The organism is Kitasatospora sp. NPDC001540 (genome assembly GCF_042894345.1).
In the GTDB taxonomy this organism is placed as follows: Bacteria; Actinomycetota; Actinomycetes; order Streptomycetales; family Streptomycetaceae; genus Kitasatospora; species Kitasatospora phosalacinea_C.
Window position 1 is genome coordinate 115,343 of sequence record NZ_JBIAVO010000010.1, and the last position, 57,450, is coordinate 172,792.

Genomic DNA, 57,450 nt, shown 5'->3' on the forward strand with positions numbered 1-57,450 from the left:
CGCGGCACGGGGCCTGCCAGCACGGGCACTTGGCAGGCGGCCAGATGGGCCAGGACCTGTTCCTGCGGGACGTCGGTGATCAGGCACAGGTCCGCGCTGCCGGGGACGGGGTGCGTGGCGTGCGGGAGCACCTCGCTGCCGGCCCGGTGGAGGTTGATCTTGCTGGTGCCGAAGGCCAGTGCGCGGCGTCCCTCCCCGAAGGTGACCGGACGCATGCCCAGCACGCGTTCGTAGAAGTCGACGGCCCGTTCGACGTCGGCGACGGTCAGCACCAGGTGGTCCAGGCCGGTGATCCGGATCCTCGGCCCCGGTTGGGGGGAGTACCGACCCAGCTGCCGTTCGCAGGCCTCCCGCGCCGGGGCGGAGAGCAGGTCCCGCGCACGGGTGAACAGCTCGTGCAGGGCGGGGCCGTGGCGCTCGGCGAGGTCGGGGTCGTGCGCGAGCACGTCGAGTTCGTTGGCCGCGGTGATCTCGACGAAGGCGCGCACGTCCGGCGGTGGCGGGATGTGCTCCTGCCCGGTGAAGCGGTCGCGGAAGACCGTCGGCCGCCCGCTCGCCAACCGGGGGTACACGGCTGCGCGGTCACAGCCGGCGTAGAGGTGGACCAGTGCCTCGGCCCGTTCGCCGATCAGCTCGGCGAGGAGCGCGCGTTCGTCGGTGCCCATCAGGGCGTGGTCGTACCCGTCGGTTCCGTACATCGCGTGGCACAGTCCGGCGACCTGCAGGTCCGGATCGGCGCCCCACTCCGCCAGCAGGAGCGCGACGCGGTCCAGGTGGTCCAGGAGCGTACCGCCGGGATGCTCCGCCTCGTCGGCGCCCCGGGCGCGCAGGAAGGCCCGTACGGCGGGCCAGGACGCCGCGGGGTCACGGTCGCTTCGCGGTGAGCCGCCGTCGGACGGGGTGGATCGTCGCATCGGGTTCACGCCTCCGGGGCCGTCAGGCGTGCGACCTCTGCCACCAGCCGGGCCGTGACCGGGGTCTCGACGCGGTGGGCGGCACCGGCCCGGAGGACCGCTCCGCCGATGGCGTCGACCTCGAGGGGGCGTCCGGCCTCGGCGTCACGCTGCATGGAGGACTTCATGGTCTCCGGGACGCGGTCGAAGGAGGAGAGCACGGTCTCGGCCGTCACCGGTGCGCCGGCCGCCCGGGCCACGGCGGTGATCTCGTCGAGCACGGTGAGCAGTTCCGGTCGCCGGTCGCTGCGGACGGTGCCGGCGTCCGCGCGGTGCCGGGTGGTCAGCAGGGCGAGCGGGGCGAGGAAGGCGAGCTTGTCCCAGAGCATCGCCGTCTCGTCGCTCCGCAGGGTCACGCCGAGACCGGCGTGCCGCAGTCGCTCCGCGAACCCGTCGAGCGGCGCGGCCAGTTCGAGGTCGGCGAAGGGACTGGTGTGCTCGATGCGCCCTGGTGCGGTGCGCGTGGCCTCGACCCTGATCGTGCCGGCGACGACCTCGGCCGAGGGGTAGCGCTCGCGCAGCAGGCGGAGGTGGTCGAGGCCGTTGAGCAACGGAACCAGGACCGCGTTGCCGAGGACCGGGGGCGGGACGCGGTCGAGCGCCTCCTCCAGGGAGGTCTGCTTGACCGTCACGAAGACGGCGTCCACCGCCTCCCGCAGTCGCGTGTCCGCCTCGACCGCTGCGGTGAAGTCCCCGAACTGGGCGCTTTCGACCCGCAGGCCGCCCCGGCTCAGTGCGGCCGCGGTCGCCTCACCGGCCAGGCAGATGACGCGGTGCCCGTCACGGGCGAGGAGCGCGCCGATCAGACCTCCGACACCTCCCGGTCCGAGGACGGCCACCGTCAGCGGGGTGGTGTTCATCCGAGCTCCTGTCGTCCTTGGGAGGGCCGTTCAGCCGGGCGGGGGCCGACGGAGGCCGACGGGGGAACGGCGCGTGGGCCACGGCGCCTCCCTTCGGCGAGAACCGGGTCGACACCCGCCTGCCGCTCACCGCGCCGTGTCCGGAGCGGGTGGGTGACGGGCGGGTTGCCGCCCTGGGCAGCAATGCTCGAGCGTCCCGGGATCCAAGTCAATCGACGGATTTACTGGCATCACCCCAAGCGATACCTTGGGTCGCCGTGACCCTTGACGATCTCCGCGTCTTCGCCGCGGTCTGCCGGGCCGGCTCGCTGAGCGCGGTGGCCCGCGACTTCTCCTGCACGCAGTCGGCGGTCAGCCAGCACGTGAAGCGGCTGGAACGGGAACTGGGCCTGAGCCTGCTGGAACGGCACACCCGGGGCGTGGTGCCCACGCCGGCCGGGCACACGCTGAGCGCGGCGGTCACCGAGGGCCTGGGCGGCATCGACCACGTCCTGCGCCGACTCAAGGAAGCCGCGCGCGCGGAAGGCGGATCGGTGCGGATCACGACGGGGGCCACGACCGTCCGCCACTTCATGGCCGCGGCCGTCGTCGACTTCCGGCGGCGCTTTCCCCGGGCCAGCCTGGAGTTCCAGACCGAGACCTCCAGCCGCGGCTGCTTCGACGCGCTCGTGGCCGGCCGCGCCGACCTCGCCTGGATCACCCTGGGGCTCCCGGTCCGCGCCATCGAGCAGCGCCCCGTCGTCAAGATTCCCTGGGCGCTCGCCGTCTCGGCGTCCGATCCGCTGGCGGCCAAGGCCCACGTCGAACCGGCCGACCTGCAGGACGCCCGGCTCATCGGGCTCCCGCAGAACTCCACCTCCCGCCTGCAACTGGGCGCCTGGCTCGCCGAAGCCGGGATCCGGCCGGTGTTCGACACCAGCGTCACCGACTGGGACACCGCGATCCTGCTGGCCGAACTGGGCCTGGGCCTCGCCGTCGTCCCGACCCTGCCCGCCTGGAGCGGCCCCGCGCACCCGGACCTGCGCCTGGTCCCCGTCCCCGCGCTCCCCGCCCTCACCGCGGGCTGGGCGGTGCGCCGTTGGGACGCCCTCTCCCCACTGGCCCGCGCCTTCGCAGAGACCGTCGCGCACCACTGCGGCGAGCAGACCGTCCGGGAGTAGCCGCGCGCCGCGACCCGCCGTCCGTTCCGTTCGCCCGGGCTGCGGGCGGCCCCTGTCGGCCAGGCGCCCGGGTCGGCACCGGACGTGGATCCCGGACTGCGGAGATCACGGTTCACAGGTCGGGCAGGTGGTGGCGGCGGAGGCGGGTGAAGGCGGTGGGGGTGGGGCGGTGCGGGAGGAAGTCCTTGATCCGCTGGGCGCACTCACGGGGAGTCGCCGTGCCGGTGTCGCACTCGAGGTCGTAGTCGCCGTGCCGGTGGACCAGGTCGTACTGGTGCGCCGCGAGGCCCGGCGGGCGGTCGCCGCGGGCCAGTTCGCGGCGGGTCAGTTCGTCCACCGGGCAGTGGACGCCGACGAACAGCACGTCCTCGGGGCGCAGCACCGCCAGGCAGTCGAGCAGCCGCCACGGTTCGCTCAGCACGTGGTCGACCACGAGGTCGTTGCCCGCGGCGGCCATGGCCGCGATCGAGCGGTGGAAGCCCGCCCTGGTCCGCCGCAGGGCGGCGTCGAGTTCCGCGGCCCCGAGTTCGCGCTTGGTGCGCATCGCGTTGAAGCCGTCGACCGCCAGGTGGAAGAAGACGCCGTCGTCCAGGATCTCCAGGAGTTCCCGGGCGATGCTCGACTTTCCCGAACTCGAGGTGCCGTTGAGGAAGATGATCCGACCGGATGTCATGCCGACATGATCACACGCCGTCCGCGCCGCCCCGGCGGCGGCGGCCCCCTGGCCGGTCACCCCTCGAGCGCCGCCCGCCGCGTCCAGGAGGTGCGGCGCGGGCGGCCGGGGAGCGCGGCCGGTGGTGATGTCGTGGGTGTGCAGCAGCGTCTCGGCGACGCCCGTCGCGGCGAAGCCGGTCGGGTCGGTCGGGCCCCGGTGCCAGGCCCGCGCGCCGGGTTCGGCGGCGGCCGGCGCGAGGGCCGGCGGTTCGCCGCAGGCGAGCGCGGTGGTCAGCACCTCGCCCGGCCCGGCGTCCCGACGCACCGTCAGGTCGAAGGGCGGGTAGCCGCCTTCGGGGAGGGCCGCGACCTGCCCGGCGTAGGCGAGCAGGTCGTGGCCGACGTGGGCCGGAGCGTCCCGGCAGCTCCACTCCGGTGGGCCTCCGGGACGCTCCGGTCCGCGTCGAGGTGCGGGGCGAGGGCCCGCCGCGCCTGCGCCAGGGCGGCACGCAGGTGCTGGTGGTCCGGGTGATCCACCGCCCCGTCCTCCTCCCCCGTCCTGCGCCCCTACAGGTAGGGGCGGGTGATCAGTTCCAGGCCGTGCCCGGACGGGTCGAGCAGGTAGACCCCGCGACCGCCGTGCTCGGTGTTGGTCTCGCCGGGGCGCTGCATCTGCGGGTCGGCCCAGTGGTCGATGCCGCGCTCGCGCAGCAGGGCGTGGGCGCGGTCGAACAGCTCGTCGTCGACCAGGAAGGCGTAGTGCTGCATCTGGATCTCCACCGGCGGTTCGGCGAACTGCAGCAGCACGCCGTCGGCGAGCTTCAGGTTGGTGAACGGGCCCCAGGAGGGCGCCTGTTCGGCCTCCAGCAGCTCGCGGTAGAAGCGGGCGGACGCGGTGCGGTCCTCGGAGGCGATGATGGTGTGGTTGAAAGCGGCTGGCACGGTGGGGTGAACCTCGTTCGGGTCGGTCGGTCCGGGGGCTGGTTCGCGTGTCTGCTCCCAGGCCTGGGCGGCCCTCTGGCGCGCGGGCACCCCTGCGCCGCCCGGGGCGGGGTCAGCCGCCCACCGGGTCGCCGATCCGTGCGTGGCCCGTGGCCGTTCCGGTGTTCACCCGCCCCACCGTACGGACCTCCGTGCCCCCCGGCAAACCCTTTTCCGTCCCGGCCCGCCCCGTACTACCTTCTCCCGGATGGCCGACGAATGCTTCACGCTGCCCGCCCTGGCGACGCTCTACGACGCGCTCGACCCGGACCGCTCGGACCTGCTCCCCTACCTGGACCTGGTGGACGAGTTCGGCGCGGGCGAGGTGCTCGACCTGGGCTGCGGCACCGGGGTGTTCGCCCTGCTGCTGGCCGGGCGCGGGGTGCGCGTGCTCGGCGTCGACCCGGCCGCCGCGTCGGTGGAGGTGGCCCGCGGCAAGCCGGGCGCCGACCGGGTCCGCTGGCTGGTGGGGGACGCGACGGAGCTGCCCCCGCTCCGGGTCGACCTGGTCACCATGACGGCCAACGCCGCCCAGGAGATCACCGACCCGGCGCGGTGGCGGGCCACCCTGCGGGGCGTGCGCGACGCGCTGCGCCCGGGCGGGCACCTGGTGTTCGAGAGCAGGGTCCCGGCCCGCCGCGCCTGGGAGTCCTGGACGCGTGAGGCGTCCCACCGGGTGGGCGAGCTCCCGGGCGTCGGCGCGGTCGAGACCTGGGTCGAACTGCTCTCCGTCGCCGGTCCGTTGGTGTCGTTCCGCTGGCACTACGTGTTCGCCGCGGGCGGGCGGCACCTCACCTCGGACTCCACCCTGCGCTTCCGCGAACGCCCCGAGGTCGAGGCCGACCTGCGCGCCGCAGGCCTCGAGCCCCTGGAGGTCCGGGACGCCCCGGACCGGCCCGGCATGGAGTACGTCTTCCTGGCCCGCAGGCCCCACCGTCCCCGCAGGCCCTGAGGGCCCCGAAAGCCCCGGGGTCCTCCCGGCCGCGGGTCAGGCGGGGTCGGGGCGCTCCTCCTCCCGGTCGCCCGGGTGGGGCGTGCCGTCCGCGTCGTGCCAGCCGGATTCGGCGGGACCGTCCGGCGCCTCGCCGTCGGGCCCGCCGGTGGGCGGGTTGTCGTGCAGGTGCGGTGTCGAGGCGGTCTGTTCCGGCCCCTGCTCGGCCGGGGTGTCCTGGGTGCTCATCGGGTTCCTCCGCAGCGTCGGCCGTGCCCGGTCCCCGTCCCGCTGCTGCCCGCACCGCCGGACCCGAAACGGCCCGCACCGCCCACGGTCACGGCCGGGCGGCCAGTACCCCGGCGGCCGACCGGCGGAGCCCGTCCAGGAGTTCGGCCTGCCGGTCGGCCCGGTCGGCGAGTTCGTCGAGCCGGGGCCGGTCGAGGCGGGGGTCGGCAGCGGCGCGGTCGGCCAGGGCGGCCCACAGCTGGCGCTTGCCCAGGACGCCGAGCCGGAGGGCCTCCAACTCGACCAGGTCGGTCAGCGGGGAGCGGCGCAGCAGGGTGCCGTTCGGTTTGAGCAGGCCCGCCAGTTCGCCGAGCCGCCCCAGCCAGGCGTACGGGCGCCGTTCGGGGACGCCGAGCTCCCGCATCACCCGGAGCAGGGAGGCCTTGTCGCAGGCGATGTCCGCGGCCAGTTGTCGCAGCAGGCGGGCCCCGTCCGGATCGGAGAGGGACCGGGCGGTCCGGTGGGCCCGCCTGGTACCGGCTTCGGCACCCGCGAGGTGGTTGTTCAGGTAGACGGTGAGCAGTTGGTGGTCGGTGGGTGGTGCGGTCACGGGCACCTCCGCCTCTCGTTCTCGTGTGTGGGTGGGCTCGTGCGCGGGCGGGCCGGGGCGGGTGGGCCCTCACGGGTCCGGTGGGCCCTCACGGGTCCCCGGTGCGGCGCATGGGGCCCCAGCGGCCCGGCTGGTGGGCGATCTCGCGGTTCGCCTCGGCGATGACGTCCTCGCTGATCCGGGCCAGGGGGCGGGCCCCGGTGAGGAGGGGTTCGTCGTCCGGTCCGCGGGCGGTCTCGGTGCCGGTGAGGATCCAGGGGTGGACGCCGGGCGGCTTGTCGCGCCGCAGGTGCGAGTAGTCGTACAGGCGGCGGGCGGCCCACAGGCGCAGCGGGCGGTCCCGCCACCATTCCTCGACGGACAGCGGGGTGGCGGACAGGCCGGGCAGCGCGTCGCGGGTCAGGTCGTCCTGGCTGCCGTTCCCGTCCGCGAGGTCGGCCCGGGGGTCGCGGGACCAGCGCACGTACAGCGGCTCGTCCCCGTGCTCGCGCAGGAAGTCGGCGAGGGCGTCCAGGCTGGTGATGTCGGGGTGGGGGAAGGACGTCATGGGGTGCGGGTGCCTCCGTGCGGGTGCCTCCGTGCGGGCGGTGGCCCGGCGGGTCCGGCCCCGGGCGGGCGGTGGTGCCCGCCCGCCCGGAGCCGGGTGCCGGGCGGGCGGTCAGGCGGCGGAGATGGCCTCCAGCACGTCGCCGACCTTGGCGTCGGGCAGCGCGCGGGCGACGTCGGCCAGCGCGACGATGCCGACCAGCCGGTGGCCGTCGATGACGGGCAGGCGGCGGACCTGGTGGGAGCCCATGGTGCGCAGGATCTCGTTCGCCTCGTCGTCGGCGCCGATGGTGACGGCCTCGCCCTGGGCGAGTTCACCGGCCTTGACCTGCTGGGGGTCCTTGCCCGCGCCGAGCACCTTCACCACGATGTCGCGGTCGGTCAGGACGCCCTTGAGCCGGTCGTCGGTGCCGCAGATGGGCAGCGCGCCCACGCCCAGCCGGGTCATCTTCTCCGCGGCCTCCAGGACGGACTCCTGCTCGCCGACGCACTCGGCGCCCTCGGTCATGATCTCGCGTGCGGTCGTCATCGCGTTCCTCCTGTTCGTTCCGGTGTCCCCCGTAGGGGCGGCTGCCCAGGTGGCCGACGGCCATGCGTCACCGCCCGCCCCCTTTCGGGAGCGGGCGGCTGCGGTGGGCTACCGGGTTCAGCCGGTCTGGACGGCGGTGTCGTCGATCACGAAGGAGGTCTGCAGCGAGGAGTCCTCGACCGCGTTGAACTTCACCGTGACGCTCTGGCCCGCGTAGGCCGACAGGTCGATGCTCTTCTGGGTGTAGCCGGTGGCCGCGTTGACGTTCGAGTGGGTCGCGACCGTGGTGCCGTTGACGGTCACGGTCAGCTTGTCGTACGCGGTGCTGCCGGTCTCGGCGGTGTCGATGTGCAGCCAGTAGCTGAAGGTGGCCTTGCACCCGGCCGGGACGGTGACGGTCTGCGAGAGGCTGTCGGTGTGGGCGGAGCCGTAGCCGTCCATCCAGGCCTTCCAGGAGCCGCTGTGGGCCGCCTCGGAGGAGGAGTTGTCCACCACGCCGGAGGAGGCCGTCCAGGGGCTGGCGGTGCCGGTCTCGAAGCCCGGGTTGCCGAGCAGCTGGGCCGGGGTGCAGCTGCCCTGGGTGGTGGTGACCGCCCAGGAGAACGTGGTGGAGGCGGTCCGGTTGGCGGCGTCCTTGACGGTCACGGTCACCGTGGAGCTGCCCGCGGCGGTGGCGGTGCCGCTGATCAGGCCGGTGGAGGCGTTGATCGACAGGCCGGTGGGCAGCCCGGTGGCCGAGTAACTGAGCGGCGCGGTGCCGCCGGAGGCCTGGATCTGCAGGCTGACGGCGCCGTTGACCGCGGTCGACTGGTTGCCCGGGTTGGCCACCGAGGGGGCCGCGCCGGCCGGCTTGGTCAGCAGGCAGCCGCTGACGTTCAGGTCGATGACCCGGCCGGTGCCCAGGCAGGTGGTGAACCAGTAGGTCTCCTCGCCGTAGCTCTGGCCCTTGGTGGCGGTGGTGGTGCCGTCCGCGGCGACCTCGCACGGGTTGTTCAGGGTGCACATCGCGCCGTCGTCGTTGCCGGTGTTGTTGATGCCGACGACCTTCCGGCTGGCCGCGTCGACGATCGGCGAACCGGAGGTGCCGTGCGTGGTGTTGCAGCCCGCGCTGTAGCGCAGCGAGTCGTGCCAGGTCCACTGGTCCTCGCGCAGGGTCGGGACGAACCCGTTGACCGAGCAGTTCCAGACCTGCTTCCAGTACGAGGACGGTATGTACATCGCGGAGCCGTCGACCGGGTGGGTGTCGCTGATGGTCAGCGCCGTCGCCCCGTACTTGGAGCTGATGGCGGAGAAGGTGTCGGTGAGCTGGTACAGCGCGACGTCGGTGCCGGTCATCGTCGCGTACAGCACCTTGTCCGCCTGGACGGTGCCGAGCGAGGCGCCGGAGGAGTTCAGCAGGGTGCCGCTGCGGCTGGCGCTCGCGTTCTGGATGACCTGGCCGGCCGTCGGCATGGTGGGCAGGCAGTGGCCGTTGGTCAGCATCATCGCCCGGTCGGTGTCCACCGAGGTCGGGTAACGGACCAGCGAGGCCGAGCAGTTGCTCAGCGCGATGGTGGAGGTCAGGTCGCCGGCCTGGACGGCCTGCGCGGGGGCGGCACCGAGGGTGAGGGTGCCTGCGACGACCGCGCCCGCGCCGAACGCGGCGGCGAGTTTCTTGAACATGGCTCTCCTTGTGGGGGATTGCGGGCGTGCGACCGGTTGGCGCACGCCCGCGCCGGACGAAAGTGCCATGGCCACTTCAATGCGGTCAACCGTGCCGACGGAACTCGCGACCGGAATTCCCCCTGGGGAGGCGGACCGCACCCGGCGCCGGGCGCCGGGTGCGGCCGGGGGTCAGGACAGGGGCTGGGCGGTCAGCCAGGAGGTGTCCTCGGCCCAGTAGTTGGCGTTGTCCCAGGTGTTGCCGCCGACGCCGTCACCGGCGAGGTAGCCGGTGTACTCGTAGTGGCGCAGGAAGCGGTTGGGGAAGTTGACGGACTGGAAGGAGTAGCCCTGTCCGCTGTGCCCGGCCTGGAGGCAGAAGGTGGCGTCCTGCTTGAAGACGGTGCTGCCGTCGGAGGCCGCGGTGTGGAGCTGGTAGTTGAAGTGCCGCAGGTACTGGCCGGGGGCGGAGGCGGACTCGAAGGACAGGCAGGAGCCGTTGGCCAGTCCGGCCCGGACGATCCAGGTGGCGTCGTTCCGGTCGGCGGCCGAACTGCCGGACGTGATCGGGGAGATGGCCACCGTGGCGTCGGCGCTGCGGCGCAGGTAGTCGGCGGTGCAGCAGGCGGTGGTCGCCTTCAGCGAGACCCGGGCGCCGGGCGTGAGGGCGCTCGAAGTGACGGGCGCCTCCTGGTAGTTGGCCGCGGCGATGTTGGCCTGGACGGCGTTCTCGGTGGTGTCCGAGGGGTAGCCGGAGGTCATCACGCCCTCGTAGAAGGTGCCGCTGGAGGACTTGCTGTTGTCACCGCCGATGCCCAGGATGATCGCGCCCTCCTTGTGCATCGGGTTGTAGCCCGCGACGTTGGGCCGGACCCCGTTGTAGTACGTCGACAGGCCGCCGGACTGCGCGTTGCCCGCCTTGATCGCCCACAGGTTGGGGGCGCCCTTGACGATCGCGGTCAGGAAGCGGTGGCTGACGCTCGGGTCGTTCGCGTTGTAGCCCGCGTTGACGCCGGAGAACAGGCCGTTCTCCAGGTCGGCCATCACCCAGGGGCCCTTGCCGGTGCCGGAGCCCCAGATGGTGCTGTCGCCGAAGTAGATGGCCTCCATGTGGCCGTTGCCGGTGTCGAGGTTGTTGGTCTCGGCGTTGCCGTAGTCGAAGCAGCAGCCGCCGCCGAAGTGGGTGCCGTCCAGGACGGCGTACATGCCCTCGGACTGGTCGCCGGTGGCGATGCCGTTGGTCTTGTTGTTGCGGTAGCCGGTGCCCGCGGCCACGTACACGCCGTACGCCTTGTGACCGGCGACGGTGACCGGGGCGGCGGTGGCGGGGGCGAGGTTGTCCGGGCCGGGCGCGGCGCCGCCGGCCGGGGCCTGGGTGAGGTGGTTGCCCCTGCCCGACTGGTCGTAGATCACGGTGATGACGCAGGTGGTGGCGGCGCAGAAGGCGTCCTGGGCGGCGGCGTTGGCGTAGCCGCCGGTGGCGAGGACGCCGATGTCCTTGGTCGCGCCGTCGGAGGCGCGGCGGACCTGGTAGAGCGCGCCGCCGTACCCGCCGTACAGGGCCCGGGTGGTGGAGTGGGCCGCCACGCAGGGCGTCCCGCCGGAGGCGTAGAGGTCGCACGGCCCCTGGGTGGCGGCCTGCGAGGCCGTCTCGGTGCCGGCGATCAGGGCGACGGTCAGGACCGCGGTGGTGCCGGTCGCGAGGAGGGCGCGCCGGGCGCGGCGCAGCCAGGTCTGGACAGCCAAGGGTGGACTCCTTGCTGAGGGGTGGGGGGTCGGGAGGTCCCGAGGAGACGGCCGCCCCGGGGCCCCGACGGCGGAGCCGTCCGCGGCGGGCGAGGGGGGGCGCTGCGCTTTGTTAGCGCTAACAATTCACCCTGACGGAGGCTCAGAGCCGTGGGGACGAACGGGATTTCGGCTCAGGAGGCGGCCGTGCATCACTATGGAGAAGCGCCGTGACCCCGTCAAGGCTTCCGTCCGGATTGCCCCTCGACTCCGGCAGCACTCCCCGAACATCGGCGCGACCCCTTGCCCCGCCGCTTGTTAGCGCTCACAATGCCTGTCGGAGCCGCATTCCCGCCGCGCTCCCCAGGTGCGCGGCGACCCCGTGCGGTAGGTGGACGTCCGGGCACCCGCCGGTTCGACGGGTGCCCGGACGCGGGGTCGGCGTCCGGCCCCCGGCGGGCGCTCAGCCCTGGTGGCCTGGCCGTTCAGCCCCCGGCCGCCGTTCAGCCCTCGGCGGCCGCCTGCCGTCGCACCGTCTCGCGCAGCCTGCGGCGACGCTCGGCCGCGCGGCGGCGCTCGTCCTCGTCGGCCGCGGTGATGTCCAGGAAGATCTGGTCGAACTCGGGGCACTCCGCCCGGATCCGCTGCTTCAACCCGACGCAGAGTTCCTCGACCCCGCTGCTGTCCAGGCCGTCGACCAGGTCGATCCGGGCGGCCAACAGGGCCGAGCGGGGGCCGAGTTGCATGGTCAGCAGCCGGGTCACGGTGTCGACCTCGGGCCGCTCGGTGAGCACGTCCAGCGCCTGCTGCTGGACGGCCGGGTCGACGGCCTGCCCGACCAGCCGGTCCTTGGCGTCGCGGCCCAGCCGGTAGGCGACGTACATCAGCAGCACCCCGATGGCCAGGGCCGCGGCCGCCTCCCACCCGGGCCGCCCGGTCCACTGGTGGAGCCCGGCGCCCGCCAGGGCCAGCAGGACGCCGAGCACCGCCGCCGCGTCCTCGGCGAACACCGTCCGCACCGTCGGGTCGTCGCCGCGGCGCAACTGCGCCAGCAGGCCGCGCCCGGCCCGCCGGGCCTGCCCGCGCACCTGCAGGGCGGCCCTGGCCAGCGAGGCGCCCTCCGCGAGCAGCGACACCAGCAGCACCAGGTAGACGACCAGGTAGCCCTCGGTGGCCTCGGCCTCCGGGTTCAGCAGGGTGTGCAGGCCCTGGTAGAACGAGAAGCAGCCGCCGGTGACGAAGATGCCGACGGCGGCCAGCATCGACCAGAAGAACCGCTCCTTGCCGTAGCCGAAGGGGTGGCGGGCGTCCGGACGTCGGCGGCTGCGGCTCAACGAGGCCAGCAGGAACACCTCGTTGAGGCTGTCGGCGACCGAGTGCGCCGCCTCGGACAGCAGCGCGGGCGAGCCCGCGAGCAGACCGCCCACGGTCTTCGCCAGGGCGATCACCAGGTTGGCCACCAGCGCGATCAGCACCGTCCCCCTGGTCTCGCCGTCCCCCTCCGGACCGTGCCCCTCCGGGCCGTCCGCCCCCGCGCCCTTCGGGCCGTCCGTCTCCGCGCCGTGCGCGCCGTCCGTCGTCATGCCCCGCCGTGTGCCCCGGGGAGCGCGACACAACCGCCCCGTCGGGCCCGCCGCGTCCCCGCCCCCGGCGCCTCCCCTTCCCGGCAGGGGAGTCGGATCCGCTCGGCGGGGCACCCGGCGGACATGACGCACACGGACGCACGACGAGCGGGCAGGCCATGGTGGACGCAGCCGCAGGTGTGGGTGGCGACGGTGGCGTCGGGAGCGGCGTGGAGCATGGTCACGCACTTCATGAACGGGGCGTCGTGGCCGCTCACGGCCGTCGCGGGCGGATGCTACGCGCTGGCGACCCTGGCGCTCCTGCGCTGGGGGCACCGCCGCCGGGCCAGGAGGCTGGGCCTGCCGGACGAGTCCGCCCTCGTCGATCTGGACCGCGCCGTCAAGGAGGAGCGGATCCCCGCGGACCCGGTGCTGGTGGAGGCGCTGCGCCGGGTGGTCCGCGCCGACCGGGCGCAGCGGCGCCGCGCGTGGTGGGTGTGGCCGGTGCTGGGGGCGTCCGTGCTGTGGTCGGCGGCCTCGCTCTGGCAGCGCCACGGGCCGGTGGTGGGTGTGGTGGCCCTGGTGTTCCTGCTGTGCTGGTTCCCGCTGCTGTTCGTCCTCGACCGTCGGCAGCGGGCCAGGCTCCGGCGTCTGGAGTCCCGGCTGGGCCGGTGAGCCGCCCGGACGGGGCCGGGGGCATGGCGCGGCCGATTCCGGTTACCCGTCGGTAGTGATGGTGTGCGGAGAGGCCGTGACGGCCCGGGGAATCAGTGTGCACGGCCCGCGCGGGCCGGTGTTCGAGAACGTGGACGCGGACGTGCCGCCCGGCGGCCTGCTGGTGGTGCACGGGCCCGCCGGGTCGGGCCGCACCAGCGCGCTGCTGGCGCTGTCCGGCCGGATGCGGCTGCGCACGGGCGTGCTGCGGGTGGGCCGCCACCGGGCCCCCGGGGCCGGGTCCGGCAGGGTGCGCCGGTCGGTGGCGGTGGCCCGGGCGGACGGGGCGGTCGCCGCCGAGGGACGGCTGCGGGTGCGCGAACTGGTCGCCGAACGCTGCTGGTTGGACCGGGACGTCACCCGGCGCGGCGTGGTCGAGGCCGCCCGGCTGCTCGGCCTGCACCTGCGCGGCGCGGCCCTCGCCGAGGACCTGCCGCCGCTGGAGGCGCTGCTGCTGGACGTGGCGCTCGCCCTCGCAGCCCGCCCGCCCGTCCTGGCCGTGGACGCGGTGGACCGCGACTGCCCCGACGCCGACCGGGCCCGCGCCTGGCGGGCGCTGGCGGCGGTGACGGCCACCGGCTGCACCGTCCTGGCCACCGCCGCCCAGCCACCCTCGCCACCGCCCCCGGGCACCGTCCTGCTGGCCCTGCCGCACCGCGCCGACCCGGACGCCCCCGCGTCCGCGCCCGCCGACGGGGGGACGGCATGACCGCCCTCCGCCTCGCCCTGCTCGAACTGCGCCGCTTCCGCGGCCCGTTGCGCCGGTGGGTGCCGCTGCTGCTCTGCCTGATCCCGCTGCTGTACGGGGCGATGTACCTGTGGGCGAACTGGGACCCGTACGGGAAGACCGGCCGGATCCCGGTCGCGGTGGTGAACCTGGACCGTCCCGCCGTCGCCGAGGGGGGACGGCCGGTGGACGCCGGGGCGCAGCTGGTGGAGCAGTTGAAGGCGTCCGGCACCTTCGGCTGGCGGTTCGTCGACGCCGGGGCGGCCGACGCGGGGCTGCGCGAGGGGCGGTACGCGTTCACGGTCGAGATCCCGGCGGACTTCAGCAGCCGGCTGGCGACCGCCGCCGACGCGCAGCCGCAGCAGGGCGGCGTCCTGCTGCGGCTGAACGACGCGAACAACTACATCGCGGGCGTGATGACCGAGGTGGTGCAGTCGAAGCTGCAGGCCCAGGTCGACTCGGCGGTGCACGAGGCGTACGTCCGCGCGCTGTACGGCGAACTCTCGGACTTCCGGCAGGAGTTGGCGGTGGCCTCGGAGGGCGCCCGGCAACTGGTCGGGGCGACCACGACCGCTCAGCAGGGCAGCGCCGCCCTGGCGACCGCCGCGGACGGCCTGCACGCGGGCACCGAGCGGATCGGCGCCGGGGCGCAGCAGATCAGCCGGGCCGTCGGGCAGGTCGACCGGGCCGCCGAGGCGCTGGACGGGGCGGTGGCGGACCGGCTGCCGCAGGCCGCCGCCCAGCTGGTGACGGCCGCCTCGGTGGCCGCCGAGGGGCTGCACGCCCTGCACACCGGCACCTCGCAGGTCCACCAGGGCGCCGACACCGCCCTCGCCGATCTGCGCCAACTCGCCTCGGCGCACCCGGATCTGGCCCAGGACGCGGTGTTCGCCCGGGCCCTGCGCGACGCCGAGCAGGCGGACGCCACCGCCGCCGGGATCGACGACCGGGCCGCCGCGGCCGACACCGGCGCCCAGCACCAGCTGGCCGCCGCCCGCGACCTGCAGCGCACCGCCGCCGAGGTGCAGCAGGGCGCCGCGGCCCTGAACGCCCCGCTGCGGCTGCTGGACGGCGGCGCCGCCGACGTCGCCGCGGGAACGGCGACGGTCGCCGACGGCCTGCGGTCGCTGCGCGCGGGCGCGGACGCCGCGAGGTCCGCCGCCGACCAGGCGCACGACGGGGCGAGCAGGCTGTCGAGCACCGTGGACGACGGCCTGCACCGGATCCCCGAGCTGAGCGACCAGCAGATCGAGGGCGCCGCCCGGGTGCTGGGCACCCCGGCCCGGATCGACCGCACCAACCTGCACCCGGCGGGCGTGTACGGGCGCGGGATGGCGCCGTTCTTCTTCGGCATCGCGCTGTGGGTCTTCGGCCTGTTCGCCTACCTGCTGCTGCGGCCGGTCAACGGCCGCGCGCTGGCCGGCCGGGCCCGCTCGGCGACCGTGGCCGCCGCCGGGTGGCTGCCCGCCGCGCTGCTGGGCGCGGTGGCGGCGCTCGTCCTGTACGCGGTGGTGGACCTGACGCTGGGGCTGCGCCCGGCGCACCCGTGGGCCACGGTCGCCCTGCTGGTGCTGGGCGTGGCCTCCTTCGTGGCGGTCGACCACTTCCTGCGGACCTCGCTGGGCGTGGCGGGCGACGTGCTCTCGCTGGTCCTGCTGATCCTCCAACTGACCGCCGCGGGCGGCCTGTACCCGATGCCCACCGCCCCGGCGTTCTTCCGGTTCCTGCACCCGCTGCTGCCGATGACGTACCTGATCGACGGCCTGCGGGCCACCGTCTCCGGCGGCCTGGCCGCCCACGTGCTGCGCGACGGGGCCGTGCTGGCGGCCTTCGGCGTCCTCTTCCTCGCGCTCACCACGCTGGCCGTCCGCCGTCAACGGGTGTGGACGGTGGCCCGGCTGCACCCCGACGTCGAGCTCTGACGCCCCGTGACCGGCCCCGCCCCCCACCGGGGCCGGTCGGCCGTCAGCGCCCGGCGGTGAACCGGTAGACCGTGGTGGAGCGGTACTCCTCCCCCGGGCGCAGGACGGTGGAGGGGTAGTCGGGCCGGTTCGGGGAGTCGGGGAAGTGCTGGGTCTCCAGGGCGACGCCCGCGTGGGCGCGATAGGGGCGGCCGGAGCGGCCGGTGACCGCGCCGTCGAAGAGGTTGCCGGTGTAGACCTGCAGGCCGGGTTCGGTGGTGCGGCACTCCAGGCGGCGGCCGCTGGCCGGGTCGGTGAGGACGGCGGCGGTGCGCAGTCCGGTGCCGTCCAGGACCCAGGTGTGGTCGTAGCCGGAGCCGGCCGGGCCCAGCTGCGGGTGGCGCAGGGCGAAGCGTTCGCCGAGGACGCGGGCCGAGCGGAGGTCGAAGGGGGTTCCGGCGACGGGTTCGACCGGGCCGAGCGGGATCAGGTCCTCGTCGACGGGCAGGTAGCCGGAGGCGTCGACCCGCAGCAGGTGGTCGAGGACGGTGCCGTTGCCCTCCCCGGCGAGGTTGAAGTAGGCGTGGTTGGTGAGGTTGACGACGGTGGGCGCGTCGGTGGTGGCCCGGTACTCGATGGTCAGCTCGCCCTCGGCGTCGAGCAGGTAGCCGACCTCGGCGGTGAGCGCGCCGGGGAAGCCCTGGTCGCCGTCGGGGCTGTGCAGGCGCAGCCGGACGCCGACCCGCTGCTCCTCCCGGACGGTCTCGCCCTCCCAGTGGCGGGTGGCGTAGCCGTCCGGTCCGCCGTGCAGGGTGTGGCCGGTGTCCTGGGTGGCGAGGCGGTGGACGGTGCCGTCCAGCGGCAGCAGGCCGCCCGCGATCCGGTTGCCGTAGCGGCCGACGGTGGCGCCGAAGTAGGCGGCGGCGTCGAGGAGTTCGGCGACATCGCCGCCGCCGAGGACGACGTTGGCGCGCTGCCCGTACCGGTCGGGGGCGTGCAGGGCTTCGAGGCGGGCGCCGAGGCTGAGCACCTCCGCCGTGACGCCGCCGGGGGCGCCGAACGTCCAGCGGGTGATCGGCTGCCCGTCGGGGAGGGCCGCCACCTCGGCCTGGGTGATCCTCAGTGGGGCGGGGGCTTCGGACGACACGGGTGCTCCGTTCGGTGTGCGGTCGGACGGTCGGGGGTGGGCGAGAACGGGGACGACGCCCGTGGGTGGACGGGCGTCGTCGGTCCGGCTGACGGGAGGGGTCAGAGGCGCTGGGCGAGGCGGTGGTAGGCCTGGTTCCAGCGCAGTTCGCGGGTGAAGGTGCGCATGGTGGTGTCGGCGTCGATGAGGACGAGTTCGACGTCGAGCATCTCGGCGAGGTCGTCGAGGTGCTCGGTGGTGAGCGCCCGGGTGAGGACGGTGTGGTGCGGCGCGCCCGCGGTCAGCCAGGCCTCGGTGGAGGTGCGCAGGTTGGGGCGGGGGGCCCAGACGGCGCGGGCGACGGGCAGCTTGGGCAGCGGCTCGTTGGGCTCGACGACGTCGATCTCGTTGGCGACCAGGCGGAAGCGGTCGCCGAGGTCGGCCAGGCCGACGACCACGGCGGGGCCGGTGGCGGCGTCGAAGACCAGGCGGACCGGGTCCTCGCGGCCGCCGATGCCCAGCGGGTGGATCTCGCAGGACGGGGTGGCGGCGGCGATGGACGGGCAGACCTCCAGCATGTGCGCGCCGAGGATCAGCTCCCGGCCGGGCTCCAGGTGGTAGGTGTAGTCCTCCATGAAGGAGGTGCCGCCCTCCAGGCCGGTCGCGGCGGTCTTGAGGGTGCGCAGCAGGACGGAGGTCTTCCAGTCGCCCTCGCCGCCGAAGCCGTAGCCGTCGGCCATCAGGCGCTGCACCGCGAGGCCGGGGAGCTGGCGCAGGCCGCCGAGGTCCTCGAAGTTGGTGGTGAAGGCGCCGAAGCCGCCCTCGGTGAGGAAGCCGCGCAGGCCCAGTTCGATCCGGGCGGCGTAGCGCAGCGCCTCGTGCCGCTCGCCGCCGGCGCGCAGTTCGGGGGCGAGGCGGTAGAGCTCCTCGTACTCCTTGACGAGTTCGTCCACGTCCGCGTCGGCGGTGGCGTCGACGGCGGCGACCAGGTCGTTGACGCCGTAGGTGTTGACGGAGACGCCCAGGCGCAGCTGGGCCTCGACCTTGTCGCCCTCGGTGACGGCGACGTCGCGCATGTTGTCGCCGAAGCGGGCGAGCTTGAGGGTGGCGAGGTCGGCGCGGGCGGCGGCGGCGCGGGCCCAGGTGGCGACGCGCTCGGCGACGACGGGGTCGCTGACGTGTCCGGCGACGGTCTTGCGGGTGACGCCGAGGCGGGACTGGATGTAGCCGAACTCGCGGTCGCCGTGGGCGGCCTGGTTCAGGTTCATGAAGTCCATGTCGATGGTCGACCACGGCAGGTCGCGGTTGGCCTGGGTGTGCAGGTGCAGCAGCGGCTTGCGCAGCGCGTCCAGGCCGGAGATCCACATCTTGGCCGGGGAGAAGGTGTGCATCCAGGCGATCAGGCCGACGCAGGCGTCGTCGGCGTTGGCCTCCAGGCAGACCCGGCGGATGGAGGCGGCGTCGGTCAACACGGGCTTCCAGATGATCCGCACCGGCAGGCCGGTGCGGGCGAGCTGGTTGACGACCTGCTGGGACTGCTCGGCGACCTGCTGCAACGTCTCGGGGCCGTAGAGGCCCTGGCTGCCGGTGAGGAACCAGATCTCGCGGTTGAGGAACACTTCGCTCATCGGGGGTTTCTCCTTCAGCGGGCAGCGGGGCGCTGGCCGTAGACGTTCTGGTAGCGGAAGTTGAGGCGGTCGATGTCGTCCTGCGCGATGGGCAGCGGCTCGCCGAGCTGGCGGGAGATGTGCACGGTGCGGGCGACGTCCTCGCACATCACGGCGGCCTTGACGGCGGCCCTGGCGTCCTTGCCGATGGTGAAGACGCCGTGGCTCTTCATCAGGACGGCGGGCGAGCGGTGCCCGTCGAGGGTCTCGACGATGCCGCGGCCGATCGAGTCGTCGCCGATCAGCGCGAACGGGCCGATCGGGATCTCGGCGCCGAACTCGTCGGCCATCGCGGTCAGCACGCACGGCACCGGCTCGCCGCGGGCGGCCCAGGCGCTGGCGTAGGTGGAGTGGGTGTGCACCACGCCGCCGACGTCGGGGCGGTGGCGGTAGACGTAGGCGTGCGCGGCGGTGTCGGAGGACGGGGCGTGCTCGCCCTCGACCACGTTGCCGTCCAGGTCGCACAGGATCATGTTCTCGGGGGTCAGCTCGTCGTAGGAGACGCCGCTGGGCTTGATGACCAGCAGGTCCTCGCCGGGCACGCGGGCGGAGACGTTGCCCGCCGTCCACACCACCAGCTGGTAGCGCACCAGTTCCTGGTGCAGGTCGCAGACCTGGCGGCGCAGCAGGTCGATCGGGGAAGTCATGGTCAGTCCTCGGTGTCGTGGCTGAGGGCGGCGTTGCGGAGGGCGCGCAGGCGGTGCAGCAGCAGGTCGGGTCCGGTGCCGAAGTGCTCGTGCAGCAGGCGGTACTCGGCGTACAGGGCGTCGTAGGCGTCGGCGCGGGCCTCGTCCGGGAGGTAGGCGTGGCGCTGGACGCGGCCCATCGCGGCGGCGGCGGCCCGCACGTCGGGGTAGGCCCCGGCGGCGACGGCGGCGTGGATGGCCGAGCCGAGGGCCGGGCCCTGGGCGGAGACGGCGAGCGAGACCGGGCGGCGCAGCACGTCCGCGTAGATCTGCATCAGCAGGGCGTTCTTCTTCAGGCCGCCGGTGACGACGAACTCGGTGACCGGGACGCCGCCGTTCTCCAACGCCTCGACGATGGTGCGGGTGCCGTAGGCGGTGGCCTCCAGCAGGGCGCGGTAGACGTCCTCGGGGCGGGTGGCCAGGGTCAGGCCCGCGATGACGCCGGAGAGGTGGTGGTCGACCAGGGTGGAGCGGTTGCCGTTCATCCAGTCGAGCGCGACCAGGCCGTGCGCGCCGACCCGCTGGGCGGCGGCCTTGCGGGTGAGCAGCTGGTGGGCGTCCTCGCCGTTGGCCTCGGCCTCGGCGAGGTAGTCGGCGGGCAGGCCCTGGCGCAGCCACCAGGCGAAGATGTCGCCGACCGCGGACTGCCCGGCCTCGTAGCCGTAGGCGCCCTCGGCGATGCCGCCGTCGACGACGCCGCAGATGCCGGGGACGTCGGCCAGGGTGGGGCCGTTGACGACGTGGCAGGTGGAGGTGCCCATGATCGCCAGCAGCTTGCCGTTGTCGACGGCCTGCGCGGCGGGCGCCGCGACGTGCGCGTCCACGTTCCCGGCGGCGACCGCGATGCCCTCCGGCAGGCCGGTCCAGGCGGCGGCCTGGGCGGTCAGCGAGCCCACCCGGGAACCGAGCGGCGCGAGCGGGTGCTCCAGCCTGGTCCGCGCGAAGTCCGCGAACTCGGGGTGCAGGGCGGCCAGGTACTCCTCGGACGGGTAGCCGCCGTCCTGGAAGATGCCCTTGTACCCGGCGGTGCAGGTGTTGCGGGACTCGGTGCCGGTCAGCTGCCAGATGATCCAGTCGGCGGCCTCGATCCAGCGCTCGCACGCCGCGTAGACGGCCGGGTCCTCCTCCAGCACCTGCAGCGCCTTGGCGAACTGCCACTCCGCGGAGATCTTCCCGCCGTAGCGGTGGATCCACTTCTCGCCGCGGGCGTGCGCCAGCGCGTTGATCCGGTCGGCCTGGCCCTGGGCGGCGTGGTGCTTCCACAACTTGGGCCAGGCGTGCGGGCGCTGCGCCCACTCGGGCAGCTCGGCCAGCGGGGTGCCGTCGGCCAGGGTCGGCAGCACCGTGCAGGCGGTGAAGTCGGTGGCGATGCCGATCACCGAGGCGGGGTCGACGCCCGAGGCCGCCAGCGCCTGCGGCACCGCGGTGCGCAGCACCTCGCGCCAGTCCTCCGGGTGCTGCAGCGCCCAGTCGGGGGGCAGGCGGCGGGCGGTGCCGGGCAGGCGGTCCTCGATCACGGCGTGCGGGTAGGCGTGCACGGCGGTGCCGAGCTCCTCGCCGTCGCACACCCGGACCACCACCGCGCGCCCCGACAGGGTGCCGAAGTCGATGCCGACGACGTATCTCTCCGGCTCGTTCGCCCGGTCGTGGTGGGGAGTGAAGCTCACTGTCTCTTCCTTGGCGTGGGGTGGGGGCGTGAACGGTGGGGTTGGCGGCCGCCGGCGGTTTCCGCGCCGTTGCGGGCCGGCGGCCGACCGGTGTCCCGTCGTCGCCTGTTGGGAGGGCGGACGGGAGCCGCGCGGTCCGTCCGGCGAAGCGGGGGGCCGGACGGTTCGGCGGTGTTCGGGGTGGTGCCCGCGGGGCTCCGCGACGCAGCGGCGGAGCCCGGCGGGCCGTCGGTGCCGACCGGCGGTCAGCGTCGGCGGGCGGTGATCAGGCGCTGCAGGACGATGAAGACGAACAGCAGGGCGCCGATGACGATCCGGGTCCACCAGGAGCTGAGGGTGCCCTGGAAGCTGATCACGGTCTGGATCAGGCCGAGCACCAGCACGCCGAGCAGGGTGCCCAGCAGGTAGCCGGAGCCGCCGGTCAGCAGGGTGCCGCCGATGACGACCGCGGCGATCGCGTCGAGTTCCAGACCCACCGCGTGCAGGCCGTAGCCGGACAGCATGTAGAAGGTGAGCAGGACGCCGCCGAGCGCGGAGCAGAAGCCGCTGATCGCGTACACGGTGGTCTTGGTGCGCTGCACCGGCAGGCCCATCAGCAGCGCGGACTGCTCGCTGCCGCCGAGCGCGTACACGTTGCGGCCGAGCTTGGTGTAGTGCAGGACCACGAACCCGGCGGCGACCACCAGCAGGGCGATCAGGGCGCTGGGCGAGACGAACAGGTCGCCGAGCGGGATCCGGGTCTGCGCCAGGGAGGTGTACGTCGGGTCGGTGATGGAGATCGACTCGACGCTGATCGTGTAGCACAGGCCGCGGGCCAGGAACATGCCGGCCAGGGTGACGATGAACGGCTGGATCTCGAAGACGTGGATGATCCAGCCCATCACCCAGCCGCCGACGGTGCCCATCAGCAGGACCAGCGGGATCACCAGGAACGGCGACCAGCCGTGCTTCTCGACCAGCCAGGCGGAGACCATGGTGGACAGGGCGACCACCGCGCCGACCGACAGGTCGATGCCGCCGGTGAGGATCACGAAGGTCATGCCGACCGCGACGACCAGCAGGAAGGCGTTGTCGATCAGCAGGTTGAGCACGACCTGGCCGGAGAAGAAGCCCTCGTACTGCACCGAGCCGACGCTGAACATCGACACCAGCAGGACCGCGGTGACCAGCAGCGGGATCTGCCCGCGCAGGCGGGTCAGCAGGGCGTGGGCGTTCATGCGCCGACCTCCCGGTTGGTGGGGGCCGCGGCGTGCGACCGGGTGGGGCGCCGGGTGCGGGCGCCGCGGGCGGCGAGCTTGGCGCGGAAGGCGGGCGACTGGATCAGGCAGACCACGATGACCACGAACGCCTTGAACACCAGGGTGGTCTCCGGCGGGATGCCGATGGTGTAGACGGTGGTGGAGAGGGTCTGGATGATGAGCGCGCCCAGGACGGTGCCGCCGATCGAGAACCGGCCGCCGTTGAGCGAGGTCCCGCCGAGCACGACCGCGAGGATGGCGTCGAGTTCGATCCACAGTCCGGCGTTGTTGCCGTCGGCGGCCGAGACGTTGGAGGAGACCATCAGCCCGGCCAGCGCCGCGCACAGCGCGCTGAACACGTAGACCAGGGCGACCAGCCGCATCGCCCGGATGCCGACCAGCCGGCTGGCGACCGGGTTGCCGCCGACCGACTCCAGCAGCAGGCCGAGCGCGGTGGAGCGGGTCAGCAGCACGGTGGCCAGCACCACCAGGGCGCTGAGCAGGATCGCGAACGGCATGGTCAGCCAGTAGCCGCCGCCGATCATCTTGTACGGGTCGCTGGTGACGGTGATGATCTGGCCGTCGGTGATCAGCTGGGCCACGCCGCGCCCGGCGACCATCAGGATCAGGGTGGCGATGATCGGCTGGACCCCGGCCTTGGCCACCAGCAGCCCGTTGACGACGCCGAGCAGCACCGCGGTGCCGAGCGCGATGCCGAGGGCGGTCAGCACGGTGGAGAGGCTGCCCGGGTCGGTGGACTCGCTGATGTGCAGGCAGGCCAGGGCGCCGGAGATCGCGACGGTGGAGCCGACCGAGAGGTCGATGCCGCCGGTGGCGATCACCAGGGTCATGCCCAGGGAGACCAGGATCAGCGGGGCGCCGAAGTGCAGGATGTCGATCAGGGAGCCGTAGAGGTGGCCGCCCTGGAGGCGGACGGCGAAGAAGTCGGGGGTGAAGGCGAGGTTGGCGACCAGGAGCACGGCCAGCACCACCGCGGGCCAGAACAGCCGGGACCGGGTCACCGCCTTCACCGGGCTCGTCGCCACTGCTGCCGTACTCATGCGTGGGCTCCGCTCGCGATGGTGGCCATGATGCGCTCCGGGGTGAGTGCGCCGTCGTTGTCGAGTTGGGCGACCATCCGGTGGTCGCGCAGCACGCCGACCCGGTGGCTGAGCCGCAGCACCTCCTCCAGTTCGGCGGAGATGAACAGCACCGCCATGCCGTCCTCGGCGAGGTTCGCCACCAGCTTCTGGATCTCGGCCTTGGCGCCGATGTCGATGCCGCGGGTGGGCTCGTCCAGGATCAGCAGCTTGGGGTCGGTGATCAGCCAGCGGGCGAGCAGCACCTTCTGCTGGTTGCCGCCGCTGAGGTTGCGCACCAGCGCTTCGGGGTTGCCGGGGCGGATGTCCAGGGCGCGGATCCACTTCAGCGCGTAGGCGTCCTGGACGGTGCGCGAGAGCGGGCGGGTCCAGCCGCGGGAGGCCTGCAGGGCCAGCACGATGTTCTCGCGGACGGTCAGTTCGCCGACCAGGCCCTCGGTCTTGCGGTTCTCCGAGCAGAACGCGATGCCGCGGGCGATCGCGTCGCGCGGGCTGCGCAGCGAGGTCACCGCGCCCTCGATCCGCAGGGTGCCGCCGTCGCTCTGGTCGGCGCCGAACAGCAGCCGGGCGGCCTCGGTCCGCCCGGAGCCGAGCAGCCCGGCCAGGCCGACCACCTCGCCGGGGCGGATGTCGAGGTCGTACGGTTCGACGGCGCCGCGGCGGGCGAGCCGGTCGGCCTGCAGGAACGCCTTGCCGGTGGGGGCGGTGCGCTCGCGCCGCTTGCCGCCGCCGAGCTGGTCGAGTCCGGCGAGTTCGGAGCCGATCATCCGGGAGACGAGTTCGACCTGGTTCAGCTCGCTGGTCAGGTACTCGCCCTCCAGGCGGCCGTTGCGCAGCACGGTCATCCGGTCGCAGATCTCGTAGATCTGGTCGAGGAAGTGCGAGACGAACAGGATCGCCACGCCCTGGTCGCGCAGGCGCCGCATGACGGTGAAGAGCTGGCGGACCTCGTCGCGGTCCAGGCTGGAGGTCGGCTCGTCCAGGATCAGGACCTTGGCGGAGACGTCGACCGCGCGGACGATCGCGACCAGTTGCTGGACGGCGATGGAGTAGCTGTTCAGCGGCGCGTTGACGTCGATGTCCAGGTCGATCCCGCGGACCAGTTCGGCGGCCCGGCGGCGCATCGAGGACCAGTCGATCAGGCCGAAGCGGCGGGGTTCGCGGCCGATGAAGATGTTCTCCGCGACCGACAGGTTCGGGCAGAGGTTCACCTCCTGGTAGACCGTGCTGATGCCGGCCTGCTGGGCCTGCAGCGGCCCGGCGATCCGCACCTGCTCGCCGGCCAGTTCGACCTCGCCGCCGTCCGACTGGTAGACGCCGGTGAGCACCTTGATCAGGGTGGACTTCCCGGCGCCGTTCTCCCCCATCAGGGCGTGCACCTCGCCGGGGAAGAGCCGGAAGTCGACCCCGTCCAGCGCGACCACCCCGGGGAACTCCTTGCGGATCCCCCGGACTTCCAGGACCGGTTGCTGGCGCACCCCGGTTCTCCTCTCGTGTCTCCCGTGCCGGGCCGCCCGCGGGCGGCCCGGCACGGCGGGGTGGATCAGTACTGGCGGTTCGGCAGGGCCGCGGTGGCCTGCTCGGGGGTGAAGGTGCCCTCCTCGGTCTTGATCCGGCGCGGCACGCTCTCACCCGCCTTGACCTTCTTCACCAGGTCCATCAGCTGGTCGCCCAGCAGCGGGTTGCACTCGACGTCGTAGTTGATCTTGCCCTGGCTCATCGCGCTCAGGGCGTCCTTGACGCCGTCCACGGAGACGATCTTGATGTCGGTGCCGGGCTTCTTGCCGGCCTCCTCGATCGCCTGGATCGCGCCCAGCGCCATGTCGTCGTTGTGCGCGTACAGCACGTCGATCTTCGGCTGGGACTTCAGGAAGGCCTGCATGACCTCCTTGCCCTTGGCGCGGGTGAAGTCACCGGTCTGCGAGGCGACGACCTTGAACTTCGGCTCGCCCTTGATGGCGTCCGCGAAGCCGGACTTGCGGTCGTTGGCGGGCGCGGAGCCGGTGGTGCCCTCCAGCTGGACGATGTTCACGTCGCCGCCGGCGGAGGCGTACTCCTTGACCAGCCAGTCGCCGGCCTTCTTGCCCTCCTCGACGAAGTCGGAGCCGAGGAAGGAGACGTACAGCGACTCGTCCTTGGAGTCCACCGCGCGGTCGGTCAGGATGACCGGGATGTGCGCGTCCTTGGCCTCCTTGAGGACGGTGTCCCAACCCGACTCGACCACCGGCGAGAAGGCGATCACGTCGACCTTCTGCTGGATGAACGAACGGATCGCCTTGATCTGGTTCTCCTGCTTCTGCTGCGCGTCGGAGAACTTCAGCTCGATGCCGGCCTTCTTCGCCGACTCCTGGATCGACTTGGTGTTGGCGGTGCGCCAACCGCTCTCCGCGCCGACCTGGGAGAAGCCCACGACGAGCTTGTGACCGGCACCCTTGTCGGCGGAACCGCCGCCGCCGCCGGAACCGCAGGCGGTGAGGACGGCGACCATCGCACCGGCGACCAGGGCCGCCGCAGCTCTCTTGGACATGTGGGACTTCCTCTCGGGTTCGTCGATCGCACGGGCGGCAGGGGCCGGCCGGCGTCCACGGGGTGGGGTGTACGAGGGGCGAGACGACCGGACCGGGGTGCGGCCGGGGAAGGCGCTCCGTCTCGTCCGGGTGAACGCGGTGTGGCGGCGCCGTTTCGCTTGAGGGAGATTGTTAGCGCTAACAATCACGATGGACAACCCAAGTAACCGCCCGTTATCCAATCTTGACCGACCTCCGGGCCATCGCGACGCCCTTCTTGACACCCCTCCCCCGCCGGTGCTTTTCTCCGTGCCACAGCCGGTTCCCCGCTAGTTGTGAGCGCTAACAGACGTCACCGGCTCCCCCACCACCCAGGGCCCGGCTCACGCCGACCGCACGCACCGTGCCGCGATCCGCCCCGGATCCCGTGCCGAGGTCGCCCGGCCCCTGCCCCCACCCCGTAAGAAGGTGCACATGAATGCTCGCAGTGGGGCCCGCCGGGCCCTGCCCGGGCGAGGCTGGCGGTCGCGGCTGGCCGCGGTCCTGTCGGTGGTCTTCCTGGCCGGTTTCCTGGTCGCCGTGGACACCGGCGGCGCCCAGGCCGCGACCGTCGACACGGCCAAGTGGTACGTGCTGGTCAACCGCAACAGCGGCAAGGCCCTGGACGACTACAACTTCGCCACCGCCAACGGCTCCGCGGTGGTCCAGTGGGCCCGCTCCGACAACCAGGCCCAGCAGTGGCGCTTCCTGGACTCCGGCGGCGGCTGGTACCGGCTGCAGAACCGCAACAGCGGCAAGGTGCTGGACAACTACAACTGGTCGACCGCCGACGGCGCCGACTTCGTCCAGTGGAGCGACCTGAACGCCGCCAACCAGCAGTTCCAGCTCGCCGACTCGGCGGGCGGCTACGTCCGTCTGCTGAACCGCAACAGCGGCAAGGCGCTGGAGGTCCAGGGCGCCTCCACCGCCGACGGCGGCAAGGTCGTCCAGTACGCCGACTGGGGCGGCACCAACCAGCAGTGGCAGCTCGTCCCGGTCGCGGACGCCTCCGGCACCGCCGGCTCGCTGCCCTCGACCTTCCGCTGGAGCTCCAGCGGGGTGCTGGCCGGCCCGAAGCCGGACGCCGCGCACGGTGACATCGCGGCGATCAAGGACTTCTCGGTCATCCGGTACAACAACAAGTGGATCGTGTACGCGACCACCGCCAGCAGGACGGCCGGCTGGAGCCTGGAGCAGTTCAGCTTCTCCGACTGGTCCCAGGCCGCCGCCGCGACCCCCGTCTACCTGGACACCACCGCGGTCGGCAAGGGCTACCGGGCCGCCCTGCAGGTCTTCTACTTCGCCCCGCAGAACCTCTGGTACATGGTCTACCAGACCGGCCCGCCGACCTACTCGACCAGCACCGACCCGAGCAACCCGGCCGGCTGGTCGGCGCCGAGGACGTTCATCGGCACCGAGCCCGCGATCGTGACCCAGAACAAGGGCAACGGCACCTGGATCGACTTCTGGACGATCTGCGACAGCGCCAACTGCTACCTGTTCTTCGCCGACGACAACGGCCACATGTACCGGGCGCAGACCACGCTGGCGAACTTCCCCAACGGCTTCGGCAACACCCAGCTGATCCTGTCGGACGCCCCCAACAACCTCTTCGAGGCCTCCAACGTGTACAAGATCCAGGGCCGTGACCAGTACCTGATGATCGTCGAGGCGATCGGCTCCACCGGCCGCCGCTACTTCCGCTCCTGGACCGCCACCGGCCTCACCGGCACCTGGACCCCGCTCGCCTCCACCGAGGCCGAGCCGTTCGCCGGGCGCAACAACGTCACCTTCCCCGGCGGCGCCTGGACCCAGGACATCAGCCACGGCGAGATGGTCCGGGCGGGCAACGACCAGAGCCTGACCATCAACCCCTGCAACCTCCAGTACGTCTACCAGGGGCTGGACCCGGCCGCCACCGGCGACTACCTCCAACTCCCCTACCGGATGGGCCTGCTGACGCAGACCAACAGCACCTGCTGAACCCCTTCCGGCGCCCCGCGGGGCCCGGCCGCCGAGCGCGGCCGGGCCCTTCGGCCGGTGTCGGCGCTCCGGTCGGCCGCCCGTCCGACCCCCGATTGTGAGCGTGAACAAACCGAACGGGTACGCTTCTGGAGCACCGGCGCGTGACCTCCCACCGCTCTCCCCGCACCGCACGGGGCTGACCGGCCGCCCGGCGCACGTCCGCGGTCGGTGAGGAGTGGGTAGCGTTGGGGACCGAAACGGCCGGCCTTGAGGCGCGGCAGCCCGTGATGGCGGACGTCGCGAAACTGGCGGGGGTGTCCCACCAGACCGTCTCCCGGGTCCTCAACGGCGCCCCGCACGTCCGCCCCGGCACCCGGGACCGGGTGCTCGCCGCCATCCGGGAACTCGACTACCGGCCCAACTCGGCCGCCCGCGCCCTGGTCACCCGCCGCTCGCAGACCCTCGGCGTGGTCAGCTTCGAGTCCACCCTGTACGGGCCCGCCTCCATGCTGGACGGCATCGAGCGCGCCGCCCGCAGCGCCGGGTACTTCGTCAGCGTCGCCAGCCTGCGCTCGCTGGACAGCCGCTCCGTCCAGGAGGCCGTCGACCGGCTCCGCGACCAGGGCGTCGAGGGCATCGTGGTGATCGCGCCGCAGACCTCGGCCGTCAGCGCCGTCGCCAAGGTCTCCAGCTCGGTCCCGGTAGTGGCGGTCGGCTCCGGCGCCCGCTCCAGCATCCCGACCGTCACGGTCGACAACCGCTCCGGCGCGGAGGCCGCCACCCGGCAGCTGCTCGACCTCGGCCACCGCACCGTCCACCACCTGGCGGGCCCGGCGGGCTGGTTGGAGAGCCAGGACCGCCAGGAGGGCTGGCGCCGCGCCCTGGAGGCCGCCGGGGCCCCGGTGCCGACCGTGGCGGTCGGCGACTGGAGCGCCCGCTCCGGCTACGAGGCCGGGCAGCGGATGGCCCGGCTGGACGGCGTCACCGCCGTCTTCTGCGCCAACGACCACATGGCCCTCGGGCTGCTGCGCGCCCTGCACGAGAGCGGCCGCCCGGTGCCGGGCGACATCAGCGTGGTCGGCTTCGACGACATCCCCGAGGCCGCCTACTTCATCCCGCCGCTCACCACCGTCCGGCAGGACTTCGGCGAACTCGGCCGCCGGGCCCTGGAACTGCTGGTGGCCGAACTCGGCGGCACCGACCAGCCGATCGCCCGGGTGCAGATCGCCCCCGAGATGGTGCTGCGCCGCAGCACCGGCCCGGCGCACCGCGACTGAGCGCGGGAGGACCCCGGACTCTTCCGCGTTCAGGAGCGTGGCAGCGGCGCCCGGACGAGGGTGAACTCCGCGGGTCCCGGCTCCAGCCGGTGCCGGGGCAGCACGCCGGGCCCGGCAGGAGCCGCTACCGAGGCCCTGGGCGGCGTGGTCGGGACGGTTGGCCGACGACCCCGACGAGCAGTGGCACCGGGTGGCGGAGGTCAACGTGCTCGGCATCGTCCGCGCCACCCGCGCCGCCCTCCCCCACCTGCGCGCCTCCGCCCGCGCCGCGATCGCCAACACCTGCTCGATCGCCGCCACCGCCGGGCTGCCGCAGCGCGCCCCGTACTCCGCCGACAAGGGCGCCGTCCTCGCGCTGACCCTGGCGACGGCCGCCGACCACGTCCGCGAGGGCATCCGGGTCAACTGCGTCAACCCCGGTAGGGTGGACACCCCCGGGGTCGGCCGACTGCTCGACGCCGCCGACGACCCGACCGCCGAACGCGCCGCCGAGGAGGTCACCGCCATCGCGCGCCCCACCTCCCCCGCCGCGGCCTCCACCACCGGCACCGCCCTCGCGGTGGACGGCGGCATGCACGGCCTGCGCCTGCGCCCGGCGGCGTCGTGACCGCCCGCACCCTGGGCCGCTCCGGCGTGCGGGTCAGCCCGCTGTCGTTCGGCGCGGCCGCCATCGGCAACCTGTTCACCGCCGTCACCGACGAGCAGGCCGCCGGGGCCGTCCGCGCCGCCCTCGCCCACGGCTACCGCCACTTCGACACCGCCCCGCACTACGGCCTGGGCCTGTCCGAGCGCCGCCTCGGCGCCGCGCTGCGCCAGCACCCCCGCGACACCTACACCCTCGCCACCAAGGTCGGCCGCCTCCTCGTCGAGGACGGCCGGCCGGGCCCGGACGACCAGGGCTTCGCCGTCCCCGCCACCCACCGCCGCGTCTGGGACTTCAGCGCCGACGGCGTCCGCCGCTCCCTCGAAGCCAGCCTCCGGCGCCTGGGCGCCGACCGGATCGACCTCGTCCACCTGCACGACCCCGACGACCACGCCGACCAGGCCCTGCGCGAGGCCTACCCGGCCCTCGAGCGACTGCGCGCCGAGGGGGTGGTCGGCGCGATCGGCATCGGCATGAACCAGGCCGCCCTGCCCGCCCGCTTCGTCCGCGACACCGACGTCGACGCCGTCCTGCTCGCCGGGCGCCACACCCTGCTCGACCACTCCGGCCTGGACGAACTCCTCCCTCTCGCCCTGGAACGCGGCGTCGGGGTGCTCGTCGGCGGGGTGTTCAACTCCGGCCTGCTCGCCGACCCGAGACCCGGCGCCCCCTACGACTACGCGCCCGCCCCGCCCGAACTCCTCGACCGGGCCCTGCGGTTGAAGGACGCGTGCGAGCGCCACGGCGTGCCGCTGCGCGCCGCGGCGCTGCGCTTCCCGTTCGGGCACCCGGCCGTCGCCTCCGTACTGGTCGGCGCCCGCAGCGCCGCCGAGGTCCGCGACGCCGCGGCGCTGCTCGAGCGCCCCGTGCCCGCCGCGCTCTGGAGCGAGCTGCGCGGACGCGGGCTGCTGCCCGCGCACGTGCCCGTCCCCGTCGGCTGAGCGGCGCGGCTCGCGGCGGGCTTTCCGGTGACACGCCACCCCCTATGCTGCAAGGCACCGGACCAGCAGGAGGACGACGCCGTGCCAGTGACCGACGAGGCGATCGGCAAGATCAAGGCCATGATCGTGAGCGGCGAGCTGCAACCGGGCGCGCGGCTCCCGAAGGAGGCCGACCTCGCGGAGCGGCTGGGGCTGTCGCGCAACTCGCTGCGCGAGGCGGTGAAGGCGCTGTCGCTGATCCGGGTGCTGGACGTGCGCCAGGGCGACGGCACGTACGTGACCAGCCTGTCGCCCGAGGTGCTGCTGGAGACGCTGGGCTTCCTGGTCGACCTCCACCAGGACGGCACGGTGCTGGAGTTCCTGGAGCTGCGCCGCATCCTGGAGCCCGCGGCGACCGCGATGGCGGCCCGGGTGATGCCGGACGAGGACGTGGCCGCGCTCGGCGAGGTGCTGGAGGGCCTGCCCGGGGACGCCTCGCTGGACGACCTGATCGCCAACGACCTGGAGTTCCACCGGCGGATCGCGGCGGGCTCCGGGAACACCGTGCTCTGCTCGCTGCTGGAGGGCCTGTCCGGCCCGACCGTGCGGGCCCGGATCTGGCGCGGCCTCACCGAGGAGGGCGCCGTCGCGCACACCCACCAGCAGCACCGGGCGATCTTCGAGGCCGTCGCGGGCCGCCGCCCGGAGGAGGCCCACGCCTGGGCGACCGTGCACGTCTCGGGCCTGGAGCGGTGGCTGCGCGGGGCCCTCGGCGAGCCGGGCTCCGCACCGGCCTGAACGGCGTCCTCAGCCGGGGCCCTGTCCGGTGTCGGGCCCGGTCGGGCCGGTACGTCCGAAGGGCGGCGAGGAACTCGCGGGTCTCGGCGAGGTCCGGCAGGACCTGCACCAGGACCGTCCGCCGCACCCCGGCCGCCGGGGCCGCCGGGGCCAGCTCGGCCACGGTGAAGTCCCGCCGGATGGCGGCGAGTTGCGGATCGTCGAGTGGGCGCTGCGGGCGCCGGTTCGAATGGTCGGCGCACCTCGGTGAGTTCCAGCGCGGTGTCGCGCTGCAGGAGTTCGACCGCGCCGCCGGGGCCGGACAGCAGTACGTCGGGCGCCAGCACCGGCTCGGGCGGCAGCTTCGATCCGGGCGGCGGGTCACCGGCCACGATCGCCTGCCGGATGCGCGCGACGGCCTTGTCGGTCAGGGAGACGGCGACGACCTCACAGGTGGTCCCATGTCCGGGAAGGGCCTCTTCCTTAACCACCGCCCCGGCCTGCTGTTCTGCCCCACAGGGCCGCCGCCACCCCCGACAGACATGGGATGCGCGCGCCGAGTTTCCGAAATTTTCGAACATTGACTCGCAATGATCGGAACTGCTCTAATCGTGCCATGCCGCCAGCACAGGAAGCGCGCGTCCCCGTCCGATCCTTCGTCGTCCTCGCGGCCCTGACGGTGGCCCTGTTCTCGTACGGAACGGTGGAGAGCCTGCCCGTGGGCCTGCTGCCGCAGATCGCGGGGAGCCTGGGCACCACGCCCTCCGCGGTCGGGCTGCTGGTCACCGGCTACGGGATCGTCGTGATGGTCACCTCCGTCCCGCTGACCGGGGCAGTGCGGGGCGTCCACCGGCGGCGGCTGCTCGGCGCCCTGCTCACCGTGTTCACGCTGGCCACCTCCGTCTGCGCGCTGAGCGGCAGCTACGGCACCCTGTTGGGGGCGCGGATCGCCATCGCGCTCACCCACGCGGTGTTCTGGTCGGTGATCGCCAGCACCGCCGCGGGCCAGTTCCCGGAGCGGCACCGGGCCCGGGTGATCGCGGCGCTGTTCTCCGGATCCTCGCTGGCCGGTGTCGCCGGGGTGCCGGCCGGCACCTACCTGGGCCAGCAGTTCGGCTGGCGGGTGCCGTTCCTGGTGATGAGCGTGCTGGCCCTGGGGGCCCTCGCCGCCGTGGTGGTGTGCGTGCCGTCCGGGCCGCCGGAGGCCGGTTCGGCGACCAGGTCGCCGCACCCCAGCCCGCCGCAGTACGCCGTGCTGCTGACCGCCCTGCTGTTCACGGTCTCCGGGGTGTTCACCTTCTTCACCTACATCACGCTCTACCTCTCCCGGGTCACCCACCTCTCCTCCGGACGGATCGGCACCGTCCTGCTGCTGATCGGCCTGGCCGGACTGGCGGGCACCCAGGCGGCCGGACAGCTCGCCTCCCGCGGCGCGGTGGGGACGTTCACCGGCGCGCTGCTCGGGCTCGCGGCCGCCTGCGGACTGCTGGGCCTGGTCGGCGGCCGCCCGGTGCCCGCCACGCTCTGCCTGGCCCTGCTGGGCGCGAGCCTGGCCGCCATGACCACCGCCCTGCAGGCCAGGATCATGCAGGTCGCCCCCGGCGACACCGACACGGCGTCGGCGGGCGGGTCGGCGGTCTTCAACGCGGGCATCGCCGCCGGGTCGTACCTCGGCTCGCTGCTGGTCGGCTCCCGCGGCCCGGCGTCGCTGGCGCCCGTGGGCTTCCTGCTCTGCCTGCTCGGGCTGCTGACCGTCACGCTCGGCTCGGCCGCACTGGCCCGGCGCCCGGTCGCCCCGCCGGTCCTGCTCCGGGAGGAGTGAACCACCGGGCACCCGCGCACCGGCACCGAGCCGCACCCCGTACGCGGGGCCCGGGGGCGGACCCGCCGGTTCAGGCCGAGGAGGCCGGGGTGGGCGGGAAGTCCAGGCGGGTCGCCCGGCCCGCCGCGAGGCGCAGGCGCAACCGGCCACCGTCGCCACGCCCGCCGTCGTCGGCCCCGGCCGGGCGGCCGGTGCCCGCCGGGAGGTGCAGTTCGACGGTGGTGTCCCGGTCGGCGCGCAGGGTGGCGGTGGCCAGGCCCCCCCGGTGCCAGGTCAGGTCGACGGTGACGCCGCCGCGGGCGCGCAGGCCGCGGGCCGCACCGTCCGGCCAGCCGGGCGGGAGGGCGGGCAGCAGGCGCAGGATGCCGTTGTGGCTCTGCAGCAGCGTCTCGGCCATCGCGGCGGCGATGCCGAAGTTGCCGTCGAGCTGGGCCAGTTGCGGCGGGTGCAGGTCGTACAGGTTGGGGGCGGTCGAGGTGGCGAGCAGCCGTTCGACGGCGTGTCCGGCGAGTGCGCCGTCGCCCAGGCGGGCGGCGAGCGCAGCCAGCCAGGCGAGGCTCCAGCCGGTGCCGCCGCCGCCGTGCTCCAGCCGCCGGTCGAGCGCGCGGCGGGCCGGTTCCACCAGGTCCGGGGCGGTGAGCGGGTCGATGGCGCTGCCGGGGTAGAGGCCGTAGAGGTGGGAGAAGTGGCGGTGGCCCGGGTCCTCCTCCGGGAGGTCCTCCGACCACTCCAGCAGGCGCCCGTCCGCGCCGACCGCCGGGGGCCGCAACCGGGCGCGCAGCGCGGTCAGTTCGGCCGCGAAGGCGTGGTCGGTGTCCAGTTCGCGGGCGGCCGCGGCGGTGTTCTCGAACAGTTCGGCGGCCAGCCACTGGTCCATGGCGCTGCCCGCGCCGACCGCGGCCAGGGTGCCGTCGTCGAGCCGGAAGTGGTGCTCCGGGGAGGTGGACGGGCAGGTCACCAGCGTGCCGTCGGGGTGCTCGACCAGCAGGGCGGTGACGAACCGGGCGGCCTCCCGCATCACCGGGTAGGCGCGTTCGGCCAGGAAGTCGCGGTCCCGGTGGAACAGGTGGTGGTCCCACAGGTGGGCGGCCAGCCAGGGCCCGGCCATCGGCCAGTTCGCCCACGACGGGGAGCCGCCGACCGGGTTGGTGGCGCGCCACACGTCGACGTTGTGGTGGCAGCACCAGCCGGGCGCGTCGTAGTAGGCGCGGGCGGTGGCGCGCCCGGCCTCGGCGAGGTCGTCGACCAGGTCGAACAGCGGCTGGTGGCACTCGGCGAGGCCGGTGGTCTCGGCGTGCCAGTAGTTCATCTGGAGGTTGATGTTGGAGGTCCAGTTCGAGTTCCACGGCGGGGTGGGGAACGGGTTCCAGATGCCCTGCAGGTTGGCGGGCTGGGTGCCGGGCCGGGAGGCGGCGATCAGCAGGTAGCGGCCGTGGGCGAACAGCAGGGCGGCCAGGCCCGGGTCGGGGGTGCCCGCGTTCGCCGCGGCGAGCCGCTCGTCGGTGGGCAGGTCGGCGGCGCCGGCCGGTCCGGGCAGGGTCAGGTCGGCGGCGCCGAACAGCCGCCGGTGGTCCGCCAGGTGCTCGGCGCGCAGGGCGCGGTGGTCCCGGTCGTGCGCCGCCGCCAGCAGGCGGCGGGCCCGGTCCAGGGCCGGGCCGGGGCCGTCGGGGCGCTGCTGCCGGCCCCGGAAGCCGGTGCCGACGGCGAGCAGCAGGACGGCGGCATCCGCGCCGGTGACCTGCAGGCCGTCCCGGTCGGCGGTGGTCCGGCCACCGGTGGTGCCGACCCGGAGCGCGGCGGCGAAGCCGGTGCCCTCGTCCTCGGCGTAGTGGGCGGCGGGGTCCGGCCCGTGCGGGACGCGGACCGGGGCGCGCCCGCTGACCTCCAGCGTGCCGGTCGCGCCGTCCGCCGCGAGCCGCACCCCGGGGTGCGGGGTGGGCAGGCCGATCCGGAAGGACAGCGCGCCGGGGGCGTCCGCGGTGAGCCGCACGGCCAGCACGCCCGCCGGGGCGGAGACGAAGGCCTCGCGCCGGTGCCGGACTCCCCCGGCGGCGAACTCCACGGTGTGCACGGCCCGGGCGAGGTCCAGTTCCCGCCGGTAGCCGGCGGTCTCCCCGGGGAGGGCGGCGAAGGTCAGTTCCAGGGTGGCGAGCGGCTGGTACGCCTCGGCGGACGGGCCCTGGAGGTGCTCGACGGCGAGTGCGTCGGCCTTGGCGAAGTCGCGCCGCTCCAGCACGGCGGCGCGCACGTCCGGCAGGTGGGCGGCCCCGGCCCGGTCGCGGGGGCCGGGGCCGCCGGACCACAGGGTGTCGGCGTTGAGCTCGATCCGTTCGGTGTGCACGCCGCCGTACACCGTGGCGCCGAGGGTGCCGTTGCCGAGCGGCAGCGCCTCCAGGAACGTCCCGGCGGGGCTCCGGTAGTGGAGCAGGTGGTCGGGACTGTGGTGGTGGTCCGTCGGCACGGCGTCGTCTCCCATGGCCGTCAACCTAACAGGTGGTCCTATGTCTGAGGAGGAGTTCGGGACCCGCCCCCAGCTGACTTTCGCTCAACAACCGTCTGCCATTTGGCAGTTATCCCCGGGCGCCGAGCAACCCCTAGACGGGGACGGCCTAGCTCCCATAAATCCATCCCATGTATTTCCCCGAGGCGAGCGAGGCGTCGCCATGAACGAATCGGAGTTCGCCGGTCCGGCCGCCCCGGGTGCGGTGCGGCTGCAGCCCGCCGACCGGGGCCTCTCCCGGGAGCACGACGGCGACCACCCGCACGTCCGAATCACCGCGCCGGACGGCCACGCGCTGCTGGTCGTCGACCACGCCTGGCGGGGTGGTCGTCGAAGCCCATCGACGCTGACACGGCTCGCTCTGTCATGTCAACACCCTTGCGGTATCCGCTCCTTATCCGGGATCAGGCCCTTGCCGAACCGGTAACCCGTCGTTAGTGTCGCCGGATCAGTGAAGCGATTCGACAGCGGGCGGGGGCGGGGAAGCTCCCCCGGGACGAGCCCCTCCCGCACCTGACACCTCGAAGGATCTGAGGACACCCATGACGACGCACCGGCTCACCGACCGGCTCGGCGGCCTCGCGTTCGGCGGCGACTACAACCCGGAGCAGTGGGACGCCGCGACCTGGAAGGAGGACGACGAACTGATGCGCCGGGCCGGGGTCAACCTGGCCACCGTCGGGGTGTTCTCCTGGGCGCTGCTGGAACCCGAGGAGGGGCGCTACGCGTTCGACTGGCTCGACGCCCACCTGGACCGGCTGCACGCCGCCGGGGTCGCCGTCGACCTGGCCACCCCGACCGCCTCCCCGCCGCCCTGGTTCACCCTCACCCACCCGGACGCCCTGCCGGTCACCCCCGAGGGGGTCCGGCTCACCCACGGCAGCCGCGACACCTACTGCCTGGCCGCCCCCGCCTACCGCGAGGCCGCCCGCCGGATCGCCGCCGCGCTCGCCGAACGCTACGCCGACCACCCGGCGGTGGCGATGTGGCACGTGCACAACGAGTACGCGACGCCGTGCCACTGCGAGCACACCGCGGCCGCCTTCCGGAGCTGGCTGCTCGAGCGGCACGGCAGCCTCGACGCCCTCAACGAGGCGTGGGGGACGGCGTTCTGGAGCCAGCGCTACGGCAGTTGGGAGCAGGTCCAGCCGCCGCGCGCCACCCAGTGGCACGGCAACCCCGGCCGTTCGGTGGACTTCAGCCGCTTCTGCTCCGACCTGGCCCTGGCCGCGTACCGCGAGCAGCGCGACGCGATCCGGGCGCACAGCGACCTGCCGGTCACCACCAACTTCATGCTGCCCGCCTACCAGAGCCTGGACCTGTGGGCGTTCGGCCGCGAGGTGGACCTGGTCGCCGTCGACCACTACCCCTGCGCGCCGGGCGTGGACGCCGCCGCCGACACCGCGTTCGGCGCCGACCGGGCCCGCTCCTTCGCGGGCGGGAGGCCCTGGCTGCTGATGGAGCAGGGCACCAACACCGTCTACGCCGGGGACCGCACGCTGGCCAAGGAGCCCGGCGACATCCTGCGCCACTCGCTCGGCCACATCGCCCGCGGCTCGGAGGGCGCGCTGTTCTTCCAGTGGCGCCAGTCCAGGGCCGGTGCCGAGTTCTTCCACTCCGCGCTGGTCCCGCACGCCGGGGCCGACAGCCGGGTCTTCCGCGAGGCGGCGGCCACCGGCACGGCCGTCGGGCGGCTCGCCGAGCTGGCCGGCTCCACCGTGCGCGCCCGGGCCGCCGTGCTGCACGACTCCGACGCCTGGTGGGCGATGGACGTGGACGGCCTGCCGTCCCGCGAACTCGACTACCACGGCTCGCTGCGCCGCGCCCACCGCGCCCTGTGGGACGCCCGCGTCACCACCGACTTCGCCCACCCCGAGCAGGACCTGAGCCGCTACCGCCTGGTCCTCGCCCCCGCCCTGTTCCTGCTCTCCGACGCGGGCGCGGCCAACCTGCGCGCCTACGTCGAGGGCGGCGGCACCCTGCTGGTGCAGCCGTTCAGCGGGGCCGTCGACGAGCGCGTGCAGGCCCGGCTCGGCGGCTACCCGGCCGCGCCGCTGCGCGAGGCGCTCGGCATCCGGGTCGAGGAGTACCGGCCGCTGCCCGCCGACGCCGAACTGGCGCTCTCCGACGGCTCCCGGGCCCGCTCCTGGAGCGAGTCGCTGCGCGCCGAGGGCGCCGAGACCGTCGCCGCCTACACCGACGGCATGCTGGCGGGCCTCCCCGCCCTGACCCGCCACGCCTTCGGCGCGGGCCACGGCTGGTACCTCTCCACCCGCCTGGACGACGCCTCGTACGCCGCCCTGGTCGCCGCGCTCGCCGCCGCCACCGGTCTCGGCCCCGACGTCCCCGGCCTGCCCGCGGCGGTGGAGTCGGTGACCCGCCGCGCCGAGGACGGCCGCCGCTGGCACGTCCTGATCAACCACGGCTCCGACCCGGTGGCGCTGCCCGGGCCCGCCCACGACCTGCTGACGGACGGCCCGCTCGCCGAACTCCCGCCCGGCGGCTGCGCCGTGCTGCGCGCCCGCTGACCGGCGGCCGCCGCCCGCGCCCCGCCGCCCGCACCTCGTACCCCGCACCCCGCACCTTTCACCGACGGAAAGGAGCTGACCCCGTGTCAGCGCAGCACCACCCGCCCGGCACCGTGGCCAACCCCGTGATCCCGGGCCTCCACCCCGACCCGAGCGTCTGCCGGGTGGGCGAGGACTACTACCTCGCGTGCTCCAGCTTCGAGTACTTCCCCGGCATCCCGGTCTTCCACAGCCGCGACCTGGTGCACTGGACCCAGATCGGCAACGTGCTGGACCGGCCGGAGCTCCACCTGCCGCTGGAGGTGCCGTCCTCGGCGGGCATCTACGCGCCGACCCTGCGCCACCACGACGGCCGGTTCCACCTGGTCGTCACCAGCGTCGGCGCGGGCGGCAACGTGCTGTTCACCGCCACCGACCCGGCCGGGCCGTGGTCCGACCCGCTGCCGCTGCCGGACGTCCCCGGCATCGACCCGGACCTCGCCTGGGACGAGGACGGCACCTGCTGGGTCACCGTCGCGGGCGTCTCCCAGCAGCCCGTGGACCTGGCCACCGGCCGGTCGCTCGGCCCGTCGCGGCCGCTGTGGTCCGGCACCGTCGACGCCCAGGCGCCCGAGGCGCCGCACCTGTACCGGATCGGCGTGTGGTGGTACCTGCTGATCGCCGAGGGCGGCACCGAGCGCGGGCACAGCGTGGCGATCGCCCGCGGCCGCACCCCCTCCGGGCCGTTCGAGCCCTGCCCGCACAACCCGCTGCTCACCCACCGCGGCACCCACCGGCCGATCCAGAACACCGGCCACGCGGACCTGGTGCAGGCGCCGGACGGCTCCTGGTGCCTGGTGCTGCTCGGGGTGCGCCCCGGCGGCGGCACCCCGGGCTGGCACGTGCTCGGCCGGGAGACCTTCCTCGCCCCGGTGACCTGGGCGGACGGCTGGCCGGTGGTCGGCGGCCTCACCCCGGAGCTGCCCGTCCCGGCCTGGCCGCTGCACCCGGTGCCGGAGGCGCCGGTCCGCGAGGACTTCGACGGGGCCGCACTGCACCCGCGCTGGCTGTCGGTGCGCCGCCGCCCCGCCGAACTCGTCACCACCGGCGAGCGCCCCGGCTGGCTGACCCTGCACGCGGCCGGCGCCTCGCTCGACGCGCCCGACGCGGTCTTCGTCGGCCGCCGCCAGCAGCACCCGTTCTGCGAGGTGCGCGCCCTGGTGGACGCCACCGCGGGCCGCGGCGGCCTGGCCGTGCGGCTGGACGAGCGCCACCACTACGAGGTCGAGGCGGTCGACGGCGAGGTGAAGGTGTTCGCCCGGATCGGCCCGCTGCGCCCCGAGGTGGCCGCCGTCCGGGTGCCCGCGGGCCCGGTCGTGCTCGGCATCGACGTCGCCCCGCACCCGCCGGAGGACTCCCGCACCGCCCCCGACCTGGTCGTCCTCGGCCTCGAGCAGCCGGACGGGGCGTTCACCCCGCTGGCCTCGCTCGACGGCCGCTACCTGTCCACCGAGGTCGCGGGCGGCTTCACCGGCCGGGTGATCGGCGCCTACGCGGCGGCCGGCACCGTCCACGTGGACTGGTTCGACTACCGTCCCCGCAAGGATTCCTGACGATCCCCCTGACGCGCCGTCATCGTGCGGGCATCGTGCGGTCATCGCGCGGTCGAACCTCTGGACGGGCTGCGGAGGCGGGGGATATAACGACTTGTTAGCGCTAACAACGCCGAACCCCGGGCGTGCAGTCAGATGTGAGCGCTCACAATCCCCCGCCCCGGCTCCCTCCCCCACCCGGAAGGACCAGATCCGCGATGTCCCCCTCCCCCCTGGACCGCCGCAGCCTGCTCAAGGCGACCGGCGTCCTGGCCCTGGCCCCCGCCGTCGGCCTGGCCGCGCCGACCTCCGCGGCCGCCGCGACCGCCGCGGCCGTCACCTCCTCGACCCAGCCGTTCGACCTCGGCCAGGTCCGGCTCACCGCGGGCCGGTTGCGCGACAACCAGGACCGCACCCTGGCGTACCTGCGCTTCGTCGACGTCGACCGCCTGCTGTACAACTTCCGCGCCAACCACCGCCTGTCCACCAACGCCGCGACCCAGAACGGCGGTTGGGACGCCCCCTCGTTCCCGTTCCGCACCCACGTGCAAGGGCACTTCCTCAGCGCCTGGGCCCAGGCCTACGCCGGGACGGGCGACACCACCTGCCGGGACAAGGCCCTCTACATGGTCGCCGAACTGGCCAAGTGCCAGGCCAACAACGGCGCGGCCGGGTTCTCCCCCGGCTACCTCTCGGGCTTCCCCGAGAGCGACTTCGTCCAGTTGGAGGCGGGGACGCTCAAGAACGGCAACGTCCCGTACTACTGCGTCCACAAGACCATGGCCGGGCTGCTCGACGTGTGGCGGCTGCTCGGCAGCACCCAGGCCCGCGACGTGCTGCTGGCCATGGCCGGCTGGGTCGACCAGCGCACCGGCCGACTGACCCAGGCGCAGCAGCAGGCGCAGCTGGGCACCGAGTTCGGCGGGATGAACGAGGTGCTGGCCGACCTGCACCTGCGGACCGGCGACGCCCGCTGGCTGACGGTCGCCCAGCGCTTCGACCACGCCGCCGTGTTCGACCCGCTGGCGGCGGGCCAGGACCAGCTGAACGGCCTGCACGCCAACACCCAGGTGCCCAAGTGGATCGGCGCCGCCCGCGAGTACCTGGCCACCGGGACGGCTCGCTACCACGACATCGCCGCGAACGCCTGGACCTTCTGCACCACCGCGCACAGCTACGCCATCGGCGGGAACAGCCAGGCCGAGCACTTCCGCGCCCCGCACGCGATCGCCTCCCAGCTGACCAACGACAACTGCGAGCTGTGCAACTCGTACAACATGCTCAAACTCACCCGTGAGCTGTGGCTGTTGGACCCGGCCCGGGCCTCCTACTTCGACTTCTACGAGCGCGCGCTGCTCAACCACGTGGTCGGCGCGCAGAACCCCGCCGACCCGCACGGGCACGTCACCTACTTCACCCCGCTGAAGCCCGGCAGCCGCCGCGGCGTCGGTCCGGCCTGGGGCGGCGGCACCTGGAGCACCGACTACGACTCGTTCTGGTGCTGCCAGGGCACCGGCGTGGAGTCCAACACCAAGCTGGCGGACTCGGTCTACTTCCGCGACGGCACCACCCTGATCGTGAACCTGTTCGTGCCCACCGTCCTCAACTGGACCGAACGCGGCCTGACGGTCACCCAGACCACCGCGTTCCCCGCCGAGGACACCACCGTGCTGAAGGTCACCGGCACCACCGGCGACACCTGGTCGATGCGCGTCCGCATCCCGTCCTGGGCCTCCGGCGCCACCCTCAGCGTCAACGGCACCGTGCAGAACACCGCTGCCACGCCCGGCAGTTACGCCGTCCTCACCCGCGCCTGGGCCTCCGGCGACACGGTGACCGTCAAGCTGCCGATGCGCGTCGCGCTCACCGCCGCCGACGACGACCCGAACGTCGCCGCGGTCAGCTACGGCCCGGTCGTGCTGTGCGGGAACTACGGCAGCGCCGCGCTCGGCGCGCTCCCGGTGCTGGACCCGCAGTCGATCACCCGCAGCGGCACCACCGGCCTCGCCTTCACCGCGACCGCCGACGGCGCGTCGGTGAACCTCGGCCCGTTCCACGACGCGCAGGGCTTCAACTACACCGTCTACTGGAGCACCCGCAGCAGCTCCGGGTTCCGCCTGCTCAACGCGGGCAGCGGGCTGGTGCTGGGCGTGCAGAACATGTCCACCGCGGACGGCGGGGCCGCCCTGCAGTGGGCCGACAGCGGCACCGCCGACCACGACTGGGGGCTGGTGGTGGACGGCAGCGCGCTGCGCCTGCGCAACGCCAACAGCGGCAAGGTGCTGGGCGTGCAGAACATGTCCACGGCCGACGGCGCCGCCGTGCTGCAGTGGACGGACAACGGCACGGCCGACCACCGCTGGACGGTGGTGGCGACGTCCGACGGCGCGCACGGCCTGCGCAACGTCAACAGCGGCAAGCTGCTGGGCATCGCGGGCGGCTCCACCGCGCAGGGCGCCCTCGCCGTGCAGGCCCCGGACACCTCCGCGGCCACCAGCCGGTGGTGGTTCGTCCCGACCGGCACCCGGCGGATCCAGAACGTGGCCAGCGGGCTGGTGCTCGGGGTCTCGGGCATGTCGACCGCCGACGGCGGCCTGGTGCTCCAGTGGGGTGACAACGGCACCGCCGACCACCTGTGGACCGCGGTGGTCGACTCCGGCGGGTACCTGCGGCTGCGCAACGCCAACAGCGGCAAGGTGCTCGCCGTGGAGGGCGGCGGCACGGCCAACGGCTCCCGGATCGTCCAGTGGGCCGACAACGGGGGCGCCGACCACCGCTGGCGGCTGCGGCACGGTGGCGGCGACACCTTCCGCCTGCAGTCCGCGGTCAGCGGCCGGGTGCTCGGCGTCTCCGGGGCGTCCGCCGCGCAGGGCGCCCAGGTCGTGCTCTGGGACGACAACGGCACCGGCGACCACCTGTGGCGCTTCGTCTGACGCACCGTCCGACACACCGCCCGACGCGCCGTCACGCCGGGGGCCGGGCACGGCCCCCGGCGTTCTGCCTCCGGGCGGGGCGGGGCTCAGCGCACGCCGCTCAGCCGGGAGGGCTTCCAGTCGACGAAGGCGGCGCCGCCCAGGTCGAGCGCGGTGGCGCGGGCCTGCAGGGACTCGGGGGTGGCCACGTCGCCCCAGGAGCCGGTGGTCAGGCGCCGCTCCAGGGCGTGCAGCCCGGCCACGATCTCGGCGGTGGTGAAGTTGCAGTGCCCCTGCCGGGCGACGAAGGCCTGCCGCAGCAGGCGGTTGTCGCCCGCGGCCCGGATCCGGGCGGCGTAGGCGTTCTCCTGCTCGACGGGGACGAGCTGGTCGGAGGTGGTGTGCAGGGACAGCATCGGGATGCCGAGCGAGGTGACGGTGGAGCTGGCGTTCAGGTTCGCGCGGGCGGTGGCGGAGCCGGTGATGTCGGCGTGCGCGGTGAGCGCGGCGGTGTCGGCCTTCAGGTCGAGGCCCGCCGAGGCGTACAGGGCGCGGACCTCGTCGGCGTGCCAGGACTTGTTGAGCAGGTCGGTGTAGTCGACGCCCCTGGTGGAGGAGGGGTTGCCGCCCGCGGACTGCTCGATGGCGTAGCGGCCGGGGATGATGAAGGACAGCAGCCCCTGCTGGAGCCACTGGTACTGCTGGTACTCCTGGTCGGCGTAGTCGGCGGGAGCGGGCGGGGCCTGGCCGGGGGCCCAGGCCGACTGGTTGAGGTAGGCGGCGGCGAGGGAGATCCTGGCCCGTCCGGCGGGGGTCTGCTGGGCGGCGTCGACGGCGGTGGAGAGCCGGTCGGCCAGCGCGGAGGCGGCGGCCGGGTCGGAGAGGTTGACCAGGTTCGGCAGGTCGGCGCGGTCGAAGAACCAGGCCAGGGCGTACTCGGCGTCGAGCTGGTAGTCCTCCAGGTCGACGCCTCCCGCGACGAGTCCGCACAGGTTCAGCGCGCCGTCGATCCGCCCGGCGCCGTCGCGGGCCATCTGGGCGTTGACCAGGCCGCCCATCGAGAGCCCGACGGAGACGACGTGGGCGGGCCTGCCCGCCCGGTCGCCGAACGCGGCGACGGTGGCGAACTGGTCCCGCTCGGCGGAGTTCAGCGCCCAGGCCGAGCCGTTCGGGTCGTAGGAGGAGCCCACCAGCGCGTAGCCCTCGGCGAGCAGCCGGTCCCGGACGGCGTCGGAGGGGGCGTTGGCGGCGGTGAGCGCGCCGAAGCCGTGGCTGAACACCAGCAGGACGCCGTTCCACCGGGCGGGCTTGTCGGCGATCCAGGTCGCGCCGTCCTGCAGGGTGCCGCTGTAGTGGGTGGACGCGGTGGTGGCGGACGCGGTGGTGCCGGCGGCGGCCGGGGTGGCGGCGGCGAGCGGGGCGGTGACGGCGAGCGCGGTGGCGGCGCACAGCGCGGCCAGCGCCCGGCGGGGCGATCGGGGCATCGAGGGCTCCAACACGGTGGGTGGGCGGGCGGGCGGCGCGGACGCGCCGTGGCGGCAGGGCCGTTCTCCTGCCGCGGTCGAGCGGGGCCCGGGCCCGCCCCGCGAGGGGGGCGGCACCGGGCGGTGGAGCGGTCCGACGGCCGCACAACTCACCGTCGGCCCAAGGGATTTCGTCTACCGGGTTCGACACTGCTCAGCTACCGGCCGGCCGGGTCCCGGCTACCAGGGCCGGCGCTGCTCGGCTATCCGGGTCGGCACTGCTCGGCTACCGGCTCGGCCACCGGAGTCGGTGGTGCTCGGCGGTGCTCAGCCGACCGGCGTCGGCTCCTCGGCCGCGGCGTGGCCGCGCAGGGCGAGCAGCGCGAGCAGGGCGGCGAACAGCGCGGCGCAGCCGCAGACCACGAAGCCGAGCGAGTAGCCGGTGCCGAGCGCGCTCTCGGCGAGCGGGTGCAGGGCGGAGAGCTTCGGCGAGGCCGCCGAGGCGCCGTTGACGGCCAGCGGGCCGCCCTCCTCCAGGATCGCGGTGCCCGCGCCCTTGAGCGGGGCGGGCAGGTCGGCGGCGCCGAGCGTGCTGGTGAAGTGGTCGCCGGCCCGGCTGAGGGCGATCGCGCCGATCACGGCGGGGCCCAGGGTGAAGCCGAAGTCGCGCAGCAGGTTGGTGGTGGCGCTGGCCATGCCGGCCAGGTGCGGGGGCACGGTGGTGACGGCGGTGGCGGTGACGGAGGAGACGGTCACCGCGAAGCCCAGGCCGACCAGGGCGAGCGGCGCGATCAGTGGGAGGAAGGAGTGGTCGTGGACCGGCAGGGCCGCTGCCCAGTAGTTGCCGGCCGCGATCAGCAGCAGGCCGGAGCCGAGCAGCAGGCGCGGCGCCACCGCGTTCAGCAGCCGGTGGGTGACCGGCAGCATGGCCAGGGCGATGCCGTTGAGCAGCAGGAAGGCCAGGGCGGTCCGCATGGGGGGCAGTTCCTGGACGGGGCCGAGCCGGATGCTGACCGAGTAGGCGGTGCCGAGGAAGCTGAACATGCCGACCACGGTGATGACGGAGGCGACCGCGAAGGAGCGGTTGCGGAACAGGTCCAGGCGCAGCAGCGGGGAGGCGGAGCGCAGTTCGGCGGCCACGAAGCCGACCAGGCCGAGCACGGCCAGCACGAGGGCGATCAGCACGGGGGTGGCGGTCCAGCCGTCCTCGGGGCCCTGGATGATCGCGTAGAGCAGGGCGAACAGGCCGACACCGATGGTGAGTTGGCCCGGCAGGTCGAGCGAGCGGCCTTCAGGGGCGCGTGATTCGTCGGCGCAGAAGGCGCTGGTCAGGGCGCTGGCCGCGCCGATCAGGGTGACGACGACGAAGGCCCAGCGCCAGGAGCCGTAGGTGGCGGTGATGCCGCCGATCAGCGGGGCGACGAAGCCGCCGGTGGAGAGCAGGGCGGCCCACAGGGCGACGACCTTGGCCCGCTGGGCGGTGGAGGCGGTGCCCGCGGCGAGGATCGCCAGCGAGGTCGGGAAGAGCGCGGCGGCTCCGAGGCCGGCCAGGGCCTGGCCGACCCAGAGCTGGTGGATGCCGTTGGCGGTGGTGCTGACGATCTCGCCGACGGCCAGCAGGGCGGCTCCGCCGACCAGCAGTCGCTTGCGGCCGAGCAGGTCGCCGAGCAGGCCGAAGGTCAGTTCCAGGACGGCGACCGGCAGCAGGAAGGCGTCCGAGATCCACGTCAACTGCGAGCCGACGGGGTGCAGTTGGCTCTGAAAGAGGCCGTTGAGGGTGGCCGGGATGGCCAGGCCGATCTGGGCCGTGCAGACGGCGAGCAGTCCGGCGACGAGCGTGCCGCGGCGCAGGGCGGGTCCGCCCTGGGCGGCGCGTGCGGGCGCGTGGGTGGGGGTGGCCATGGGTGTTTCTCCTGGGGGAGGGCGCGAGCTGGGGGCCCGGTCGAGGGCCGGGGCCGGGAGCGGCGTTCGCGCGGAGGGGAGCGGCTGGGCACCGGGCGCGGGGCCGGTTCGAGTGGGCACCGAGGGGCGGGGTACCGGCCGTGCGGCGAATTTAGGGCCATTCTTTGTCGGCCGTCAATAATCTGCACAGGATTGGCCGCCGCCCGCCAGCCACCGCGCCCCGCACCGCCCCGCCGCGCCCCGCACCCGCCCCTGCCGAAAACGGCGCGAGCGGCCACCCCGATCGGGGCAGCCGCTCGCGCCGTTCAGGGCCGTTCGGACAGGGCGGACAGGGCGGACGGGACGGCCGGGCTCGGCCGCCGGAGCCGCACTCAGGCGTAGAAGCGGTAGACCGCCTGGGCCACCACCGCGGGCTTGGCCGAGCCGTCGATCTCGACGGTCAGGTCGACGGTCACCTCGGCGCCGCCCTTCACCTCCGCCACCGAGGCGATCGCGCCGTGGGCGCGGATCTTGGCGCCGACCTTGACCGGCGAGGGGAAACGGACCTTGTTGAGGCCGTAGTTGACGGCCATGGCGACGCCCTCGACCTGGAGGAGCTCGCTCCACAGCGGGATGAGCAGCGAGAGCGTCAGGTAGCCGTGGGCGATCGGGGCGCCGAACGGTCCGGCGGCGGCGCGTTCGGGGTCGGTGTGGATCCACTGGTGGTCGTCGGTGGCGTCGGCGAAGGTGTTCACCCGGTCCTGGGCGATCTCCAGCCACTGGCTGTGGCCGAGGTCGGTGCCGCCGAGGGCGAGCAGGTCGGTGATGCCGTGGACGGTGCGGGGCACGTGAGGGTCCTTCCGGGTGGGCACGCCGGGGCGCGCCGAGAGAAGTCAGGGGGGAGTCGGGAAAGGGTCAGGCCTGCCCGTGGGCGGTGCGGAGCGGCCCCTTGAGGAGCTTGCCCGCGCCGCTGCGGGGCAGCGCCTCGGTGAAGCGCACGGACTTGGGGATCTTGTAGCGGGCCAGTCGGCCGTCGAGGTGGGCGAGGATCTCCTCGGCGCTCGCGGTGGCGCCGGGCCGCAGCACCACGACGGCCCGTCCCACCTCGCCCCACTTCTCGTCGGGGACGCCGAAGACGGCGCACTCGGCGACGGCGGGGTGCTCCAGCAGGGCGTCCTCCACCTCGGCGGGGTAGATGTTCTCCCCGCCGGAGATGATCATGTCCTTGAGGCGGTCGACCAGCCGGACGTAGCCCGCCTCGTCCCGGACGGCGACGTCGCCGGAGCGGAACCAGGTGCCGTCGTGGTAGGCGTCCGCGCTCTCCTGCGGCAGCCCCCAGTAGCCGGGGGTGACGTTGGGGCCGCTGACCACCACCTCGCCGGGTTCGCCGACGCCGGCCTCCTCGCCCGCCGGGTCCAGCAGCCGGACGTCGGTGAAGAAGTGCGGTACGCCCGCCGTCCCGGCGTGCTCCAGGGCGTCCGCCCGGTCGAGCAGCAGCACGCCGGGGGCGGCCTCGGTCATGCCGTAGCCCTGGACGAACGCCAGCCCGAGGTCGAGGTAGGCCCGGATGGTGCGGGCGGGCACGGGCGCGCCGCCGCACATCAGGTTGCGCAGGCTGCGCAGGTCGGCCCGGGCCCAGCCGGGGGCCCGGACCATCGCGTCGTACATGGCCGGGACGCCGAACAGGCAGGTGATCCCCAGCCGTTCGACCAGTTCGAGGGTGCGTTCGGCGTCGAAGCCGGACTCCAGGACGGCGGTGCCGCCCTTGAGCAGGGTCGGCAGGCAGGTCATGTTGAGCGCGGCGGTGTGGAACAGCGGCGCGCTGACCAGGGTGACCTCGTCGCTCGCCAGGTCGACGTCGACCACCACGTTGAGGCTGTTCCAGACGATGTTGCCGTGGGTCAGCAGGGTGCCCTTGGGGCGGCCGGTGGTCCCCGAGGTGTACATGATCATGCACAGGTCCTCGTGGGCCACCGGCAGGTCCGACACCTCGCCGGGCGCCTCGGCGAGCAGCGCCTCGTACTCCGCCCCCTCCACCTCCCACACCTCGGCGTCCGCGGACAACTCCGCCAGCAGGGAGGCGTTCTGACGAACGGTCAGCAGCAGGGCGCTGCCGGAGTCGCGGAGCTGGTGGCGCAGTTCCGGCGGGGCCAGGCGGGTGTTGAGCGGCACGAAGACCGCGCCCAGTTGCCCGAGGGCGAAGAGGGTCTCCAGGAAGGCGGGGTGGTTGGGGCCGAGGAAGGCGACCCGGTCGCCCCGGCGCACCCCCCGCCGGTGCAGCAGGTGGGCCAACCCGCTGGAGCGGCGGTGCAGTTCGGCGTAGCTGGTGGACCGGTCCTCATGGACGAGGGCGGTGCGGTGCGGTGTCTTGCGGGCCCGGCGGGCGGGCCAGGAACCGATGCCTTGGTTGTGCAACGCGGGGCTCCTCCGTCTGCGTCACTGCTGCTGGTCGAGGCCGAGCAGGCGGGCGGCGTTCTGCTTGAGGATCTTCGGCCGCACCTCGTCCTTGATCGGCAGTTGCGCGAAGTCGGCCAGCCAGCGGTCGGGGCTGATCAGCGGGTAGTCGGAGCCGAACAGCACCTTGTCCTGGAGCAGGCTGTTGGCGTACTTCACCAGCTGCGGCGGGAAGTACTTCGGCGACCAGCCGGACAGGTCGATGTACACCTGCGGCTTGTGGGTCGCCACCGCCAGCGCCTCGTCCTGCCAGGGGAAGGACGGGTGGGCCAGGACGATCGGCATGCCGGGGAAGTCCGCGGCGACGTCGTCCACCAGCATCGGGTTCGAGTACTTCAGCCGGATGCCCCCGCCGCCGGGCGCACCGGCGCCGATGCCGGTCTGCCCGGTGTGGAAGACCGCGATGGCACCGGCCTCCTCGATCGCCTCGTACAGCGGGTAGGCGAGCCGGTCGTTGGGGAAGAACGCCTGCACGTTGGGGTGGAACTTGAAGCCGCGGACGCCGAACTCCTCCACCAGGCGGCGCACTTGGCGCACCCCGGCGCGGCCCTTGTACGGGTCGACGCTGGCGAACGGGATGATCACGTCGGGGTTCCGCCGGGCGGCCTCGGCGATCTCCTCGTTGGGGACGGGCGGGGTGCCGGTGGCGTGCTCGGCGTCCACGGTGAAGACCACGCAGGCCATCTTCCGCTCGCGGTAGTGGGCGGCGATCTCCGGCAGGGTGGGACGGCGGTGGTCGGCGTGGAAGTAGGCGCCGGCGGCGGCGTCGAGCTCGGCGGAGAGCGAGCCCTGCCCGCTCGCGGAGACCTCGGCGTGGGTGTGGACGTCGATCGCGACCAGGTCGTCGAGCGACAGGCGGGGCTGCTGGGGACTCATCGGGGCGCCGCCGTTCAGATCCGCGGGGCGGGGATGCCGTAGGTCTCGGGCACCCGTCCGACCGTCACCGGCCAGGCCGCGGCGATCGCGTCGGCGCTCCAGCCGCCGTCGGCGTAGGCGACCGAGACCTCCTGCGGGTGCGACCACAGGGCCAGCTTGTCGCCGCCGATGCCGATGCACTGGCCGGTGACGTCCGCGGAGGCGTCGGAGGCGAGGAAGGTGACCAGGGAGGCGACGTCCTCGGGGGTGCCGAAGCCCTCGCCCTTGCGCAGGCTGTCCGGCAGCGGGGTGCCGTGCTGCTCCAGCGCCTCGACGTGCGGGGCGAAGGCGGGGATGGTCCTGGTCATCGCGGTGGCGGCGACCGGGATCACCGCGTTGGCGGTGATGCCCGCCTTGGCCAGCTCCATCGCCCAGGTGCGGACCATGGCGGCGATCCCGGCCTTGGCGGCGGCGTAGTTGGTCTGCCCGAAGTTGCCGCGCTGGCCCGCCGGGGAGCCCGCGACGACGATGCGGCCGCCCTCGCCCTGCTCGCGCATCCGCGCCACGGCGGCGCGCACGCAGGTGAAGGTGCCGCGCAGGTGCACCTGGACGACCGTGTCGAAGTCCTCGTCGGACATCTTCCACAGCACCCGGTCGCGCAGCACGCCCGCGTTGGTGACCATCACGTCCAGCCGCCCGAACGCGTCGACGGCCCGCGCGACCAGCGCCTCGGCGGTCTCCGTGGAGCCGACCGCCCCCACCTCGGCGACCGCCCGGCCGCCCGCCGCCTCGATCTCCTTCACCGCGGCGGCGGCCGCCTCGGCGTCCACGTCGTTGACCACGACCGCCGCGCCGGAGGCGGCGAGCGCCTTGGCGTAGGCGAGTCCGAGACCGCGACCGCTGCCGGTGACCACGGCGACCTTGCCGTTCAGATCCATGGGTGCTTCTCCTTCGAGGGGTGGGACCGGCCTCAACTTAGGCACATTCGTGTTAGCCGTCAAGATATTGCCAAACATTACGGTGCCCGCTCCGGCCGCCCGGGCCGGGGTCCTAGGCTGGGGCCGTGATCGATCTCGACCCCGCCCCGCGCCCCCAGTCCCTGATGCTCACCTTCTTCGGCGTCCACGTCCTGGGCCGGGACGTGGCGCTCTCCTCCGGCTGCGTCATCGAGGTCTTCGAGCGGGTCGGCATCACCGAGGAGGCGGTGCGCTCCACGCTGACCCGGATGGTCAACCGCGGCCTGCTCGCCCGGCACCGGCAGGGGCGCAAGATGTACTTCGGCCTGACGCCGCGCGCCGTGGACGTCCTGCGCGACGGCCACCAGCGGGTCTGGAACACCGGCGCGGTCAACCGCGACTGGCGGGGGCAGTGGACCCTGGTCGGGTTCTCGCTGCCGGAGGCCTGGCGCCGCCAGCGCCACGACCTGCGCTCCCGGCTGACCTGGGGCGGCTTCGGGCCGCTGCAGAACGGCCTGTGGGTGGCGCCGGGCGAGGTGGACGTCGCCGCGCTGCTCGGCGACCTCGAACTCGACGGCCACCTGCGGGTGTTCCGGGGCACGGTGCTGGCGCCGACCGAGGTCGCGCAGGTGGTGGAGTCCGCCTTCGACACGGCGGCCATCGCCGCCGGCTACCGCGCCTTCCTGGAGCGCTGGGGCGACGGCGCGGGCGCGGACGGCGACCCGGTGCGGCGGCAGTTGCTGCTGCACACCGACTGGCTCGAACTCGTCCGCACCGACCCGCACCTGCCCGCCGAGCACCTGCCCGCCGACTGGCCCGCGATCCGGGCCGAGGAGCTGTTCCGCGAGATCGCCCGGGAGGTCGCCCCGGCCGCCGCCGAGCAGGCCGCCCGACTGCTGGACACGATCGGCACGGGGTGAGCCGGACGGCTCACAGGTCGAGCACGAGCCGCTCCCCCAGGCAGCGCGAGACGCAGACCATCATGCTGGCGGACTCCGCCCGCTCCGCCTCGGTGAGCAGCGAGTCCCGGTGCTCGGGGCGCCCCTCCAGGACGTCGGTCTCGCACGTCCCGCAGGTGCCCTGCTCGCAGGAGTAGAGGACGTCCACCCCGGCCCCGCGGACGGTCTCCAGCACCGAGGCGTCCGCGGGCACCGTCAGGGTGAGCCCCGAGCGGGCCAGCACCAGGGTGAAGGGCCGGTCCGCACCGGCCGCGGCCGCCTCGCGCGGCTGGAACCGCTCGACCCGGGCGGGCGGGCGCCCGGTGCGCTCGCAGTGCCGCTCGACGGCCTCCAGCAGCGGGCGGGGGCCGCAGCAGTAGACCTCGGCCCGCTCGCCCAGCGCGTCGAGGTGGGCGGCCAGGTCGGGTCGGCCGTGCTCGTCCCGGGGCCGCAGCAGGACGCGCGGCCCGTAGCGCTCGGCGAGCTCCCCGGCGAAGGCCATCGTGGCGCGGGAGCGGCCGACGTAGAGCAGCGTCCAGTCGGCCCCGGCCGCCTCGGCGGCGGCCAGCATCGGCACCAGCGGGGTGATCCCGACGCCGCCCGCGACGAACAGGTACTGCGGCGCGGGCAGCAGCGCGAAGTGGTTGCGCGGCCCCCGCACCCGGACGCCCGCGCCCGGGCGGAGCGTGTCGTGGACGCGCACCGAGCCGCCGCGCCCGCCGGGTTCGCGCAGCACGGCGACGGTCCAGGCGGCGGTCTCGGCCGGGTCGCCGCACAGCGAGTACTGGCGCTCCAGCCCGTCGTCCAGCAGCAGGTCGAGGTGGGCGCCGGGCGTCCAGTCGGGCAGCGGGCCGCCGTCGGGGCGGGCCAGGGTGAGCGAGACGACGTCCTCGGCCTCGTCCCGGCGGCCGGTGACCACCAGGTCCAGCAGCTGTTCGGGCGCGGTCACGGCCGTTCTCCTTCCGACGGCGGGGCGGCGTGGCGGGGGTGGTCGAGCAGCCAGGTCCACACCGCGACCGGGTCCGGCTGGGTGGAGCGCGCGCCGCAGAAGCAGCGGGCCTCCAGCACGTCGCCGCCGGGCAGCCAGTCGACGCGGTACACCCGGCGCCCCGGGCCGCCGCTCACGCGTCGGCCCGCTCGGTGCCCGCGGCGGCCAGCGCGGCGAGGATGCGGCGGGCGGCCAGCGCGCCGGTGTCGATGTTGATGCTGAGCTCCTGGTACGGGCCGGGCTCGCCGTCCAGGGCGCGCTGCAGCAGGTTGAGGGCGTCGACGTCCTGCATGACCACGGTGTGGTTGAAGTCCCGCAGGAACGCGGTGACCTCCTCGTCGCCGACCGCGAAGTCCCGCGAGACGGCCCAGAAGTCGTAGACCCTGCCGGGCTCGGACGGGGTGATCGCGTAGGTGATCTCGGTGCGGAAGACCGGCGCGGACTGCCCGACCGGGGTGATCCGGCTGTGCAGCAGGTACAGGCAGGGCGCGAAGTACTCGATGTCCTGGAGGCGGCTGATCCGGCCCTCGATGCCGGTGGAACGGGCGTAGAACGGCGGGCACTCGGCGTCGAGCATGTGCCGCGAGACCCGGACGACGCCGCCCTCCTCGTCCACCTCGGTGGTGATCGGGGTGGCGGCCACCTCGGGGGTGCCGATGTACCCGCCGTGCAGGTACGTCTCGTGCGAGAGGTCGAGCAGGTTGTCCACCAGCAGGCCGTAGTCGGCGTCGATCGGCTCCATGCCGCGCACCGTCGTCATCGCCGGGTCGACCAGGTGCGGGGCGCGCGGGACGCGGCTCTCGTCGGCGGCGGACGGGTCGCCGATCCAGACCCACACCAGCGAGTCCCGCTCGACGACGGGGTAGGCGGCGACCCGCGCGGTGCGCGGGATCCGGGTCTGCCCGGGGACGGACGTGCAGGCACCGGCCCGGTCGTAGGTGAAGCCGTGGTAGCCGCACACGATGGCGTCGCCCTGGCGGCGGCTCTCGGAGAGCGGGAAGCGGCGGTGCACGCAGCGGTCCGCCAGCGCGACCGCCCGGCCGTCCTCCTGCGCGCGGTAGAGCACCACGGGCTCGCCGAGGATCGTGCGGCCGAGCAGGTCGTCGCCGACCTCGGTCGCGTACGCGGCGACGTACCACTGGTTGCGGGCGAACTGGGTCATGGGAGCCGTCCCTGGGGTGGTGGGGGTTCAGCGGGATGCGACGAGGCTCCCAGCGCGCCCCGGGGGCGACAATGAAACTTCCGTCAGGCGAAAGGCGTCCGTTCCGCCGGGCCGGGGGCACCCGCTCCGCCGGGCCGGTGACACCCGTTCCACCGGGCGGAGCCGCCCCGTTCCGTCAGGCCGGGGCCGTCCCCGTCCCGCCGCCCGCCGCCAGGGCGCGGGAGATGCCGCGCGCCGCGAGCCGCACGGCGGGCCCGAGCGCGGCCGGGCTGCCGGGGGCGCGCACCACCACGGAGACCGCCGCGACCACCGTGCCGTCCCCGCCCCGGACCGGGGCCGCCACCGACAGCGCGTCCTCGGTGACCTGCCGGTCGCTGACCGCCAGCCCGGTGGTGCGCACCTCGGCCAGCATCCGCCGCAGCCGGTCCGGGTCGGTCACCGTCCAGGGGGTGAAGGCGGCCAACCCGGCGGCCAGGTACGCCTCCTGCTGCTCGACCGGGGCGTGCGCGAGCAGCGCCAGACCGACGCCGGTGGCGTGCAGCGGCCAGTGCGCGCCGAGCCGGGTGCGCACCCCGACCGAGGAGCGCCCGGCCAGCCGCTCGACGTAGACCGCGTCGCCGCCCTCCCGGACGGCGAGCTGCACGTTCTCCCGGGTCGCCTCGTACAGGTCCTCCAGGAACGGCAGGGCGGCCTCGCGCAGCACCGGCCCGCGCGGGGCGAGGGTGCCGAGTTCGAACAGCCGCAGCCCGACGTGGTAGACGCCGTCCCCGTCGCGCTCCAGCGCGCCCCAGCCGGTGAGCTCGGACAGCAGCCGGTGCGCGGTGGGCAGCGAGAGTCCGGCGCGCCGGCTGATCTCGGTGAGGGTCAGGGCGGGGGCCGTCCGGTCGAAGGCGGCCAGCACGGACAGCAGCCGACCGGCGGCGTTGGTGGCCGGGGTCTGGAGGGTCATGGGCGCGACCGTAGAGCATCGGACGGCCTCCGAACAGGGGTGTTCCCCGGCGGCTGGCACCACTGCGGCCGTGGGCGCGGCCACCCGGGCACCGGGCGGCCCGGTGGTCCGCCAACTCCGGTCCTTTTACGGCCTCTTGACGCACCACCAGTCGAACTGGCTTCATTGGGGCGAGTGGGAGCGCTCCCATTCACCGCGGGCTCCCACCCCCCTGCACCCCTCCCCCCATCCGAAGGAAGGCCCCCACCCATGCCTCCCGCCCTCCCCGGCCGCGGCCTGCCCCGGCGCGCCGCCGCCGTGCTGACCGGCCTGGCCCTGGCCGCCGGCGGCCTGACCGCCACCGCGCTCGTCCCGGCCACCGCCGGTGCCGCCACCGTCGGCGCGGCCGCCGACTTCCCCGTCCGGGTCAACCAGGTCGGCTACCTCCCGGACGGCCCCAAGCGGGCCACCGTGGTCAGCTCGGCGACCTCCCCGCTCGCCTGGCAGCTGCGCGACTCCTCCGGCGCGCAGGTCGCCTCCGGCACCACCACCGTGCACGGCGCCGACCAGGCCTCCAGCCAGTCCACCCACCTGGTCGACTTCGGCGCGTACACCGGCACCGGCACCGGCTACACCCTGGTCGTCGGCGGCTCGGCCAGCCACCCGTTCGACATCTCGGCCGCGCTGTACGACGGACTGCGCGCCGACAGCCTGAACTTCTTCTACCAGCAGCGCAGCGGCATCGCGATCGACGCGGCCCTGGCGGGCGGCAGCGCCTACGCCCGCCCGGCCGGCCACCTGGGGGTGGCCCCGAACAAGGGCGACACCAGCGTGCCCTGCCAGGCCGGGGTCTGCGACTACAAGCTGGACGTGCGCGGCGGCTGGTACGACGCGGGCGACCAGGGCAAGTACGTGGTCAACGGCGGCATCGCGACCTGGGAGCTGGTCAACTCCTTCGAGCGGGCCCGCCGTTCGGGCGGCGACGCGGCCCTCGGCGACTCCACGCTGCGGGTGCCCGAGCGCGGCAACGGCGTGCCGGACGTGCTGGACGAGGCCCGCTGGGAGCTGGACTTCCTGCTGCGGATGCAGGTCCCGGACGGCAAGCCGATGGCCGGGATGGCCTTCCACAAGATCCACGACGCCCAGTGGACCGGCCTGCCGACCCGTCCCGAACTGGACGACCAGCAGCGCGAGTTGCACAAGCCGTCCACCGCCGCCACGCTCAACCTGGCCGCCACCGCGGCCCAGTGCGCCCGGGTCTACGCGCCGTACGACTCCGCCTTCGCCGCCCGCTGCCTGGACGCGGCCCGCCGCGCCTGGACGGCCGCCAAGGCCAACCCGAACGTGCTGGCCCCGGCCACCGACAGCACCGGCGGCGGCGCGTACGAGGACGCCGACGTCTCCGACGAGTTCTACTGGGCGGCGGCCGAACTCCTGGCCACCACCGGCGAGTCCCAGTACCGCGACGCGGTCACCTCCTCCCCGCTGCACACCAAGCCGGTGGACGCCTTCTGGTGGGGCGGCACCGCGACGCTCGGCCGGATCACCCTGGCCACCACCCCCGGCATCGCGCTGCCCGCCGACGACGTGACCCGGCTGCGCGGCCTGCTGACCACCGCCGCCGACGGCTACCTGTCCACCATGGGCGGCCAGGGCTACGCGGTGCCGCTGGCCCCCGACGGCTACGTGTGGGGCTCCAACAGCTCGGTCGCCAACAACGCGATGGTGCTGGCCGTCGCCTACGAACTGACCGGCGCCGCCCGCTACCGCACCGGCGCGCTGGAGACGATGGACTACCTGCTGGGCCGCAACGCCCTGGACCGCTCCTACGTGAGCGGCTACGGCGAGCGCGCCTCGGAGAACGAGCACCACCGCTTCTGGGCGCACCAGAACGACGCCTCGCTCCCGCACCCGCCGGCCGGCTCCTTCGCGGGCGGCCCCAACTCCGGCCTGCAGGACCCGATCGCCGAGGCCCAGCTGGCGGGCTGCGCCCCGGCGGCCTGCTACGTCGACGACATCGGCTCGTACTCGACCAACGAGGTGGCGATCAACTGGAACGCCTCGCTGGCCTGGCTGGCCTCGTTCGCCGCCGAGCGGCGCGCGGCCCCGGCCACGCCCGCCGTGCAGGTGACCCCGGCGGCGGTGACCGTCCCCGAGGGCGGCTCGGCGTCGGTCGCGGTCAAGCTCTCGGCGGCGCCCGCCCAGAACGTGACCGTGACGGTCGCCCGCACCTCGGGCGACACCGACCTGTCGGCCACCACCTCCTCGCTGCTCTTCACCCCCGCCAACTGGGCCACCGCGCAGCAGGTCCCGCTGTCGGCGGCGCAGGACGCGGACACCACGGCGGGCAGCGCGGTCTTCACCGTCAGCGGCCCGGGCGTCCAGTCGGCGACCTTCACCGCCACCGAGGCGGACGACGACACCGCCCCGCCCGCGGCGTCCTGCACGGTGGCGTACAAGGTGGACAGCTCCTGGGGCAACGGGTTCACCGCGACGGTGACGGTGAAGAACACCGGCGCCTCGACCGTCTCCGGCTGGACGCTGGGCTGGAGCTACGACGGCAACCAGCGGATCACCAACGCGTGGAACGCGACGGTCTCCCAGGTCGGCAGCGCCGTGACCGTGCGGGACGCCGGGTGGAACGGCACCCTGGCCCCCGGCGCGAGCGCGAGCTTCGGCTTCCAGGCCACGTACTCCGGCAGCAACCCGGCCCCGGCCCGGTTCACCCTGAACGGCGCCGCCTGCGCCTGAGCACCGGCCCGGCCGCCGACCCGCACGGGTCGGCGGCCGGGCCTCAGGGCCTCACGGCCTCAGAACCTCGAGGCCTCAGCCCAGCTTCCACTGCTGGTTGCTGGCGCCGCTGCAGCTCCACAGCTGGACGGGCGTGCCGTCGGCGGTGCCCAGCCCGGCCACGTCCAGGCAGAGCCCCGACTGGACGCCGGTGACGGTGCCGTTGGAGTTGACCTGCCACTGCTGGTTGGGCTGGCCGTTGCAGGACCAGACGATCGCCCTGGTGCCGTTGGTGGTGCCCTTGGCCTCGGCGTCCAGGCACAGGGTGGCGCCGCCGACGGTCACGGTCAGCTGGTTCGACGCGGTGCGGGTCCAGGTCTGGTTCGCGGCGCCGTTGCAGGTGGCGATCTGCTGCTGGGTGCCCGCCG

At 74.1% G+C, this 57,450-nt stretch carries 45 protein-coding genes and 3 pseudogenes (2 of these 48 only partly in view); 16 read left to right on the top strand and 32 right to left on the bottom strand.

All coding sequences use genetic code 11. The features are described from left to right. On the bottom strand, positions 1 to 914 hold the 5' portion of the coding sequence (locus ACFY00_RS14980; protein ID WP_388031277.1) for a VOC family protein. Its footprint begins 109 nt before the window's first position; 914 of the gene's 1,023 nt are visible here — the first part of the coding sequence; its start codon is at positions 912 to 914; its stop codon lies beyond the left edge, outside the window. 5 nt (positions 915 to 919) lie between these two features. Next, complete coding sequence (locus tag ACFY00_RS14985; protein WP_388031278.1) at positions 920 to 1,813, bottom strand: ketopantoate reductase family protein; 894 nt, start codon at positions 1,811 to 1,813, stop codon at positions 920 to 922. A 257-nt stretch (positions 1,814 to 2,070) separates the two neighbouring features. Between ACFY00_RS14985 and ACFY00_RS14990 the strand changes: the two genes are divergently transcribed. Beyond that, entirely contained in the window at positions 2,071 to 2,973 is a 903-nt protein-coding gene (locus tag ACFY00_RS14990; protein WP_388031280.1) for a LysR family transcriptional regulator, read from the top strand. Between the two features lie 112 nt (positions 2,974 to 3,085). On the opposite strand, the gene ACFY00_RS14995 is transcribed toward ACFY00_RS14990, so the two are convergent. Next, positions 3,086 to 3,646: a chloramphenicol phosphotransferase CPT family protein gene (locus ACFY00_RS14995; RefSeq protein ID WP_388031452.1), complete on the bottom strand. Its 561-nt coding sequence runs from the start codon at positions 3,644 to 3,646 to the stop codon at positions 3,086 to 3,088. A gap of 548 nt (positions 3,647 to 4,194) precedes the next feature. Beyond that, entirely contained in the window at positions 4,195 to 4,569 is a 375-nt protein-coding gene (locus ACFY00_RS15000) for a VOC family protein (RefSeq protein ID WP_388031282.1), read from the bottom strand. Between the two features lie 247 nt (positions 4,570 to 4,816). On the opposite strand from ACFY00_RS15000, the gene ACFY00_RS15005 reads away from it, so the two are divergent. After that, positions 4,817 to 5,560 (top strand): class I SAM-dependent methyltransferase, encoded by a 744-nt coding sequence (locus tag ACFY00_RS15005; RefSeq protein ID WP_388031283.1) that lies wholly within the window; start codon positions 4,817 to 4,819, stop codon positions 5,558 to 5,560. Between the two features lie 36 nt (positions 5,561 to 5,596). On the opposite strand, the gene ACFY00_RS15010 is transcribed toward ACFY00_RS15005, so the two are convergent. The 8 genes and pseudogenes from ACFY00_RS15010 to ACFY00_RS15045 form a co-directional block, all read right to left on the bottom strand. Continuing rightward, positions 5,597 to 5,788, bottom strand: a complete 192-nt coding sequence (locus tag ACFY00_RS15010; protein WP_388031285.1) for a hypothetical protein — start codon at positions 5,786 to 5,788, stop codon at positions 5,597 to 5,599. A gap of 88 nt (positions 5,789 to 5,876) precedes the next feature. Continuing rightward, complete coding sequence (locus ACFY00_RS15015; protein WP_388031286.1) at positions 5,877 to 6,377, bottom strand: hypothetical protein; 501 nt, start codon at positions 6,375 to 6,377, stop codon at positions 5,877 to 5,879. 88 nt (positions 6,378 to 6,465) lie between these two features. Further along, positions 6,466 to 6,924, bottom strand: a complete 459-nt coding sequence (locus tag ACFY00_RS15020; protein ID WP_388031288.1) for a DUF6098 family protein — start codon at positions 6,922 to 6,924, stop codon at positions 6,466 to 6,468. A gap of 111 nt (positions 6,925 to 7,035) precedes the next feature. After that, the gene (locus ACFY00_RS15025) at positions 7,036 to 7,452 is read right to left on the bottom strand and encodes a CBS domain-containing protein (protein WP_388031291.1); all 417 of its coding nucleotides are present in this window, start codon (positions 7,450 to 7,452) and stop codon (positions 7,036 to 7,038) included. A gap of 117 nt (positions 7,453 to 7,569) precedes the next feature. Continuing rightward, positions 7,570 to 8,280, bottom strand: a pseudogene (locus tag ACFY00_RS15030) (putative Ig domain-containing protein); the annotation flags it as partial. A gap of 216 nt (positions 8,281 to 8,496) precedes the next feature. After that, positions 8,497 to 9,183: pseudogene (locus ACFY00_RS15035) on the bottom strand (serine protease); the annotation flags it as partial. A gap of 102 nt (positions 9,184 to 9,285) precedes the next feature. Further along, positions 9,286 to 10,839 (bottom strand): alpha-L-arabinofuranosidase B, encoded by a 1,554-nt coding sequence (locus tag ACFY00_RS15040; RefSeq protein WP_388031293.1) that lies wholly within the window; start codon positions 10,837 to 10,839, stop codon positions 9,286 to 9,288. Between the two features lie 482 nt (positions 10,840 to 11,321). Continuing rightward, a complete protein-coding gene (locus ACFY00_RS15045; RefSeq protein ID WP_388031294.1) occupies positions 11,322 to 12,401 on the bottom strand; it encodes a cation diffusion facilitator family transporter in 1,080 nt (359 codons plus the stop codon). 216 nt (positions 12,402 to 12,617) lie between these two features. Between ACFY00_RS15045 and ACFY00_RS15050 the strand changes: the two genes are divergently transcribed. From ACFY00_RS15050 to ACFY00_RS15060, 3 genes are all read left to right on the top strand, one after another. After that, entirely contained in the window at positions 12,618 to 13,055 is a 438-nt protein-coding gene (locus tag ACFY00_RS15050; protein WP_388031295.1) for a hypothetical protein, read from the top strand. A 76-nt stretch (positions 13,056 to 13,131) separates the two neighbouring features. Then, entirely contained in the window at positions 13,132 to 13,803 is a 672-nt protein-coding gene (locus ACFY00_RS15055) for an ABC transporter ATP-binding protein (RefSeq protein WP_388031297.1), read from the top strand. Next, positions 13,800 to 15,743 (top strand): YhgE/Pip family protein, encoded by a 1,944-nt coding sequence (locus ACFY00_RS15060; RefSeq protein WP_388031298.1) that lies wholly within the window; start codon positions 13,800 to 13,802, stop codon positions 15,741 to 15,743. Before ACFY00_RS15055 ends, ACFY00_RS15060 begins: the two co-directional genes overlap by 4 nt. A gap of 43 nt (positions 15,744 to 15,786) precedes the next feature. Here the strand turns inward: ACFY00_RS15060 and ACFY00_RS15065 are convergent, their stop codons facing one another. From ACFY00_RS15065 to ACFY00_RS15100, 8 genes are all read right to left on the bottom strand, one after another. Beyond that, positions 15,787 to 16,869 (bottom strand): aldose epimerase family protein, encoded by a 1,083-nt coding sequence (locus ACFY00_RS15065; protein WP_388031300.1) that lies wholly within the window; start codon positions 16,867 to 16,869, stop codon positions 15,787 to 15,789. A 101-nt stretch (positions 16,870 to 16,970) separates the two neighbouring features. After that, positions 16,971 to 18,476, bottom strand: coding sequence for an L-arabinose isomerase (gene araA / locus ACFY00_RS15070; RefSeq protein WP_388031301.1), 1,506 nt, complete (start codon positions 18,474 to 18,476; stop codon positions 16,971 to 16,973). Between the two features lie 14 nt (positions 18,477 to 18,490). Beyond that, entirely contained in the window at positions 18,491 to 19,162 is a 672-nt protein-coding gene (locus tag ACFY00_RS15075; RefSeq protein WP_388031302.1) for an L-ribulose-5-phosphate 4-epimerase, read from the bottom strand. Positions 19,163 to 19,164: 2 nt separating this feature from the next. Next, positions 19,165 to 20,868, bottom strand: a complete 1,704-nt coding sequence (locus ACFY00_RS15080) for a ribulokinase (RefSeq protein ID WP_388031304.1) — start codon at positions 20,866 to 20,868, stop codon at positions 19,165 to 19,167. A gap of 245 nt (positions 20,869 to 21,113) precedes the next feature. Then, positions 21,114 to 22,085 (bottom strand): galactofuranose ABC transporter, permease protein YjfF, encoded by a 972-nt coding sequence (gene yjfF, locus ACFY00_RS15085; protein WP_388031305.1) that lies wholly within the window; start codon positions 22,083 to 22,085, stop codon positions 21,114 to 21,116. Further along, a complete protein-coding gene (locus tag ACFY00_RS15090) occupies positions 22,082 to 23,167 on the bottom strand; it encodes an ABC transporter permease (RefSeq protein WP_388031308.1) in 1,086 nt (361 codons plus the stop codon). The genes yjfF and ACFY00_RS15090 overlap by 4 nt, the downstream gene beginning before the upstream one ends. Further along, entirely contained in the window at positions 23,164 to 24,684 is a 1,521-nt protein-coding gene (locus ACFY00_RS15095) for a sugar ABC transporter ATP-binding protein (protein WP_388031310.1), read from the bottom strand. The genes ACFY00_RS15090 and ACFY00_RS15095 overlap by 4 nt, the downstream gene beginning before the upstream one ends. Positions 24,685 to 24,749: 65 nt before the next feature. Next, entirely contained in the window at positions 24,750 to 25,733 is a 984-nt protein-coding gene (locus ACFY00_RS15100) for an ABC transporter substrate-binding protein (RefSeq protein WP_285739405.1), read from the bottom strand. 454 nt (positions 25,734 to 26,187) lie between these two features. Here ACFY00_RS15100 and ACFY00_RS15105 point away from each other — a divergent pair, with 454 nt between their 5' ends. The 6 genes and pseudogenes from ACFY00_RS15105 to ACFY00_RS15130 all read left to right on the top strand — a co-directional run bounded on the left by ACFY00_RS15105 (position 26,188) and on the right by ACFY00_RS15130 (position 33,156). Further along, complete coding sequence (locus ACFY00_RS15105) at positions 26,188 to 27,735, top strand: non-reducing end alpha-L-arabinofuranosidase family hydrolase (RefSeq protein ID WP_388031314.1); 1,548 nt, start codon at positions 26,188 to 26,190, stop codon at positions 27,733 to 27,735. A 269-nt stretch (positions 27,736 to 28,004) separates the two neighbouring features. Next, positions 28,005 to 28,994, top strand: coding sequence for a LacI family DNA-binding transcriptional regulator (locus tag ACFY00_RS15110; protein ID WP_388031454.1), 990 nt, complete (start codon positions 28,005 to 28,007; stop codon positions 28,992 to 28,994). Positions 28,995 to 29,145: 151 nt separating this feature from the next. Then, positions 29,146 to 29,601 (top strand): annotated as a pseudogene (locus ACFY00_RS15115) (SDR family NAD(P)-dependent oxidoreductase); the annotation flags it as partial. Then, positions 29,598 to 30,578 (top strand): aldo/keto reductase, encoded by a 981-nt coding sequence (locus tag ACFY00_RS15120; RefSeq protein WP_388031315.1) that lies wholly within the window; start codon positions 29,598 to 29,600, stop codon positions 30,576 to 30,578. The pseudogene ACFY00_RS15115 and the gene ACFY00_RS15120, both read left to right, overlap by 4 nt. Positions 30,579 to 30,659: 81 nt before the next feature. After that, positions 30,660 to 31,355, top strand: a complete 696-nt coding sequence (locus tag ACFY00_RS15125; protein WP_388031318.1) for a FadR/GntR family transcriptional regulator — start codon at positions 30,660 to 30,662, stop codon at positions 31,353 to 31,355. A gap of 595 nt (positions 31,356 to 31,950) precedes the next feature. Next, positions 31,951 to 33,156 (top strand): MFS transporter, encoded by a 1,206-nt coding sequence (locus ACFY00_RS15130; protein WP_388031321.1) that lies wholly within the window; start codon positions 31,951 to 31,953, stop codon positions 33,154 to 33,156. A gap of 70 nt (positions 33,157 to 33,226) precedes the next feature. Here the strand turns inward: ACFY00_RS15130 and ACFY00_RS15135 are convergent, their stop codons facing one another. Further along, entirely contained in the window at positions 33,227 to 35,632 is a 2,406-nt protein-coding gene (locus tag ACFY00_RS15135) for a glycoside hydrolase N-terminal domain-containing protein (protein WP_388031324.1), read from the bottom strand. 566 nt (positions 35,633 to 36,198) lie between these two features. On the opposite strand from ACFY00_RS15135, the gene ACFY00_RS15140 reads away from it, so the two are divergent. The 3 genes from ACFY00_RS15140 to ACFY00_RS15150 all read left to right on the top strand — a co-directional run bounded on the left by ACFY00_RS15140 (position 36,199) and on the right by ACFY00_RS15150 (position 42,688). Then, positions 36,199 to 38,184: a beta-galactosidase gene (locus tag ACFY00_RS15140; protein ID WP_388031326.1), complete on the top strand. Its 1,986-nt coding sequence runs from the start codon at positions 36,199 to 36,201 to the stop codon at positions 38,182 to 38,184. Between the two features lie 83 nt (positions 38,185 to 38,267). Next, positions 38,268 to 39,776, top strand: a complete 1,509-nt coding sequence (locus ACFY00_RS15145; protein ID WP_388031329.1) for a glycoside hydrolase family 43 protein — start codon at positions 38,268 to 38,270, stop codon at positions 39,774 to 39,776. Positions 39,777 to 39,973: 197 nt separating this feature from the next. Further along, a complete protein-coding gene (locus ACFY00_RS15150; RefSeq protein WP_388031332.1) occupies positions 39,974 to 42,688 on the top strand; it encodes a beta-L-arabinofuranosidase domain-containing protein in 2,715 nt (904 codons plus the stop codon). Between the two features lie 86 nt (positions 42,689 to 42,774). Here the strand turns inward: ACFY00_RS15150 and ACFY00_RS15155 are convergent, their stop codons facing one another. The 6 genes from ACFY00_RS15155 to ACFY00_RS15180 all read right to left on the bottom strand — a co-directional run bounded on the left by ACFY00_RS15155 (position 42,775) and on the right by ACFY00_RS15180 (position 50,258). Next, a complete protein-coding gene (locus ACFY00_RS15155; protein WP_388031334.1) occupies positions 42,775 to 44,151 on the bottom strand; it encodes an alpha/beta hydrolase in 1,377 nt (458 codons plus the stop codon). Positions 44,152 to 44,457: 306 nt separating this feature from the next. After that, complete coding sequence (locus ACFY00_RS15160; protein WP_388031335.1) at positions 44,458 to 46,032, bottom strand: MFS transporter; 1,575 nt, start codon at positions 46,030 to 46,032, stop codon at positions 44,458 to 44,460. 371 nt (positions 46,033 to 46,403) lie between these two features. Next, positions 46,404 to 46,859 carry a MaoC family dehydratase gene (locus ACFY00_RS15165; protein ID WP_388031338.1) on the bottom strand — a complete coding sequence of 152 codons (456 nt, stop codon included), beginning with the start codon at positions 46,857 to 46,859 and terminating at the stop codon, positions 46,404 to 46,406. 67 nt (positions 46,860 to 46,926) lie between these two features. Continuing rightward, positions 46,927 to 48,426: a long-chain fatty acid--CoA ligase gene (locus tag ACFY00_RS15170; protein ID WP_388031340.1), complete on the bottom strand. Its 1,500-nt coding sequence runs from the start codon at positions 48,424 to 48,426 to the stop codon at positions 46,927 to 46,929. Positions 48,427 to 48,447: 21 nt separating this feature from the next. Then, positions 48,448 to 49,341, bottom strand: coding sequence for an amidohydrolase family protein (locus tag ACFY00_RS15175; RefSeq protein WP_388031342.1), 894 nt, complete (start codon positions 49,339 to 49,341; stop codon positions 48,448 to 48,450). 14 nt (positions 49,342 to 49,355) lie between these two features. Further along, a complete protein-coding gene (locus ACFY00_RS15180) occupies positions 49,356 to 50,258 on the bottom strand; it encodes an SDR family oxidoreductase (protein WP_388031344.1) in 903 nt (300 codons plus the stop codon). Positions 50,259 to 50,383: 125 nt separating this feature from the next. Between ACFY00_RS15180 and ACFY00_RS15185 the strand changes: the two genes are divergently transcribed. After that, positions 50,384 to 51,196, top strand: a complete 813-nt coding sequence (locus ACFY00_RS15185) for a PaaX family transcriptional regulator C-terminal domain-containing protein (RefSeq protein ID WP_388031345.1) — start codon at positions 50,384 to 50,386, stop codon at positions 51,194 to 51,196. Between the two features lie 10 nt (positions 51,197 to 51,206). On the opposite strand, the gene ACFY00_RS15190 is transcribed toward ACFY00_RS15185, so the two are convergent. From ACFY00_RS15190 to ACFY00_RS15205, 4 genes are all read right to left on the bottom strand, one after another. Next, the gene (locus ACFY00_RS15190) at positions 51,207 to 52,163 is read right to left on the bottom strand and encodes a PDR/VanB family oxidoreductase (RefSeq protein ID WP_388031347.1); all 957 of its coding nucleotides are present in this window, start codon (positions 52,161 to 52,163) and stop codon (positions 51,207 to 51,209) included. Beyond that, complete coding sequence (locus tag ACFY00_RS15195; RefSeq protein WP_388031349.1) at positions 52,160 to 52,315, bottom strand: hypothetical protein; 156 nt, start codon at positions 52,313 to 52,315, stop codon at positions 52,160 to 52,162. The genes ACFY00_RS15190 and ACFY00_RS15195 overlap by 4 nt, the downstream gene beginning before the upstream one ends. 20 nt (positions 52,316 to 52,335) lie before the next feature. Beyond that, the gene (locus ACFY00_RS15200; protein ID WP_388031351.1) at positions 52,336 to 53,364 is read right to left on the bottom strand and encodes a Rieske 2Fe-2S domain-containing protein; all 1,029 of its coding nucleotides are present in this window, start codon (positions 53,362 to 53,364) and stop codon (positions 52,336 to 52,338) included. 175 nt (positions 53,365 to 53,539) lie between these two features. Next, on the bottom strand, positions 53,540 to 54,313 hold the full coding sequence (locus ACFY00_RS15205) for an IclR family transcriptional regulator (protein WP_388031352.1): 774 nt from the start codon (positions 54,311 to 54,313) through the stop codon (positions 53,540 to 53,542). Between the two features lie 249 nt (positions 54,314 to 54,562). Between ACFY00_RS15205 and ACFY00_RS15210 the strand changes: the two genes are divergently transcribed. Further along, positions 54,563 to 57,043, top strand: coding sequence for a glycoside hydrolase family 9 protein (locus tag ACFY00_RS15210; RefSeq protein ID WP_388031354.1), 2,481 nt, complete (start codon positions 54,563 to 54,565; stop codon positions 57,041 to 57,043). Positions 57,044 to 57,118: 75 nt separating this feature from the next. On the opposite strand, the gene ACFY00_RS15215 is transcribed toward ACFY00_RS15210, so the two are convergent. Beyond that, on the bottom strand, positions 57,119 to 57,450 hold the 3' end of the coding sequence (locus ACFY00_RS15215; RefSeq protein WP_388031356.1) for a PHB depolymerase family esterase. The gene runs 1,009 nt beyond the window's last position; the window shows 332 of its 1,341 coding nt (coding positions 1,010-1,341); its start codon lies off the right edge, out of view; it ends in the stop codon at positions 57,119 to 57,121.

Coding starts and splice junctions, on each gene's coding strand:
- ACFY00_RS14985 (WP_388031278.1), bottom strand. CDS start 1,813: ATGAACACCACCCCGCTGACGGTGGCCGTCCTCGGACCGGGAGGTGTC.
- ACFY00_RS14995 (WP_388031452.1), bottom strand. CDS start 3,646: ATGACATCCGGTCGGATCATCTTCCTCAACGGCACCTCGAGTTCGGGA.
- ACFY00_RS15005 (WP_388031283.1), top strand. CDS start 4,817: ATGGCCGACGAATGCTTCACGCTGCCCGCCCTGGCGACGCTCTACGAC.
- ACFY00_RS15010 (WP_388031285.1), bottom strand. CDS start 5,788: ATGAGCACCCAGGACACCCCGGCCGAGCAGGGGCCGGAACAGACCGCC.
- ACFY00_RS15020 (WP_388031288.1), bottom strand. CDS start 6,924: ATGACGTCCTTCCCCCACCCCGACATCACCAGCCTGGACGCCCTCGCC.
- ACFY00_RS15025 (WP_388031291.1), bottom strand. CDS start 7,452: ATGACGACCGCACGCGAGATCATGACCGAGGGCGCCGAGTGCGTCGGC.
- ACFY00_RS15045 (WP_388031294.1), bottom strand. CDS start 12,401: ATGACGACGGACGGCGCGCACGGCGCGGAGACGGACGGCCCGAAGGGC.
- ACFY00_RS15050 (WP_388031295.1), top strand. CDS start 12,618: ATGGTCACGCACTTCATGAACGGGGCGTCGTGGCCGCTCACGGCCGTC.
- ACFY00_RS15060 (WP_388031298.1), top strand. CDS start 13,800: ATGACCGCCCTCCGCCTCGCCCTGCTCGAACTGCGCCGCTTCCGCGGC.
- araA (WP_388031301.1), bottom strand. CDS start 18,476: ATGAGCGAAGTGTTCCTCAACCGCGAGATCTGGTTCCTCACCGGCAGC.
- ACFY00_RS15075 (WP_388031302.1), bottom strand. CDS start 19,162: ATGACTTCCCCGATCGACCTGCTGCGCCGCCAGGTCTGCGACCTGCAC.
- yjfF (WP_388031305.1), bottom strand. CDS start 22,085: ATGAACGCCCACGCCCTGCTGACCCGCCTGCGCGGGCAGATCCCGCTG.
- ACFY00_RS15090 (WP_388031308.1), bottom strand. CDS start 23,167: ATGAGTACGGCAGCAGTGGCGACGAGCCCGGTGAAGGCGGTGACCCGG.
- ACFY00_RS15100 (WP_285739405.1), bottom strand. CDS start 25,733: ATGTCCAAGAGAGCTGCGGCGGCCCTGGTCGCCGGTGCGATGGTCGCC.
- ACFY00_RS15105 (WP_388031314.1), top strand. CDS start 26,188: ATGAATGCTCGCAGTGGGGCCCGCCGGGCCCTGCCCGGGCGAGGCTGG.
- ACFY00_RS15110 (WP_388031454.1), top strand. CDS start 28,005: ATGGCGGACGTCGCGAAACTGGCGGGGGTGTCCCACCAGACCGTCTCC.
- ACFY00_RS15130 (WP_388031321.1), top strand. CDS start 31,951: ATGCCGCCAGCACAGGAAGCGCGCGTCCCCGTCCGATCCTTCGTCGTC.
- ACFY00_RS15135 (WP_388031324.1), bottom strand. CDS start 35,632: ATGGGAGACGACGCCGTGCCGACGGACCACCACCACAGTCCCGACCAC.
- ACFY00_RS15140 (WP_388031326.1), top strand. CDS start 36,199: ATGACGACGCACCGGCTCACCGACCGGCTCGGCGGCCTCGCGTTCGGC.
- ACFY00_RS15150 (WP_388031332.1), top strand. CDS start 39,974: ATGTCCCCCTCCCCCCTGGACCGCCGCAGCCTGCTCAAGGCGACCGGC.
- ACFY00_RS15155 (WP_388031334.1), bottom strand. CDS start 44,151: ATGCCCCGATCGCCCCGCCGGGCGCTGGCCGCGCTGTGCGCCGCCACC.
- ACFY00_RS15160 (WP_388031335.1), bottom strand. CDS start 46,032: ATGGCCACCCCCACCCACGCGCCCGCACGCGCCGCCCAGGGCGGACCC.
- ACFY00_RS15175 (WP_388031342.1), bottom strand. CDS start 49,341: ATGAGTCCCCAGCAGCCCCGCCTGTCGCTCGACGACCTGGTCGCGATC.
- ACFY00_RS15180 (WP_388031344.1), bottom strand. CDS start 50,258: ATGGATCTGAACGGCAAGGTCGCCGTGGTCACCGGCAGCGGTCGCGGT.
- ACFY00_RS15200 (WP_388031351.1), bottom strand. CDS start 53,364: ATGACCCAGTTCGCCCGCAACCAGTGGTACGTCGCCGCGTACGCGACC.
- ACFY00_RS15205 (WP_388031352.1), bottom strand. CDS start 54,313: ATGACCCTCCAGACCCCGGCCACCAACGCCGCCGGTCGGCTGCTGTCC.
- ACFY00_RS15210 (WP_388031354.1), top strand. CDS start 54,563: ATGCCTCCCGCCCTCCCCGGCCGCGGCCTGCCCCGGCGCGCCGCCGCC.